The 57310-nt window shown below is 73.2% G+C and carries 50 protein-coding genes and 4 tRNA genes (1 of these 54 only partly in view); 26 read left to right on the top strand and 28 right to left on the bottom strand.

The features are described from left to right. On the top strand, positions 1-443 hold a 443-nt coding region (locus ACFSHS_RS00065), incomplete at its 5' end, for a M23 family metallopeptidase (RefSeq protein WP_376870238.1). A 110-nt stretch (positions 444-553) separates the two neighbouring features. Here ACFSHS_RS00065 and ACFSHS_RS00070 read toward each other — a convergent pair. Beyond that, positions 554-1072 carry a hypothetical protein gene (locus ACFSHS_RS00070; protein WP_376870241.1) on the bottom strand — a complete coding sequence of 173 codons (519 nt, stop codon included), beginning with the start codon at positions 1070-1072 and terminating at the stop codon, positions 554-556. A 59-nt stretch (positions 1073-1131) separates the two neighbouring features. Here ACFSHS_RS00070 and ACFSHS_RS00075 point away from each other — a divergent pair, with 59 nt between their 5' ends. The 3 genes from ACFSHS_RS00075 to mftG are packed head-to-tail and all read left to right on the top strand — an operon-like array spanning position 1132 to position 4900. Continuing rightward, positions 1132-2013 (top strand): MBL fold metallo-hydrolase, encoded by an 882-nt coding sequence (locus tag ACFSHS_RS00075; RefSeq protein WP_376870244.1) that lies wholly within the window; start codon positions 1132-1134, stop codon positions 2011-2013. Continuing rightward, positions 2010-3380 (top strand): class I adenylate-forming enzyme family protein, encoded by a 1371-nt coding sequence (locus tag ACFSHS_RS00080; protein WP_376870247.1) that lies wholly within the window; start codon positions 2010-2012, stop codon positions 3378-3380. Before ACFSHS_RS00075 ends, ACFSHS_RS00080 begins: the two co-directional genes overlap by 4 nt. Further along, entirely contained in the window at positions 3377-4900 is a 1524-nt protein-coding gene (gene mftG, locus ACFSHS_RS00085) for a mycofactocin dehydrogenase MftG (RefSeq protein WP_376870250.1), read from the top strand. The genes ACFSHS_RS00080 and mftG overlap by 4 nt, the downstream gene beginning before the upstream one ends. A 5-nt stretch (positions 4901-4905) precedes the next feature. Here mftG and ACFSHS_RS00090 read toward each other — a convergent pair whose 3' ends face one another. After that, positions 4906-7119, bottom strand: a complete 2214-nt coding sequence (locus ACFSHS_RS00090) for a transglycosylase domain-containing protein (RefSeq protein WP_376870253.1) — start codon at positions 7117-7119, stop codon at positions 4906-4908. 424 nt (positions 7120-7543) lie between these two features. On the opposite strand from ACFSHS_RS00090, the gene ACFSHS_RS00095 reads away from it, so the two are divergent. Next, the gene (locus ACFSHS_RS00095; protein WP_376870256.1) at positions 7544-9052 is read left to right on the top strand and encodes a class I adenylate-forming enzyme family protein; all 1509 of its coding nucleotides are present in this window, start codon (positions 7544-7546) and stop codon (positions 9050-9052) included. A gap of 55 nt (positions 9053-9107) precedes the next feature. Here the strand turns inward: ACFSHS_RS00095 and ACFSHS_RS00100 are convergent, their stop codons facing one another. Further along, positions 9108-9326 carry a hypothetical protein gene (locus ACFSHS_RS00100; protein ID WP_376870259.1) on the bottom strand — a complete coding sequence of 73 codons (219 nt, stop codon included), beginning with the start codon at positions 9324-9326 and terminating at the stop codon, positions 9108-9110. 333 nt (positions 9327-9659) lie between these two features. On the opposite strand from ACFSHS_RS00100, the gene ACFSHS_RS00105 reads away from it, so the two are divergent. Next, the gene (locus ACFSHS_RS00105; protein ID WP_376870262.1) at positions 9660-10367 is read left to right on the top strand and encodes a phosphodiesterase; all 708 of its coding nucleotides are present in this window, start codon (positions 9660-9662) and stop codon (positions 10365-10367) included. A gap of 238 nt (positions 10368-10605) precedes the next feature. Beyond that, positions 10606-11595 (top strand): glycosyltransferase, encoded by a 990-nt coding sequence (locus ACFSHS_RS00110; protein WP_376870265.1) that lies wholly within the window; start codon positions 10606-10608, stop codon positions 11593-11595. Between the two features lie 15 nt (positions 11596-11610). Here the strand turns inward: ACFSHS_RS00110 and ACFSHS_RS00115 are convergent, their stop codons facing one another. From ACFSHS_RS00115 to ACFSHS_RS00140, 6 genes are all read right to left on the bottom strand, one after another. Then, positions 11611-13419, bottom strand: a complete 1809-nt coding sequence (locus ACFSHS_RS00115) for a RiPP maturation radical SAM C-methyltransferase (RefSeq protein WP_376870268.1) — start codon at positions 13417-13419, stop codon at positions 11611-11613. Continuing rightward, positions 13416-16262, bottom strand: coding sequence for an AMMECR1 domain-containing protein (locus tag ACFSHS_RS00120; protein ID WP_376870271.1), 2847 nt, complete (start codon positions 16260-16262; stop codon positions 13416-13418). The genes ACFSHS_RS00115 and ACFSHS_RS00120 overlap by 4 nt, the downstream gene beginning before the upstream one ends. A 36-nt stretch (positions 16263-16298) precedes the next feature. Beyond that, positions 16299-16550, bottom strand: a complete 252-nt coding sequence (locus ACFSHS_RS00125; protein WP_376870274.1) for a hypothetical protein — start codon at positions 16548-16550, stop codon at positions 16299-16301. Between the two features lie 522 nt (positions 16551-17072). Further along, positions 17073-17146 (bottom strand) — tRNA-Phe (locus tag ACFSHS_RS00130). Between the two features lie 23 nt (positions 17147-17169). Then, positions 17170-17243, bottom strand: a tRNA-Asp gene (locus tag ACFSHS_RS00135). 28 nt (positions 17244-17271) lie between these two features. Further along, positions 17272-17344 (bottom strand) — tRNA-Glu (locus ACFSHS_RS00140). Between the two features lie 85 nt (positions 17345-17429). Between ACFSHS_RS00140 and ACFSHS_RS00145 the strand changes: the two genes are divergently transcribed. Continuing rightward, positions 17430-18071, top strand: coding sequence for an AMIN-like domain-containing (lipo)protein (locus ACFSHS_RS00145; RefSeq protein WP_376870277.1), 642 nt, complete (start codon positions 17430-17432; stop codon positions 18069-18071). A 5-nt stretch (positions 18072-18076) separates the two neighbouring features. On the opposite strand, the gene ACFSHS_RS00150 is transcribed toward ACFSHS_RS00145, so the two are convergent. Genes ACFSHS_RS00150 through ACFSHS_RS00160 form a run of 3 tightly spaced genes read right to left on the bottom strand, consistent with a single transcriptional unit; the run spans position 18077 to position 20470 of the window. Then, on the bottom strand, positions 18077-18406 hold the full coding sequence (locus ACFSHS_RS00150) for a hypothetical protein (RefSeq protein WP_376870279.1): 330 nt from the start codon (positions 18404-18406) through the stop codon (positions 18077-18079). Positions 18407-18429: 23 nt separating this feature from the next. After that, positions 18430-19932, bottom strand: a complete 1503-nt coding sequence (locus ACFSHS_RS00155) for a metallophosphoesterase (RefSeq protein ID WP_376870282.1) — start codon at positions 19930-19932, stop codon at positions 18430-18432. 10 nt (positions 19933-19942) lie between these two features. Continuing rightward, the gene (locus ACFSHS_RS00160) at positions 19943-20470 is read right to left on the bottom strand and encodes a GtrA family protein (RefSeq protein ID WP_376870285.1); all 528 of its coding nucleotides are present in this window, start codon (positions 20468-20470) and stop codon (positions 19943-19945) included. Positions 20471-20635: 165 nt separating this feature from the next. Here ACFSHS_RS00160 and ACFSHS_RS00165 point away from each other — a divergent pair, with 165 nt between their 5' ends. The 3 genes from ACFSHS_RS00165 (at position 20636) to ACFSHS_RS00175 (ending at position 23256) form a co-directional block, all read left to right on the top strand. Then, the gene (locus tag ACFSHS_RS00165; RefSeq protein WP_376870288.1) at positions 20636-21517 is read left to right on the top strand and encodes a Rieske (2Fe-2S) protein; all 882 of its coding nucleotides are present in this window, start codon (positions 20636-20638) and stop codon (positions 21515-21517) included. 28 nt (positions 21518-21545) lie between these two features. Further along, entirely contained in the window at positions 21546-22385 is an 840-nt protein-coding gene (locus ACFSHS_RS00170) for a hypothetical protein (RefSeq protein WP_376870290.1), read from the top strand. A 535-nt stretch (positions 22386-22920) separates the two neighbouring features. After that, positions 22921-23256: a YnfA family protein gene (locus ACFSHS_RS00175; RefSeq protein ID WP_376870292.1), complete on the top strand. Its 336-nt coding sequence runs from the start codon at positions 22921-22923 to the stop codon at positions 23254-23256. 12 nt (positions 23257-23268) lie between these two features. On the opposite strand, the gene ACFSHS_RS00180 is transcribed toward ACFSHS_RS00175, so the two are convergent. Beyond that, positions 23269-23658, bottom strand: a complete 390-nt coding sequence (locus ACFSHS_RS00180; RefSeq protein WP_376870295.1) for an ester cyclase — start codon at positions 23656-23658, stop codon at positions 23269-23271. A 459-nt stretch (positions 23659-24117) separates the two neighbouring features. Here ACFSHS_RS00180 and ACFSHS_RS00185 point away from each other — a divergent pair, with 459 nt between their 5' ends. The 7 genes from ACFSHS_RS00185 (at position 24118) to ACFSHS_RS00215 (ending at position 30658) form a co-directional block, all read left to right on the top strand. Continuing rightward, the gene (locus ACFSHS_RS00185; protein WP_376870298.1) at positions 24118-24477 is read left to right on the top strand and encodes a hypothetical protein; all 360 of its coding nucleotides are present in this window, start codon (positions 24118-24120) and stop codon (positions 24475-24477) included. 385 nt (positions 24478-24862) lie between these two features. Next, the gene (locus ACFSHS_RS00190) at positions 24863-25924 is read left to right on the top strand and encodes a restriction system modified-DNA reader domain-containing protein (RefSeq protein WP_376870300.1); all 1062 of its coding nucleotides are present in this window, start codon (positions 24863-24865) and stop codon (positions 25922-25924) included. Between the two features lie 119 nt (positions 25925-26043). Beyond that, positions 26044-26119, top strand: a tRNA-Lys gene (locus ACFSHS_RS00195). Between the two features lie 225 nt (positions 26120-26344). Beyond that, positions 26345-27241, top strand: a complete 897-nt coding sequence (locus tag ACFSHS_RS00200) for an SDR family oxidoreductase (RefSeq protein ID WP_376870302.1) — start codon at positions 26345-26347, stop codon at positions 27239-27241. Between the two features lie 145 nt (positions 27242-27386). After that, positions 27387-28886 carry a mannitol dehydrogenase family protein gene (locus ACFSHS_RS00205; RefSeq protein ID WP_376870304.1) on the top strand — a complete coding sequence of 500 codons (1500 nt, stop codon included), beginning with the start codon at positions 27387-27389 and terminating at the stop codon, positions 28884-28886. After that, the gene (locus ACFSHS_RS00210) at positions 28883-29611 is read left to right on the top strand and encodes an HAD family hydrolase (RefSeq protein WP_376870307.1); all 729 of its coding nucleotides are present in this window, start codon (positions 28883-28885) and stop codon (positions 29609-29611) included. The genes ACFSHS_RS00205 and ACFSHS_RS00210 overlap by 4 nt, the downstream gene beginning before the upstream one ends. Before the next feature lie 420 nt (positions 29612-30031). Continuing rightward, the gene (locus ACFSHS_RS00215) at positions 30032-30658 is read left to right on the top strand and encodes a hypothetical protein (protein ID WP_376870309.1); all 627 of its coding nucleotides are present in this window, start codon (positions 30032-30034) and stop codon (positions 30656-30658) included. Positions 30659-30957: 299 nt separating this feature from the next. Here the strand turns inward: ACFSHS_RS00215 and ACFSHS_RS00220 are convergent, their stop codons facing one another. Together ACFSHS_RS00220 and ACFSHS_RS00225 are read right to left on the bottom strand one after the other, a co-directional pair. Next, positions 30958-31608 (bottom strand): DUF305 domain-containing protein, encoded by a 651-nt coding sequence (locus tag ACFSHS_RS00220; protein WP_376870311.1) that lies wholly within the window; start codon positions 31606-31608, stop codon positions 30958-30960. 83 nt (positions 31609-31691) lie between these two features. After that, entirely contained in the window at positions 31692-32147 is a 456-nt protein-coding gene (locus tag ACFSHS_RS00225) for a hypothetical protein (RefSeq protein ID WP_376870313.1), read from the bottom strand. 169 nt (positions 32148-32316) lie between these two features. On the opposite strand from ACFSHS_RS00225, the gene ACFSHS_RS00230 reads away from it, so the two are divergent. Both ACFSHS_RS00230 and ACFSHS_RS00235 read left to right on the top strand, forming a co-directional pair. Continuing rightward, positions 32317-32832 carry a DUF4396 domain-containing protein gene (locus ACFSHS_RS00230; protein WP_376870315.1) on the top strand — a complete coding sequence of 172 codons (516 nt, stop codon included), beginning with the start codon at positions 32317-32319 and terminating at the stop codon, positions 32830-32832. Between the two features lie 397 nt (positions 32833-33229). Next, positions 33230-35830: an EAL domain-containing protein gene (locus ACFSHS_RS00235; protein WP_376870318.1), complete on the top strand. Its 2601-nt coding sequence runs from the start codon at positions 33230-33232 to the stop codon at positions 35828-35830. Positions 35831-35860: 30 nt separating this feature from the next. Here ACFSHS_RS00235 and ACFSHS_RS00240 read toward each other — a convergent pair whose 3' ends face one another. The 7 genes from ACFSHS_RS00240 to ACFSHS_RS00270 all read right to left on the bottom strand — a co-directional run bounded on the left by ACFSHS_RS00240 (position 35861) and on the right by ACFSHS_RS00270 (position 43322). Then, on the bottom strand, positions 35861-36373 hold the full coding sequence (locus tag ACFSHS_RS00240; protein WP_376870320.1) for a cupin domain-containing protein: 513 nt from the start codon (positions 36371-36373) through the stop codon (positions 35861-35863). Positions 36374-36452: 79 nt separating this feature from the next. Continuing rightward, the gene (phaZ, locus tag ACFSHS_RS00245) at positions 36453-37301 is read right to left on the bottom strand and encodes a poly(3-hydroxyalkanoate) depolymerase (RefSeq protein ID WP_376870322.1); all 849 of its coding nucleotides are present in this window, start codon (positions 37299-37301) and stop codon (positions 36453-36455) included. Further along, on the bottom strand, positions 37285-39099 hold the full coding sequence (locus ACFSHS_RS00250) for a PHA/PHB synthase family protein (RefSeq protein WP_376870324.1): 1815 nt from the start codon (positions 39097-39099) through the stop codon (positions 37285-37287). The genes phaZ and ACFSHS_RS00250 overlap by 17 nt, the downstream gene beginning before the upstream one ends. A gap of 123 nt (positions 39100-39222) precedes the next feature. After that, positions 39223-39882, bottom strand: coding sequence for a phosphatase PAP2 family protein (locus ACFSHS_RS00255; protein WP_376870327.1), 660 nt, complete (start codon positions 39880-39882; stop codon positions 39223-39225). A gap of 25 nt (positions 39883-39907) precedes the next feature. Then, positions 39908-41011 carry a lysylphosphatidylglycerol synthase transmembrane domain-containing protein gene (locus ACFSHS_RS00260; protein WP_376870329.1) on the bottom strand — a complete coding sequence of 368 codons (1104 nt, stop codon included), beginning with the start codon at positions 41009-41011 and terminating at the stop codon, positions 39908-39910. Continuing rightward, the gene (locus ACFSHS_RS00265; RefSeq protein WP_376870331.1) at positions 41008-41610 is read right to left on the bottom strand and encodes a hypothetical protein; all 603 of its coding nucleotides are present in this window, start codon (positions 41608-41610) and stop codon (positions 41008-41010) included. Before ACFSHS_RS00265 ends, ACFSHS_RS00260 begins: the two co-directional genes overlap by 4 nt. Further along, the gene (locus ACFSHS_RS00270) at positions 41607-43322 is read right to left on the bottom strand and encodes a phosphatase PAP2 family protein (RefSeq protein WP_376870334.1); all 1716 of its coding nucleotides are present in this window, start codon (positions 43320-43322) and stop codon (positions 41607-41609) included. The genes ACFSHS_RS00265 and ACFSHS_RS00270 overlap by 4 nt, the downstream gene beginning before the upstream one ends. A gap of 98 nt (positions 43323-43420) precedes the next feature. Here ACFSHS_RS00270 and ACFSHS_RS00275 point away from each other — a divergent pair, with 98 nt between their 5' ends. The 4 genes from ACFSHS_RS00275 (at position 43421) to ACFSHS_RS00290 (ending at position 48878) form a co-directional block, all read left to right on the top strand. Beyond that, a complete protein-coding gene (locus ACFSHS_RS00275) occupies positions 43421-44314 on the top strand; it encodes an ABC transporter substrate-binding protein (protein WP_376870336.1) in 894 nt (297 codons plus the stop codon). Between the two features lie 160 nt (positions 44315-44474). Beyond that, entirely contained in the window at positions 44475-45236 is a 762-nt protein-coding gene (locus ACFSHS_RS00280) for a FadR/GntR family transcriptional regulator (RefSeq protein WP_376870338.1), read from the top strand. Between the two features lie 100 nt (positions 45237-45336). Next, a complete protein-coding gene (locus ACFSHS_RS00285; protein ID WP_376870340.1) occupies positions 45337-47154 on the top strand; it encodes an IlvD/Edd family dehydratase in 1818 nt (605 codons plus the stop codon). Positions 47155-47471: 317 nt separating this feature from the next. After that, positions 47472-48878 carry an Nramp family divalent metal transporter gene (locus ACFSHS_RS00290; RefSeq protein WP_376870342.1) on the top strand — a complete coding sequence of 469 codons (1407 nt, stop codon included), beginning with the start codon at positions 47472-47474 and terminating at the stop codon, positions 48876-48878. Positions 48879-48992: 114 nt separating this feature from the next. Here the strand turns inward: ACFSHS_RS00290 and ACFSHS_RS00295 are convergent, their stop codons facing one another. Beyond that, positions 48993-49721 carry a FadR/GntR family transcriptional regulator gene (locus ACFSHS_RS00295; RefSeq protein ID WP_376870345.1) on the bottom strand — a complete coding sequence of 243 codons (729 nt, stop codon included), beginning with the start codon at positions 49719-49721 and terminating at the stop codon, positions 48993-48995. A 100-nt stretch (positions 49722-49821) separates the two neighbouring features. On the opposite strand from ACFSHS_RS00295, the gene ACFSHS_RS00300 reads away from it, so the two are divergent. Further along, positions 49822-51267: a four-carbon acid sugar kinase family protein gene (locus ACFSHS_RS00300; RefSeq protein ID WP_376870347.1), complete on the top strand. Its 1446-nt coding sequence runs from the start codon at positions 49822-49824 to the stop codon at positions 51265-51267. A 42-nt stretch (positions 51268-51309) separates the two neighbouring features. After that, the gene (locus tag ACFSHS_RS00305) at positions 51310-52182 is read left to right on the top strand and encodes an NAD(P)-dependent oxidoreductase (RefSeq protein WP_376870349.1); all 873 of its coding nucleotides are present in this window, start codon (positions 51310-51312) and stop codon (positions 52180-52182) included. A gap of 87 nt (positions 52183-52269) precedes the next feature. On the opposite strand, the gene ACFSHS_RS00310 is transcribed toward ACFSHS_RS00305, so the two are convergent. From ACFSHS_RS00310 to ACFSHS_RS00330, 5 genes are all read right to left on the bottom strand, one after another. Further along, positions 52270-53805: a UxaA family hydrolase gene (locus tag ACFSHS_RS00310; protein WP_376870351.1), complete on the bottom strand. Its 1536-nt coding sequence runs from the start codon at positions 53803-53805 to the stop codon at positions 52270-52272. Positions 53806-53848: 43 nt separating this feature from the next. Continuing rightward, positions 53849-55165 (bottom strand): nickel pincer cofactor-dependent isomerase, group 22, encoded by a 1317-nt coding sequence (locus ACFSHS_RS00315; protein WP_376870354.1) that lies wholly within the window; start codon positions 55163-55165, stop codon positions 53849-53851. A 32-nt stretch (positions 55166-55197) separates the two neighbouring features. Beyond that, positions 55198-55374, bottom strand: coding sequence for a hypothetical protein (locus tag ACFSHS_RS00320; RefSeq protein ID WP_376870357.1), 177 nt, complete (start codon positions 55372-55374; stop codon positions 55198-55200). A 227-nt stretch (positions 55375-55601) separates the two neighbouring features. Beyond that, complete coding sequence (larA, locus tag ACFSHS_RS00325) at positions 55602-56897, bottom strand: nickel-dependent lactate racemase (protein ID WP_376870359.1); 1296 nt, start codon at positions 56895-56897, stop codon at positions 55602-55604. 47 nt (positions 56898-56944) lie between these two features. Then, positions 56945-57310 carry the 3' portion of an acyl-CoA dehydrogenase family protein gene (locus tag ACFSHS_RS00330; RefSeq protein WP_376870361.1) on the bottom strand. The gene runs 819 nt beyond the window's last position, so the window shows 366 of its 1185 coding nt (coding positions 820-1185); its start codon lies off the right edge, out of view; it ends in the stop codon at positions 56945-56947.

The raw sequence follows: 57310 nt of genomic DNA on the forward strand, positions 1-57310 counted from the left end.
GCGGCGGTGGCGGCGCGGGGAGCGGCGGCTCGGGCGACTACGTCGCACCCACCTCCGGCCGGGTGAGCAGCTGCTACGGCGCCCGCTGGGGGGTCACCCACTTCGGCGTCGACATCGCCAACGGCATCGGGACCCCGATCTACGCGGCGACCTCCGGGGTGGTGAAGCGGGCCGGTGCCGCCACCGGCTTCGGGCAGGCCGTCTACATCCTGGGCGACGACGGCTACGTCACCGTCTACGGCCACGTGAACCGGTACTTCGTGTCCGCCGGTGAGCGTGTCTCCGCGGGGGAGCAGATCGCCGAGATCGGCAACCGCGGTCAGTCGACGGGACCGCACCTGCACTTCGAGGTGCACGCGCACGGGGAGCTCTACAGCGACCAGCTGAACCCGGTGCCGTGGCTGAACGCCCGCGGCGTCTACATCGGGGGCTGCGGGGGCTGAGGAAGGCCCCACCGGAGAAGGACCACGTCCTCCTCATCCCCCGCCCGCCCGGGACGAGCCCCTGGACGGGGCCGGCGGCGGGCTCCTGCCGGGAGGCCGCTCGGCTCCGTTCAGCTGGTGGGCGCGGCCGGCTCGGTCGCGTCGACCTCGAGACCGCATTCCGACACGAGGTAGGTCTGCACCCTGGTCGCCGACGATGCCAGCTCCTGCTGCAGGGGGGCCAGCTGCTGCTGGAAGGTCGTGGCCGCGTTCGGGTCGTTGGGATCGACGGAGGCGAGCGCTGCCGCGATCTGGTCGATGCCGTCGGCGAGGGCTGCCCAGTCGTCGGCGATCTCCTCCGGTGGCTCGACGTCCCGGACCTCGGTGGCCGCCTGCTGCAGGGCCTGCTGCACGGCCGCCGGGTCGGACTGGCCGGTGAGGCCGGCTCCCACGCTCTCCTGGATGGCGGCGGCCTCCGTGCAGAACTCGGAGTCGGCCTGCCCGCTTGTGGTCTCGGCCGCGCTGGAGCTGGTCGCGCTGGACTCCGAGGACGCGGACTCCTCGCCGTCCGAACCGCCGCACGCAGTGAGCAGGACGAGGGCCGCGGCGACGGACAGTCCGTCGCGGCACACGATGAGGGATCGGCGCATGGGCGCGAGGCTAGCCGCCGGATGCACGTCCGCCCACCCGTGCGGCTAGCGTGCCGGACGTGGACGCCCCGGCCGACCCCCGCGCCGGCTGGGCCCTGCCCGCGCCGGGCCGCATGCCGCGCACGGTCGATCTGGAGCCCCTCGTCGTCCGGGTGCTCGCGCCCAACCCCTCGGGGATGACGCTGGACGGCACCAACACCTACGTCGTCGGGGCGCCGGGCAGCGGTCAGGCGGTGCTGGTGGACCCGGGGCCCGACGACGCCGCGCACCTGGCCGCCGTCGAGGCGGCCCTCGCGTCCCGGGACGCCCGCTGCGTCGCCGTCCTCGTCACGCACCACCACGGCGACCACGCCGAGGCAGCCCTGCCGTGGGGGGAGCGATTCGGGGCGCCCGTCGCCGCCGGCACCGCGGCCGTCGCCGGCCCGCGTGGCCGCGTCCTCGACCACGGTGAACGCCTGGCACTGGCCGGCACGACCATCGGCGTCGTCGCCACGCCGGGGCACACCGGCGACCACCTGGCCTTCCGCCTGGAGTCCGGCGCCGTGCTCGTCGGTGACCACGTCCTGGGGCGGGGGACGTCGGTGGTCACCCATCCCGAGGGCGATGTCGTCGCCTACCTCGAGTCGCTGCGACGGGTGCACGACCTCGGCCCCAGCGCGCTGTACTGCGGTCACGGGCCGGAGCTGACCGAGGACCCGGGGGCGGTCCTCGACTACTACCTCGCCCACCGCGCCTACCGGGAGCACCAGCTGCTGACCGCGCTGGCCGCCGGCGCCGCCTCGGTGGAGGACCTGGTGGCCACCGTGTACGCCGAGGTGCCGCGATCGCTCTGGCCGGCGGCCGCGCAGTCGACCCGGGCGACCCTGGCCAAATTGCGCGCCGAGGGCCGCGTCCAGGGCGGTATCGAGCCGGGGGCGGCCGAGCCGGTGCGCCTGGCATGACCGACGTCGGGGAGGTCACCGGCGCCGGGAGCGTCCGGGACCAGCGGCGCGCGGCCGCCGCGCTGGTGGCGGCGGGCCTGCGGGCGGGGGACCGGCTGCTGGTGTCCGCGGCGGCCTCGCCGGCGCTGCTGGCCGTGGTCCTCGGTGCTCTGCGTACCGGCGTCGTGCCGGTGGTGCTCGACCCGGCCCTGCCGGCGGCCGAGCGCGCCGCGCTGGCCGAGGACGCCGACCCGTCCCTCGACGTGGGCGCCCACCCGGAGCGACTGCTGGGCGGCACCGACGAGGCGGAGCTCGCCGACGTGCCGCTGGCCCGGCCGATGCACTACACGTCCGGGACGACGGGACGGCGCAAGGGCGTCTGGTCGGGCGTCCTGGCCGAGCAGGACGCGTCGGCGCTGGCCGCCGAGGAGATCGAGCTCTGGGGATTCGGCCCGGGCGACCGGCACCTGGTGCTCTCGCCCCTGCACCACAGTGCGCCGCTGCGCTTCGCGGTGCACACGCTGCTCGCCGGGGGGACGGTGCTGCTCCCCGGGCCCTTCGCCGTCGGCCGCGCCGCCGAGGCCGTCTCCACCCTCCGCCCGACGACGACCTTCTGCGTCCCCACCCATCTGCGGCGGCTGCTCGGGCACGGGGAGGTGGACTGGTCCTCCTTCCGCCGTCTGGTGCACGCCGGCGCGCCCTGCCCGGCGCCGCTCAAGCGGTCGGTCCTCGACGCACTGCCCGACGGCAGCGTCTGGGAGTTCTACGGCTCGACGGAGGCCCAGTTCACCGTCTGCTCGCCGGAGGACTGGCTGGCCCGCCCCGGCAGCGTCGGGCGCGCCCGGCCGGGCCGCCGGCTGGAGACCGACGACCGCGGGCAGCTGTGGTGCGCGGTGCCGCCGTGGGCGCGGTTCGAGTACTGGCGGTCCCCGGAGAAGACGGCCGCGGCCTGGCGCGGGGACCTGGTCACCGTCGGCGACCTCGGCCGGGTGGACGACGACGGGGTGGTGTGGCTGGACGGTCGCCGGGAGGACCTGGTCATCTCCGGCGGCGTGAACGTCTACCCCGCCGAGGTCGAGGCGGTGCTCGACGCGCATCCCGGTGTGGTGGAGAGCGCGGTGTTCGGCGTGCCCGACGAGGACTGGGGGGAGCGGGTGGTGGCCGCCTACGTCGGCACCGCGCGGCCGGCCGAGCTGTCGGCGTGGGCGCGCGAACGGCTGGCCCCGGCCAAGCGACCCAAGGCGCTGCACCCCCTGGGCGAACTGCCGCGCACCTCCACGGGCAAGGTGCGCCGGCTGGACCTGCCGCAGGTGCTGGAGAGAGGATCCCCCTGCCCCCCACCACTCGCAGGCTCGCGGCGGGATGCTGCAAGGGGGCCGATCGCGTGAACGGGTGGGACGTCGTCGTCGTGGGCGCCGGGACGTCGGGCTGCGCCCTGGCCGCCCGGCTGTCCGACACCGGCCGCCGGGTGCTGCTGCTCGAGGCGGGTGCCGACCATCCGCGACCGGAGGACTTCCCCCCGGAGCTCCGGGACCCCACGACGATGCGGGCGGCGGTGCCGGGGCATCCCGCCAATTGGGACCTGACCGCGGAACTGGCGCCCGGGGTGACCGCGCGCGTGCCGCGGGGACGGGTGGTCGGCGGCTCCAGCGCGCTCAACGCCGGCTCCTTCATCCGCGGCACCCGCGCCGACTTCGACGGCTGGGCGGCCGCGGGCAACGACCTGTGGTCCTACGACGCCGTGCTGCCCGCCTTCTGCCGGCTGGAGGCCGACGCCGACCTCGGCGACCGGCCGGGCCACGGCGCGCACGGCCCCGTCCCGGTGGCACGCCCCCGCACCGCGCATCCGCTGGCCGACGCGTTCGCCGCCGCGGCGGCGGAGCTGGGCCATCCGGCGGAGCCCGACAAGAACGCCGACGGGCCGCCGGGGTACGGGCCGATCCCGTTCAACGTCTCCGGCGGCGTGCGGATCAACACGGCCATGGCGTATCTCTCGCCGCGTCGCGGCCGGCCCGGGCTGGCGGTGCGCGGCGGCGTGCCGGTGCGCCGGGTGGTCGTCGAGGGCGGCCGGGCGGTCGGGGTGGCGACGGCCGACGGCGTCGTCCGTGCCGCCGAGGTGGTGCTCTCGGCCGGAGCCGTCGGCTCGGCGCACCTGCTGCTGCTGTCGGGCGTGGGCCCGGCCGACGACTTGCGCGCCGCAGGCATCCCGGTCGTCGCCGACCTCCCCGGCGTGGGCGCCGGGTTCACCGACCACCCGCTCGTCCACGTGCCCTTCCGGGCGTCCCGCGCACTGCCGGTGCCGCCCGGCCGGCTGCCCCTGCACGGCATCCTGCACGCCACGTCGGAGGGGTCGCCCGTCCCGGGTGACCTGGAGGTGCTGCCGTGGCTGGCGCCCTTCGGCCGGATCACCGGCGGAGCGGGCGGCCCGGACGACGACCAGCTGGAGCTGGGGGTGGGCCTGCAGCGGGAGGACGGCCGCGGCCGCCTCACCCTCGACACCGCTCGTCCCGGGCGGCAGCCGCGGCTGGAGTACCGGTACCTGACGGAGGAGTCCGACCGCCGGCGGCTGCGGGACGGGGTGCGGCTGGCCGCGGCCCTGCTGCGGACCCGGGCGCTCACGTCCCTGGTCGCGGCCGGACTCCCGGCACGCGTCCTGGAGCGGGACCCCGACCTCGACCGGTGGATCCGCGGGCGCCTGACCACCGCGGTGCACCTGGCGGGCACGGCGCGGATGGGGCCGGACGACGACGTGTCGGCGGTCGTCGACCAGCGGCTGCGGGTGCGGGACGTGGCCGGCCTGCGGGTCGTGGACACCTCCGTCATGCCCCGGGTGCCCTCGCGGGGCCCCGCCGCCACCGCGGTGATGCTGGGCGAGCGCGCGGCGGAGCTGTTCGACGCGGAAGGGTGAACCGCTCAGTCGGAATCGTCGAACGGGAATCCCGGGGCCTCGAAGGGCGGGAACTGCTCGGCGGGCACCTGGGCCACGGGCGGGAGCTCCTCGGCCGGCAACGGCGCCGGTGGCTCGGGTTCGACGGGTGCGGCGGCGGGTTCGGGTACCGGGACGGGCTCGGGGCGGGGGTCGGGCCCTGGCTGCGGCTGCGGCTGCGGCTGCGGCTGGGGGGGCGTGAGGGGGATGCCCGGCGGCGGGAAGGGCACCGGTGCCTGGGCCGAGAGGATCGGCTCCATGGCAGCCCGCCAGATGGGTGCCGCCAGCCGGCCGCCGTAGCCGCCGATGTCCTGGTTCTCCTTGGGGTTGAGGATCATGACGCTGGCGGCGTACTGCGGCGTGTACCCGACGAAGGCCACCGAGTAGCGGTCCTGGCTCGTGCCGGTCTTGCCGGCGATCTGGTGGCCGGGGATCGCGGCACGCGTACCGGTGCCGATGGGCAGCGCGGTGTCGCCGACGAGGATCTGGTTGAGGGTCGTCGCGACGTCCGGCCGCACCGCCTCGGGCGTGCAGCTGGGTCCGGTGGGCAGCGGGGCGCCGTCGGGGCCGGCGAGTGGCACGCCGTCGCGGTCGAGGATCTCGGTGACGGGCGTGGGGTCGCACTGCGTGCCCGACGCCGCCAGCGTGGAGTAGGCGCTGGCCAGCGCCAGCGGGCTGGTCGCCTCCGCGCCGAGCGTGAACGAGCCACGGTTCTCGCCGATCACCTGGTCGGCGACGGGGTCGAGGGAGAACAGGCCCATCCGCTGCGCCGTCCGCACCGGGCCCTCGACGCTGCCCAGCTGGTCCTCCAGGGCCACGAAGTAGGTGTTGGAGGACCGGATCAGCGCCTCGGTCATGTCGAGCGTGGCCGGATAACTGCCGGCGTTCTGCACGACGTAGGGCGCGCGGCCGTTCTTGTAGACCCGTGAGACGTAGGGATCGCTGGTGGTGATGGTGTGCCACGGCGGGATCCCGCGTTCGAGGGCCGCGGCGGCCACGAACACCTTGTACGTCGAGCCCGCGCCCTGGCTCGCCACGAGGTTGAGGTTCACCGACTCCTGTGTGGGGTCGTTCGCGTCGTAGCCGAAGCGGCGGTTGACGCTCATCGCCAGCACGCGCCCGGTGCCGGGCTCCACCGCGGTGAACATCCCCGCCAGCGGGTCGCCGAGAGGCAGGTTCGCCACCACGGCCTGGTCGCCGGCCAGCTGGAGGTCCGGCCGCAGCGTCGTGCGGATGGTGAGGCCGCCGGTCTCCAGCTGCTCCTGCGTGACGCCGAGGGTGCCGGTCAGGTGGCGCTGGAGGTAGTCGCAGAAGAACCCGCCGACCACCGCCTCCGCGCAGCCGTTGGGCGGCGGCTCGGTCGGGTTGACCGCGACGGGCTGCCCGACGAGCTCGGCGAGCTGCTGGTCGGTGATGTGCCCCAGCTCGTGCATGCGCTGCAGCACCTGGTCCCGCCGGGCGCGGGCGCGCTCGGGGTTGGTGAGCGGGTCGTCGTTGGCCGGCGTCTGCACCAGGCCGGCCAGCATCGCCGCCTGGCCCAGGTCCAGGGCGGCGGCGTCGACGCCGAAGTACCGCTGGGCCGCGGCCTGGACCCCGTAGGCGCCGCTGCCGAAGTACACGATGTTGAGGTAGCGGGTGAGGATCTCCTCCTTGGACAGCTGCCGCTCCAGGGTCAGCGCGAGACGGGCCTCCCGGAGCTTGCGGCCGATGCTCTCCTCGGTCGCGGCCAGCCGTTCCTGCGGCGTGCCGGCCGACTGCAGCAGGGTCTGCTTGACCAGCTGCTGGGTGATCGTGGAGCCGCCCTCGAGCACGGTGCCGGCCAGGACATTGCGCATCAGCGCGCGGGCGGTGCCCTCGACGTCGAGCCCCCGGTGCTCGTAGAACCGGGAGTCCTCGATGTCGATCAGCGCCTGCTTCATGACGTCGGCGATCGCGTCGGCGTCCACCGGCGTCCGGTTGTGTCGGTAGAAGTGGGTGATCACCGACCCGTCGGCGGCGAGGACGGCGGTGTTGCCGGCGGGCGTGCGGTCACCGAGCTCGACGGGCAGGGGCGCGAGCAGGTCGGCGTTCGAGCGGACGAGGAGCCCGGGGCCGAGGAACAGCGGGAGGAGCAGGGCGGCCAGCAGCGCCCCCGCGACCGGGACGGCCACCAGCAGCAGCAGCTCGGCGGCGCGCCGGCGTGGATGGCCCCGCCGGGACATCGACCACCTCGCTTCCTGCTCCGGGCCGGCGCGGTCGGGCGGTGCGACGCGGGACACGCGTCGTGCCGACGGTCCGGACGGTGCGGACCCCATCCTGACGCACGCAGGCGTTCCGGTACACCCGACCGCGCGTCGTCCCGGGGCGGGGTGGCGCCGTCACCCTCAGGCGGGGACGGGCGCGGTGCCCGCCGCCTGGATCCGGGGCACCCGTGACGGCCGGGATGGCCCACCGACGAGCAGCGTGGGCGCGATGACGCGGGGCAGCCGGTCCAGGGCGGCGGACGTCGGGACCGCAGTGGCAGGACATGCACATCCACGGGAAGGTGCTGCCCTACGAGGGCGAGGACGGCGTGACCGAGGAGCAGATCGAGACGATGCTGGTGACCGACCCGCGGCGCTTCTCCGACGACATCGGGACGTACTGATGGTCCTTCACCCGTTCGACGAGACCGGCGTCGAGCGCGACGCGGCCGGGATCAAGCGGTACGTGGCCCTGCCCGACTCGGTGGTCGCCATGCTGCGGGCGTCGGTGGAACGCGACCCCGACGCCGAGGCGGTCGTCGAGGTGGACGGGCCCCGCCTCACCTACCGGGAGCTGTGGGACGCCGCCGCACGCGTCGCCGGTGGCCTGCGCGCAGCAGGCGTGCGACGCGGTGACCGGGTGGCGATCCGGCTGGGCAACGGCGTGGACTGGGTGCTCGGGTTCTTCGGCACGCTGATGGCCGGCGGCGTCGCGGTGCCGGTGAACACCCGGTTCACCGACGCCGAGGCGCGCTACGTCGTGGAGGACAGCGGCGCTCGCGTCGTCCTCGAGCCGGGGGCGCCGCTGCCGGACGGGGAGCCGTTCACCGCCGACGACCTGCGGCGGCAGGACCTGGCGGCGATCTTCTACACGTCAGGGACGACGGGCTTCCCCAAGGGGGCGATGACCAGCCACGAGAACTTCCTGACCAACACCGAGAACGCCCGCCGCGTCGTCGGGCTGTCCGGCTCCGACCCCGGCCTCCGCAACCTCGTCTCCGTGCCGTTGTTCCACGTGACCGGCTGCAACAGCCAGCTGCTGGTGGCGCTGGAGAGCGGCGCGGCGGCGGTGATCATGCCGACCTTCGAGGTGGGCCGGTTCCTGCGGGTCATCCCGGAGGAGCGCATCGCCGTCGTCACGACGGTGCCGGCGATCTTCTGGCTCGCGATCAGCCAGGAGCAGTTCGCGGACGTGGACGTCAGCGGCGTGCGGTTCGCCACCTACGGCGGGGCGCCGATCGCGCCCGACCTCGTGCAGCAGATCAAGCGGAGCTTCCCCGCGGCCCGCGTCGGCAACGGCTTCGGGTTGTCGGAGACCTCGTCGATCTCGACGTTCCTGCCGCACGAGTACGCCGACACCCACGCCGACTCGGTCGGCTTCCCCGCGCCGGTGGTCGACCTGGACCTGGCCCACGTCGACCCTGCCACCGGAGTCGGCGAGCTGTTGATCCGGGGGGCGCAGGTCGTCCAGGGCTACTGGAACAAGCCCGAGGCCACGGCCGAGACCTTCGCCGGGGGCTGGCTGCGCACCGGCGACCTGGCCCGCATCGACGAGGAGGGGTTCACCTACATCGTCGACCGGGCGAAGGACATGATCAACCGGGGCGGCGAGAACGTCTACTGCGTCGAGGTGGAGAACGCGCTGGCCGCGGCGCCGGGCGTCTTCGAGGTCGCGGTGGTGGGCGTGCCCGACCCGAAGATGGGGGAGAAGGTGGGCGCGGTCGTGGTGCCGACGCCCGGGGCCGAGTTCGACGTCGAGGCGTTCCTCGCCCACGCCCGCGAGCACCTGGCCGACTTCAAGGTGCCGCAGTACCTGGCTGTGCGCCCCGGGGCGCTGCCCCGCAATCCCGGTGGCAAGGTCCTCAAGCCGGTGTTGCGCACGGATACCGACTGGACCCCGGTCCAGCGGTGACCGGGCTGTCCCGGCGGCGCGTTCTCGCAGCCGCCGGGACGCCGGGGTCAGGGGGTCAGCGGACGGCGGGCATCTCGCTGGTGGCGCCGGTCGACAGGGGCGACCAGGCGTCCGGGTGCGGGCGGCCGGCGTCGGCGACCCACGTACGGGCGGGTGCCGGCCCGCCCGCGGGGTGGGCCCCGGTCTGCGGCCGGGCGCTCAGGCTCACGATCAGGGCGAGCAGCACGAGCAGTCCGACCAGGACACCGCCGATGACCAAGAGCGTGGAGAGCATGTACAGAAAGTAAGCGGGGGAACGGTCCGTGTCATCCGATCGGCCGGGCAGATCTCACCGAAGAACACCGGGCCGGTTGCGCAGACTTCGCCGCTTGACGATGCACGAGCGCCGGCCTGCTGGTCACATGCCCACAGTCGCCCGGTCGTGGGCCGTCCGCCCACCGTACCGACGACGGCCCCGGGCCAGGTCGGCCCGTGCACCGAGCCGGCCGGGGCGCGTGGCTGTGCGCTCGGGCACCGCATCCGCCGCCCGCCACGTACATCTCTGCACAGTCGCGTGCGGAGACGGACCGCCGCGTGACGCGGATCCGCCGGTGGGTAGGGAAGCGACGTGCGGACGGGAACCAGGCTGGTCGGGACGCTGGCCCGCGGAGCGGGACAGCTGGTCGCCGTCCCCCTCGGCGGGATCGCCCGGTGGCGCGGTGGCAAACCGATGCATCCACGGGGTGCGGTGTTCGACGCCGTGCTGGAGCGGCGCGGGGGCAGCGAGGACTGGGGGATCCCCTGGCTGGACGCGCACGCGACGGACGCCGCGGTCGTGCGCCTCTCCCGGGGCGCCGGGCTCCCGGCGCCCCTGCCCGACCTGCTGGGCATGGCCATCCGGCTGCCGGGCGACGACGGGCCGATCGACCTGCTGCTGTCGACCACCGGTTCTGGCCCGATCGGCCGGCTGCTGCCGCTCCCGCGGCGGGACACGGCGGCCGTCTACTCCTCGATCATGGCCTATCGCTCCGACGCCGGTTCCGTCCGCCTGGCCGCGCTCCCCGAGGCCGACGACGTGCCGTCGGACCCGCGGCCACTGGCCGGGATCGTCGTCCGGGACGGGCTGCGGTTCACCCTCGCCGCCGCACGGGGAACCGGACCGTGGCAGCCGTTCGCCACGCTGGTGCTGACCGCCCCCGCCGCGCCGCTGGATCCCGACGTGCGCTTCGACGCCGTCCAGAACCCGCCCCCAGGCCTGGTGCCCGACGGCCCGATGGCGCGGTTCCGTGCACCGGCCTACGCCCGCGCGCGGAGCGCACGTACGGCCGACCGGTAGCGCTGTGTGCAGGGAACCGGGCGCCCGGTCACCCGAATGGGGTTCATCACGTATCGGCCCCGGTGGCTCCGGGTAGGACCGGACGGAACCGGCTCGAATCCGTGGCCGGGCGCTGACACCGTCGAGCGGCACGCCGTGCTGTCGCAGTGCTCGACCGCACGAGGAGCCGACCGACCCGGTGATGCCCGCAGATCAGCCCGAGACCACGGGACCCTCCCGTCGGCGCGGGTCCGTGCGGGTGGCCACGGTCCCGTTCTCCGATCCCTACGTGGACGCCGTCCTGCCGGCCGGGACGGTCCGCGTCGGATCGTCCCGGGAGTTCAGCCCGTGGCTGGACGTCGCGTACCTGGAGGCGCACGCCGCCGAGATCGACGTCCTGCACCTGCACAGCGGCTACCCGCAGGTGGCCGCCGCGGCGGTCCAGTGCTGGGCCGAGACCGTCCGGCGCCTGGGCATCCCGCTGGTGGTCACCGTGCACCGGCTGGGCGCCGCGTCGACCGCGAGCAGCTGCCCCGGGGACCTCGCCACCGATGCCCACCTGGAGGCGGTGCTGTCGACGGCGGAGGTGGTGCTCACCCTCACCCCCGGTGCCGCCGACGAGATCGCCGAGCGCTTCGGGCGCACGGCCATCGTCGTCGCCCATCCGTCGGTGACCGCGCCCGATCCCGCGCTCGGGGCCGAGCGGGGTCTCGTCGGGCTGCGGCTGGGCCGCGTCTCGGCCGCCGTGCCGGACCCCGGCGCCCTCGTGCGCGCGGCGGTGTCCGGCGCCGTGTCCGGAGGCGGCCGGCTGCGGGTGCTCGTGGACGCGGCGGAGGAGGCCTGGATCCCCAGCACCGTGCGCACGCTGGCCGGCCGGGGGGAACTCGAGCTCGTCGTCCACCCTTCCTCGGACCGGGCGGCCCAGCTGCAGCAGCTGCACGTGGCGGTGCTGCCGGAGCCCTGCGGCAGCCACTCCCGCGACCTCGAGACCTGCCGCGATGTCGGCACCCGCGTCGTCGCGCCGAGCTGCGGATGGTTCGCCGACCAGTGGTCGGACGTCGTGTCCTACGGCAACCACGAGGGGGGCCACCTGGACCCGGTCTCGCTCACCGCCGCCATCGGGGCGGCGCTGGCCCGCCCCATGCCCCGACCGGCCGACCGGGAGTGGCGGGAGGAACAGCGGGCCGCCGTCCGGAAGGTGCACGCCGACGTCTACGCGCAGGTTGCCGGGGACCGCAGCTGGGTCTGACCGTCCCGCGCGCGCTCAGTGGTACGGGTTGTCCGGCAGTGCGAGCGCCAGGTACCTGTCGTCGAGGCACAGCATCAGATCCCGCTCCATGAATCCGGCGAGGGTGCGGTCGAGCTCCGCGTCGTCGACGTCCACGGCAGCCCGCAGCTCCTCCCTGGTCCGGGCGTCGGCGCACAACTCGTAGACGGCGGCCTCCCGGTCGTCGTAGCGGTGGCCGCGCGGAGCCGTCCCCCGGTCGTCGTGGATGCTCACCGACTGCCAGGACTTCACGTAGCGCAGGGACGGGCGACGCGCCGTCGACCAGCGCTGCTTCCAGCCGTGCACCAGCGCGCGGCACTCCCGCGGTCCGTCGACGGGCAGTTCCCGGTCGAAGCCGTGCTCGAAGAAGTAGGCGATCCGGCGCAGGTCGTAGTCCGCCGGATAGATGTAGCGGTAGCAGGCCGAGGGCCGCAGGAAGGAGATCGAGTGCGCCGACGGCTCCTCGAACATCGGCGACCCGCGGTCCGGTCGCGCCTGGGCCATGGCGTACGGCGGCTGCAGGTGCGGGATGCGGCGGATCACCTCGGCCTGCATCCGGTAGTCCTGCTCGGTCTCCCCGGGGAAGCCGTGGAGGATGTTGTACGAGTTGTTGATCCCGTAGTACGTGGTCCACTTGAGCAGTTCGAGATTGCTCATCCCGGTCACGTTCTTGCGCATGAGCTCCAGGACGTGCGTGCTGAAGCTCTCGATACCTGGCTGCACCGAGACCAGGCCGCCGCGCCGCAGGTCGCGCAGCTGCGACCGGTTGATCTTCGGGCGGATCTCGTAGTGCAGCCGCAGATCGCTGTGCGCATCGGCCAGGCGACCGAACAGCCGGGACATGTAGGCCGGCGCAAGGATGTTGTCGATCGCGTTGAAGTAGCGCGTGCCGTACCGGCGGGACAGCCGCCCGAGCATGTCGAGCACCAGTTCGGGGTCCTTGCGACGGAAGTCCATGCCCGCCCGGTTGAGGCCGCAGAACACGCAGTGGTTCCTCATGCCGTACCAGCACCCGCGGGCGGTCTCGATCGGCAGCATGACCTCGCGCCGGTCGCCCTCGCCGCGGGTCGCGAAGTACTCGTCGAAGTCCGGCACGGGCGAGTGGTCGAGGTCGGCGAAGTTGGGCGCGCGGCCCTCGTAGACGATCCGACCGGCGTCCCGCCACATGACGCCGAGCAGGCCGTCCAGCGAGGATCCCGTGGACAGCCTGGTCACGAGCTCGGGCAGGGACCGATCGGCGTCGCCGCAGTGGACCACGTCGACCTCGGGATTACGGGTCATCACCTCGAGCGCGATGTCGTCCTCGAAGGCCGCGCCGCCGAGGATCACCGGCAGTTCGGGGTACCGGCGCTTGAGCGCCTTGGCCAGCGCCAGGGAGGCGACCATCTGCTGGAAGGTGACGCTCAGGCCGACGACACCGAACGATGACCAGTCGACCTCCTCGACCACCCGGTCCAGGAATTCGACGGTGTCCACGTCCCGCACGCGTCGCAGGTCGGCGAGAGTGCATCCGGCCCGGTCGCAGATCGCCCGCAGGTTGCTCTCGTAGACCCGGAAGTACTCCTCGGATCCACCGCCCGGCCCGAATGCCGCCGTCGACCAGATCCACTCCCCGACCATGCAGGGGTAGACGTCGGCCAGCGCCTCGTTCAGCCTCGGGCCCAGCCGCTGGGCGAACCTCAGGAACAGCGACATCGGCCGCACGTCGAAACCGGCCGCCTCGAGGATCGGCGTGAGCAGTGCCAGCTGGAACGACGGGAAACGGGTGCTCATCGTCGGCATGCTGATGAGCGCGACCGGCTTCATCGCTCGTCCACCCCGACGACGCCGCGCAGACCGAGCACCGCGGACAATGCGTGGTGGACGTAGTCGACCCGCACGTCACTGGCGGTCTCCGAGGTCCGCACGCCGCCGAGGGCCCACTCCGGGTTCGGCAGGACGACGGTGTCGCGGGGTTGGTACACGAGCGAGTCCAGGAAGGCGAGACCGCTCGTGCACGCCGTCCGGTACCGCTGCTCGCGGGTGCGGTCGCCGACCCGGTCAGCGGCGGACCGCGCCGCGATGATCCCCTCCAGGTACAGGGCCGTGGTCGCGCCCGGCGCGTCGCGCTGGTGGTCGTTGAGGAAGCCGCCGTTCTTCCGCGACTGGAACGTCACTGCGCGGTCCGCGATCTCGAAGGCGAATCCGGTCAGCTCGTCGTCGCTGCGCAGCGCGCCCCAGGCGGCGTAGGCCTGGGTCAGCCACGCCACCGCCCCCCAGGCCGTGTTCTGCCGGAACCGCATCCGGTAATGCCGCAGGGCCCGGCTCACGGCTTCGGCCGGGACGTCGATCCCGCGGCCCGCGGCGGCGGCGAGAGCGAGCAGGGCCTGGCCGGGTGCGTAGTCCTGGAACGGCTCGTGGGCGGCCGCCGGCTCGCGGTGCGTCGCGAACCGGCCGTGCCCGTCGATCCGGGCGGCGATCGTGCGGACGGTTCGCTCCGTCTCGCCCGTCGCCGGGCCGAGTTCGAGTTCTGCCAGGAGCACGAACGCCGACTCGGCGATCGAGTCGCCGATCCAGCCGTCGGGATCGCGCCGCAGGTGCCCCCGGGCGAGGTCGTCGGCTGCTTCCCGCCGAAGGCCGGCGCGCGCCTTGATCCACGCGCCGTAGGCGATGCGGGCCGCATGCGCGCCGGTGTGCAGCCGGTCGGCGAAGACGTCGTAGCGGGCGAGGTAGGGCTCGTCCCGCGGGACCGAGTGCCGGCGGGTGTAGCGCAGCAGCAGCCCCTCCAGCCGTTCCCGCTCGGCCGTCGAGCTCCCGGCGGGCGCGCCGACCGGGAGGGCGTGCCGCATCTGGCGGACCCCGGACTCGTCGGCGAGCCAGGTCGCGCAGTCGTACCGGGTCCAGCTGTACGGCGGCCGGGTGATGCCCGCCTTGTCGACGACCTCGAGCACGTACTGCTGCGGGGTCAGGTTGTGGGTGACGGCGACGAACGGCAGCACGAACCCCCAGCGGTCCCGTTGGCGGACCTCCAGGGCCTGGTCGGCGAACCGGGTCGGGCCCACGACCCACTCGGGCGACGCCTGGCCGATCTCGTGCCGGCCGGAGAGCAGGGAGACGCCGACGGCCACCTGGTCCGTGGCCGTGGCGTCGGGGAAACGCCGGTCGTGGACGGCGGCGGGGACGAACTCGGTGAGCCGGGCGCCGCAGTCGTCCCCGAACGCGCCGGCGCAGCCGATCAGCCGGCCGTCGGCGTACACGGTGACGAACAGGCCGACGACGTCGGCCGGCAGCGACAGGCGGATCGGCTTCCCGTGCGCCGGTGCGGCGCCGATCTCGCGCAGGACGAGCGTGCGTGCCGCCTTCGCGACAGGGCCCGCGACGTCGACGTCCCCGTGCCAGGAACGTCGCGGGGGAGCCGGGACGCCGGTGGGCTGCCACGTGACCCCAGGCTCCACGACCTTCTCGACGGTGTGCCGGTACAGCAGGTGCGGCTCCAGCGGCAGGAGCCGCGCGTTGCGGCGGGCGGCGTGGACGTACTGCTGCCACTCGTTCGCGATCCCTGGCATGCGCGGCAGCGCGCCGCCCATGCGGGACGCGCGCTCGCGGCTGCGGACGACGATGCCGTAGCGGTCGTTGTCCAGGTCGCCGACCGTGCACTCCTCGAGTTCTCCGAAGAACGTGACGGCGAGCGCGCATTCGTCGAGGAGCGTCAGCGGGTCGGGGTGATCCCGGAGCTGCCCGGCGGTCTGGACGGCCGCGCGGACGACGTCCTCCGGGACACGGCCCCGCTCCTCGCCGGGGAAGTGCCAGAAGCCGCTCCTCGCCGGGCGTTCGTGCATGCGCGACCGGCGCCGGACGCTGACCCAGCAGCCGCCATCGCCGTCGTAGACCCGGTCCAGGGCCCGCGGGGCGCGCAGCACCTGTCCGGAGCGCAGGTACTCGGCCATGACCTCGCGCGCCAGCGCGGCCGGATGCAGTGCTTCGGTGGCGCCCTGGCCGGGCCCGGCTGAGGGAACGAGCTGTTTCGTCGGGTTCAGCGGGTAGTCCGGCTCCCCGTCCATGAACGGGATGAAGTCGTCGTAGATGTCGAAGACCGTCGCCGCCCGGTAGCCGCTCTCCAGCATCCGTGCGGTGCCGCGGTCGTAGCCGAACCGCACCAGGCAGACTCCGCCCTCGACCTGGAAACCGGCCTCCTCCAGGCGGCGGGCGCACGTCAGCATCGAGTGCCCGGAGCTGATCGAGTCGTCGACCATCACCACCGGCTCGGCGGTGTCCAGCCGCCCCTCGACGAGCTTGAGCGAGCCGTGCGCCTTGCGCTCCTTCCGTACCAGGATCCCGCTGTACCGGCCGTTCCCCTGGAGCACGCAGCCCTGGAGCAGCGGAACGCCGGTCAGGCCGAACGTCGCCAGCTGGCGTCCCTCGAAGGGAGCGAGGGCCCGGAGCAGGGAGCGAGCGGCGAGCGCGGCCCCGCGGGGAGTGAGCGTGACGGCGAGTGAGTCGAGCATCCAGCGCGCCGATGAGCCGTCCCGGGAGAGCACCGGCTGGTTCTCGGAGCGGTAGAGGATCGCCTCGCTCCGGAGCAGGTGGAGCAACTCGGCGCGCTCGTCGTCCGGCGCGGTCCCGGCGGGCGCGGCGAGCGACGGCGGTGCGAGGAGGGGCAGCGTTGTCATGCGAGAGCCTCCGTCCGCCCGGAGCCGCGTGGCACGTCAGCGTTCGGGCGCCACCTGGGGGGCGACCTCGGTGATGACCTCGGACGGGTCCCGCGGCCGCTCGGTCTCGGTCTCGGACGGCTGGATCTCGGGGGCGACCTCGGTGATGACCTCGGACGGGTCCCGCGGCCGCTCGGTCTCGGTCTCGGACGGCTGGATCTCGGGGGCGACCTCGGTGATGACCTCCGACGGGTCCCGCGGCCGCTCGGTCTCGGCCGGCCCCACCTCCGGCGCCACCTCCGGAATCACTTCCGGAGCGACCTCGGTGATGACCTCGGAGGGCTCCGAGGGCTCGGACGGCTCGTACGGTTGCGGTTCCCCCGGTTCCGGCCGCTGTTCTCGGGTAGGTGGTGCCACCTCGACGATGACCTCGGGGAGCACGCGCCGTTCCGTGTCCGGCTCGTCCGGTTCCAGGGCCCGCACCGGTCGGTGCGCCCGATCGCTCGGCACCACACCCGGCCAGTCCTGACGCTCCCGGTCCTCGCTCACGGGCGGCCGGACCGGTTCCGCGGCTCGTGCGACCGGCGAAGTCTGGGCATCCGTGGCCATGACGTCCTCCGTCAGGATCCGAGACGGGCCAGGTTAGTGTTCCGCGTCCCTCGGAGGAAGCGATCGGAGTGCGCTCAGGACGGCCTCGGCGCGCCGCGGACACATCCGTGTGGCGTTCGGGTCGAGCACACCCGCGCCGCGACGGACGACCTGGTCGGAGCCGGCGCCGAGCTGGTCGCGCCACCGAGGTGACTGCCGCGCTGCGGCCTGACGCTCTCTGTGTGGGCAGGGGCGGGGTCGAACCGCCGACCTCTCGCTTTTCAGGCGAGCGCTCGTACCGACTGAGCTACCTGCCCCTCCCGGTGTCCCCACCGGAGAGCGACCCTGACGGGACTCGAACCCGCGACCTCCGCCGTGACAGGGCGGCGCGCTAACCAACTGCGCTACAGGGCCTTGCTGTGGTGCCGTGCTGTGCCGTGCGTGCCCCCAACGGGGTTCGAACCCGTGCTACCGCCTTGAAAGGGCGGCGTCCTGGACCACTAGACGATGGGGGCTCGTAGTTCGCCGGGGGCGGGAGAAACAATACATGGCCCCGTGGCGTACCCCGGCGCGGGGGCCGGGTGCTGCGAAACTTCGCCCGTGAGCACCCGTTCCCGCGCCGCCGCCGCCGTCCTCTCCCTGCTCCTCGCGGGGCCGCTGCTGCTCGCCGGCTGCGGTGAGGGGGACACGTCGGAGGCCGCCTCCTCGTCCTCGGCGTCGGCGGATGCATCGGAGGCCATCGCCACGACGACCCCGGCCGCGCAGGACTCCGCCGAGGACGGGACGGACGACGCGCCCGACTTCCCGGCCGACACCGAGCCCGACGCCGCCGAGGCGTCCGCGGACGCGGCGGTCACGGTGAGCGACATCCGGATCGGCACCCACGACGGCTTCGACCGGGTGGTCCTCGAGGTCGGCGGGACCGGCACGCCCGGCTGGGACGTGCGCTACGTGGATGCCGCGTCGTCCCAGGGCAGCGGGGAGCCGGTGGCGGTCACCGGGGCCGCCGTCCTCCAGGTGACCCTCACCGGCGCCGGCTACCCGTACGCCACCGGCGTCGAGGAGTACGCGGGGCCGCCGCTGACCGGGACGGGCACCTCCGCGGTCACCGAGGTGGTCCACGACGCGACATTCGAGGGCACCTCGGTCACCTTCGTGGGCACCGCGGCGAGGAACCCCTTCCGGGTCTACGCCCTCGAGAACCCGACGCGGGTGGTCGTCGAGGTGGCGCACGCGGGCTGAGCCCCTCAGCCCAGCGAGGCGGTGAGCTCCACCGAGTCGCCGGTGACGCTGGAGCACTCGAGCTGCAGGGGGCCGGCCGTGACCGTCTCGCCCTCGCCGCAGGACACGGTGGCGCCGCCCACGCTCAGCGAGGCACGGCCGTCCTGGACGCCGCCGAAGGTCAGGGTGGTGCCCAGGATCTCGGCCTCCGCCCCCTCGCCGGAGAGGGTGACGGTGCAGCGGCTGGTCGTGCAGCTGACGCCGTTCGCGGAGAAGGAGCAGGCGGACAGCGGCAGCAGCAGCGCGCCAGCGAGGAGCGCGCTGGCGATCCGGGGGGCCGTCGACGTCGAGGACATGTCCCGAGCGTAGGTGCGCACCGTCATCCGGTCGGGGATGCGGGCGCCTCCGCGCCGTCGGTCGCGGTGCCGTCGGTCGGGATGCCCTCGGCCGCCTGGTCCGGGGCGACCGTGCGGCGCTGGATCGTCACCTCTGTCTCGCCCAGTCCGCCGAGGGTGATCTCGTCGTAGGCCTGCAGCTGCCCGGTCTCGGCGTCCAGGTAGAGCACGGTGCAGGTCAGCGGCTCGGGGTACTCACCCTCCAGCCCGCGCAGACCGGCTCCGCCCGTGGACCCCTGCACCATGAGCAGCGTCCCCTCGTCGAAACGGCCCACTCTGCGCTCGTGGGTGTGCCCGGCCAGCACGAGGGGGACCTCGCCGTCGAGCGGGCGGGCCTGCAGGGGGTCGTGGACCATCGTGACGGCCGGCGGGGCGGGCAGCTCCGCGACGACGGCGGCGAGCTCCTCCCCGGACTGGAAGAGCACGTCCTCGCTGGCGTCGTCGTCCCCGGTCGTCTTGTCCGGGGTGAATCGCGGGTCCGGCGTGCCGGCGATCTCGATCCCGGCCACGGTCACGGTGGAGTCGTCCAGGACGGTGGCGTTCGGCTGCGCGGCGACCAGCGCCGCCGTGGTGGCGGAGTCGTGGTTGCCGCGGATGAAGACGTAGGGCACGTCGAGCTCCCCGACCGTCGTGATCAGCCGGTTCTCCGGCTCGCTGCCCCAGTCGGTGAGGTCGCCGGTGTCGAGCACCGCGTCCACGGGGAACTGCTCGACCACCTGGCGCACCAGGTCGAAGCCGGCCGGGTTGAGGTGGATGTCCGAGACGTGCAGGAACGCCACGGTCTCGCCGTCGGTGTCGGGCGCGGGCAACCTGGACAGCGCCGAGTACAGCGTGCCGACGTTGCCGACGAGGTCCTCGAGGGAGGCCCGGTAGGCGTCGAACCGCGCGGCGATGTCCTCCGCGCTGCCGATCAGGCTGGTCGCGTTGACCAGCAGGCCGGTGTACGTGGGCTGGGAGAGGGCCTGGGGGCGCCAGGTGGCCGCTCCCAGGCCGGCCGTGCCCACGAGGACCGCAGCGGTGACACCGACGGCGATCAGTGGCTCGCGCCGGCGGCGGGTGATCACGAGGGAGGTCAGCGCGGCGCCGGCCAGGGCCAGCGCCGCCGTCGTCCAGGTCAGCCGGACGACGGCCGACCGCAGGTCGGCGGTCACCTGTCCGACGACGCCGGCCAGCCGCACGGGGTCGGTGGCCAGGGCCCGCGCGCGTTCCTGGTCGACGCGCTGGAGGTCGATGTCCAGGCGCAGCGGGCCGTCGTAGACGTCGACGCTGAGGGATCCCAGCGGCGGGACGCCGACCGAGGCGCCTCCTCCGGTCGGGCGGAAGGCCAGGGTGGCGTCGAACGGGCCGACGGGTGCCGAGATCCGCCCGAACAGGAGGACCGCCACGAGTGCTCCGGTGAGGGCGATGACCACCCGCAACGCCCACCGGCCGCCGACGCGGGCGCGGGATCGCCAGTGGGAGGGGCCGGGACCGGTCGGCTCGCTCACCGTGCTCAGGTTACTGAGCGGCAGGCGTTCCCGTCGGGCGGAAGATCCAGCGCAGGGCGATGAAGCGGATGAGCCCGATGAACCCGGTGACGGCGGCGACCAGGGTGATCTGGAGCAGCGGGTGCGCCGAGCCGACGGTGGCGTCCAGCCAGCGGAGGGCGACGCTCGTGGCGACCAGCCCGAAGAGGGAGACGCCACCCGCCTCGATCTGGGCGGTGAGCCAGCCGACCCGATCCTCCGCCCGGAAGGTCAGCCTGCGGTGCATCTCGTTGGCCAGGACCGTGGACGCCACCGTGGCGACGACGTGCGCCGGCAGGTAGCCCAGCCACTGCAGGGAGAGGAAGAGGAGGGCGTAGACCGCGGTGGACGAGCCGCCGACCAGCACGAACCGCACGAACTGGGCGAACGTGTCGTCACGGCGGATCCGCTCGGCGACCTCGTGGGCCACCTCACCCACGGGGTGCAGCCGGCCGTGCGCGAGGTCACCGAGGGCGTCGGTGTCCTGCGGCCGGCGGCGCAGCAGGGGCGGGCAGCTCACGGTGATCCTCTCCGGTGCCGGAACCAGTGGGTCAGACTCTCCTCTTCGGGGTGGCCGTTGTCATCCGAGAACATGCCTGCTCACCCTGACATTTCCCTGTCCGTTCGGTCACGGTCGTGTGAACGCGTGGGCGTCGTCACCGGATCGCGGGGGTAGGGGAGCGCCATGAGTCTCATGGCGTTCCTCGACCGGTGGGCCGACGTCCCGACCTACGACAAGGCGATCGAGTCGGCGCGGCGGGCGGTGAACGCGGCGCTGCGCCCCCAGGGAGTCAAGGACCTCCTCCACGGGACGTGGCTGGGCCACTCGCTGCATCCCGTGCTGGTCCAGGTGCCGGTGGGCAGTTGGGTGTCGGCCGGTGTCCTGGACGCCATCCCGCGGCTGCGTCCGGCGGCCACGGTGCTGATCGGCACCGGCGTGGCTGCCGCCGTCCCGGCCGCGCTGAGCGGCGCGGCGGACTGGTCGGAGCAGGACGTCGGTGTGCGCCGCCTCGGGGCGCTGCACGCGCTGGCGAACACGGCGGCGCTGAGCCTGTACGTCGGTTCCCTGCTCGCCCGCGGCAGCGGCCGGGGCACGCTGGGGCGGGTGCTCTCCTACGCCGGGCTCGGGATCGCCGGCGGGTCGGCGGCGGTGGGCGGGCACATGTCCTACGCACAGTCGTCCGGCCCGTCCCACTCGGCGACGGCTGCGCGGGCCCTGACCTCGGACTGGATCGACCTGGGGCCGTTGGACGACCTGCCCGAGGGCAAGCCGGCGCTGCGCACGGGCAAGGGCGGCAGCGTCGCCGTGCCGCTCGCCGCGGTCCGGCGGGGAGCGCGGGTCGACGTCTTCGTCGGGGCCTGCGCGCACCTGTCGGGGCCGCTCTACGAAGGGGCGGTCGAGGAGGTGCGCGGCGAGCAGTGCCTGGTGTGCCCCTGGCACGGCTCGGCGTTCGACCTCGACAGCGGCTCCCCGCGGCGTGGGCCGGCGGCCAATCCGCAGGAGAAGCTCGAGGTGCGCATGGAGGCCGGCCGGGTGATGGCCCGGCTGCCCAACCGCCACAGGTGAGCGCCTCGGCGTCCTAGTCTTCCGCCTCGTGAGGCGGTGCCTGGTCGCCCTGGCGGGGCTGCTCGCCGCTGCCTGCGGAACGACGGCCTCTCCCACCGCCTCCTCCTCGACGCCCGGCCCGGCCGTGCCTGCCGTGCCCGGGATGGAGGCCGAGGCGGTGCGGTTGCGCACCGACGAGGCGGTCGGGGGCCGGTTCCAGGTGCGCCTCGCCGCCACGGGGGGCGACGTCTTCACCGTCACGTCGGTCGCCCTGGACTCACCCGGCTTCGGCGCGCTGCCGGCGACCGCGGTGACCGCGGAGTTCGCCCTGGGCCGGGTGATCGACCTGCCGACCCCCTACGGGCCCCCGCAGTGCGACGCGGACCCGTGGCCGGCTGCGGCACGGCTCACCGTCGTGCGGCCCGGTGGCGCCGCGGAGCCGGTACGGGTCCCGCTGTCCGGCGACGTGCTCGCGACCGTGCACGAGGAGGAGTGCGCGGAGCAGGCGATCGCGGAGGTCGTCGAGGTGACCGTGGCCGACCTGGCCGACGACGGTGACGCGGTGACGGGGTTGCTCACCCTCACCCGCCGGGCGGGGGAGGAGCGGGTGGCCGCAACCGCCCTGGGGCGCAGCGTGCTGCTCGAGGTCGTGGCCGAGGAACTGCCGCTCGAGCTCCCGGCCGGGGAGCGGAGCGTGACGACGGCGGTCTCCTTCACGCCCGCCTCCTGTCACCCGCACGTGCTGGCGGAGACCAAGAAGCCGTACGTGTTCCCGCTGACCGTCGAGGTCGAGGACGTGGATCCGGTATCGGTCGATCTGCCGCTGGACCAGGGGGCCCGCGACCGACTGGCGGCGCTGGTGCAGCGGGTGTGCGGCGCGACGAACTGAGTGCGAGGAAGAGACCGGCCCGGCCGCCCCGGGGGGAACGGGGCGGCCGGGCCGGGGTTCGTGCCGCCGGACGTCGGCGGAAGGATCCGTGGCCGGGTGGCGGGCGAGGACCGGGCGCCCGACCGGAGCGGGATGACCGTACGTAGTGGCCGGCGCGTGGGGGGATCCCCTGAACGGGTGCAATGCGCTGCGCTCCGGTGACGGAGTGCACACCCCGGTCGGTTCGATCGGCGGCGTGCTGGGCAGGGGGAGGCGATGTTCTTCCTCTTCTCCAATCGGCTGGGCTGTCTCGGGTCGCTGCTGGTCTCCGCCCTGCTGACCCTCGTCCTTCTCCTCGTGTTCGACGTCCTCTGACGGGGGCCGGACGCGGCACGCCCCGACCGCCGCCGTGCGGCAGCCGGCCCTGGGCCACATGGCCGACGTCCTCACCGCGCACGAGGCCTACGGCGCGCGAGCCCGTCGCCTGACGGGAACCAGGCCGGTGGTCGTCCGAGGAGGCGGGTCCGTGGTCGGTCCGGGTGGCAGGCTCCACGGCATGACGGTCGCGCGCTCGATCCTGCTGTTCGTCCTGGCCGCGGTCGCCGAGATCGGCGGGGCGTGGCTCGTGTGGCAGGGCGTGCGCGAGCACCGCGGCTGGCTCTGGATGGGCCTGGGCGTCCTGGCCCTCGGGGCGTACGGGTTCGTCGCCACCCTCCAGCCCGACGCCCACTTCGGCCGGATCCTCGCCGCTTACGGCGGGGTCTTCGTCGCGGGAAGCCTGGTCTGGGGCATGGTCGCCGACGGGTTCCGGCCGGACCGGTACGACGTGATCGGCGCGACCATCTGCCTGATCGGCGTGGCGGTGATCATGTACTCCCCCCGGCAGGCGTAGCCGGAGCTCGGGTCAGGCTGAGCCCTCCGGACGGCGAAGCTGACGGCGTCGCTCGTCGTTGTCCTCCAGCCCCCACCAGTCGACGATCCGGCCGTCGCGGACGGTGAACCAGTACACCTCCCGCACGTCGCGGAACGACCGCCCCGTCGGTGGCCGGCCCATCCACGGTCCGGTCTGGGTGCCCGAGCAGCGGAAGTGCCCCACGACGGCGTCGCCCTCGCCGACGAGTTGGACGATCTCCATCCGGACGTCGGGGAACGCCGTCCGGAAAGGCGCCACCCATGCGCGCGCGTCCGCCGCGAGGTCCGGTGCGAACAGGTCGTCCAGTGCGTCGAGGTTTCCCCCGTTCATGACCTCGACGACGACGCGGGCCGCCAGCCGCTTGTTGTCCTCGACGCTCACCGCGGCCGCCTGGCGTGCATGCTCGGACGGTAGACCGCACCCGAGCAGGCAGGCCGGGCCGCAGATGCACAACCGCCGGAGGGGAGCGCCGTCGCGCGGACGCCTGACCAGGCTCGGCCTGCGGAGCCGGCCCCGTTCGCCGGGTGACCTGTTGGGCGGCCACCCGGGAGGCGGATCCGTTGCGGGCCTCTGGCGCTTGCAGAAGACCCCTCCTAGCTGCGCATTCGCATAGTCGCCGAACGGTCCAACGATGTGGTCTTGGGACGCGGACACATGGTGGCTGGAACGCCGCACCGCTTGCATAGGAACGTCCTCTATCGGGGTTGCCGGCGCCTCGCTGTGGTGCAAGGCCTTATCCCGGCGTTCCGTTCGCGACGCGCCCATCTCCTTGCGCGGCGGCAGGAGTTCGCTGGCCGATCATTCCGACGGACTACGCAGCGCAACAAGGGAGAACTGAGAGTGGCGCCAGAGGTCGTCGCCGGGATCATCACCGGTGGTGCAGGGCTGGCGGGGGTCCTGATCACCGCCTGCATCAAGTCGAGGGCCGGTCGAACGGAAGATGCCGGGCGAGATGAGCGCATGCTTCAGGAGGCCATTCGAGAGCTTCTCAACGGCAGGTGGGAGCTCCGTACCCTCCAGACGATCAAGAAGCATGTCGCCCTCGATGACGAGGATGAGCTTCGTCAGGCGCTGAGGCGAGCCGGTGCAGTGCGCTTCTACCGAGAGCGGGGAACATCGCGGGAGACCGAGCTGTGGGGTCTGCGTCAGCGCAACTTGGAGCGCCTTCGCGGACGGGCTCAGGAGGACATCGGCGCCTGATCGTTGCGGGGGTCGAGCGGTCTACATCGAGTGGACCCGGCCTCGCCGTCATGAGACCGCGGCGTGGTCGCTTGTTCACCAAGAAGACCCATCGGCACGGTGCGCATGTGGGTGCGGTCGTGGTTCTGGTCTCCGTGGTGAACCACTGATGCGGCGGCGGGCCCGCAATCGTGGAGTAGTGGGCACACTGCTGGGCGTTGGGAGCGCTTGGCGGACCCTCAAGCATTTCGGCGAAATCGCCGTTGGCCTCGGAGTGGAGCCGCTCGAGGCCGACGCCGTGGCCGAGTAGCTGAAAGGATCACGGGGAGAGGGCATGCGGTAGCTGTACGACGCGCTGAAGCACTGCGCGGAGCGGGTCGACCGCTATCGGCAGCTGCGGCAGCGGGTGGGCGAGTCCAACACGAAGGCTGGCCTGATCGAGCCGATCATCGCGGCGCTCGGCTGGGACGTCCTCGACCCGGACGAGGTCCACCGGGAGTACCGGCGACGTCCCGTGGACAATCCTGTCGACTACGCGTTGTTGCTGCTGCGCACCCCGCGGCTGTTCATCGAGGCGAAGGGCCTCGGGGAGAACCTCGCTGACCCGCGCTGGGCCAACCAGACCATCAGCTACGCGGCCGTCGCCGGGGTGGAGTGGGTGGCGCTGACCGACGGCGCGGAGTGGCGGGTATTCAACGCGCACGCCCCGGTGCCCATCGAGCAGAAGCTGTTCCGCGCTGTCCGGGTCGAGGACGTCGACGCCGCTGCGGAGCTGCTCACCCTGCTGAGCAAGGACAACATGCGGGACAACCGCATCGAGGAGCTCTGGCGGGGGTTCTTCGTCGACCGCCAGGTCAACGCCGCACTGGCGGAGATGTACTCCGACGCCGAGCCGGCGCAGGACGTCGTGAACCTGGTGGCCAAGCGCGTGCCGCAGCTGAGCCGCGCCGACGTGCGGTCGAGCCTGATGCGCGCACGGGCGACCTTCGACTTCCCATCGGCTACGTCGGCGGCGACGCCCGGCACGGCGCCGGTCATCACCGCCCAGGAGGTCGACGACCTGACCGCTGATTCCGCGGCGTCCACGGCGACAGATCGAGCTGAACCCGGCCGTAGGGCTTCTCCGCGGCCAACGAAGCCGCGGGTCAGCGCAGATGAGCGGAAGCTCGGGATCTCGGACCTCCTGGCCGTCGGTCTGCTGACCGTCGGGGCGACGCTGGAAGGGGACTACATGGGACGACGGCACACTGCTGAACTCCTTGCCGACGGCAGCGTCCGCTACGGCGGCGAGGTCCATCGCTCTCTGTCGAGCGCCGGCCGGGCGGTCAAGGTCGCCGTCTCCGGGCCGGGCACTCCGGAGTCGACCTTGTCGACGGACGGTTGGGACTTCTGGCGTGCTCGCGATCCCCGGACCGGCTTGTCGGTGAAGCTGAAGGACCTCCGACGCCGGGCGGCTTCGTCCGCGTAGCGGTCGGTCCGGCCTGGGTGGCCGCCCCGCGGCGCGCTAGCCTCGCGGCGGGCCGCAGACGTCCCCAGTTGTCTCACGCGTTGTGTGGTGCGTCTTCTGGAGGGTTCTCTGCACCCACCGGGCCTCTAGCTCAATCGGCAGAGCAGCGGACTTTTAATCCGCGGGTTGTGGGTTCGATCCCCACGGGGCCCACCACGTCGATGTGCTGCTTCGGCTGATGCTTGACGCCGGAGCTTCGGGTGATGCTTGACGGTGTTCCGGCTGATGCTTGACACCTACTCCGGCCGATCCGGGGACCGTTGGTCGCGGCCGGGCGCATGCGGTGGCCCGGCGGTGCCGGATCCCCCTTCGGGCGGATGAGGAGTCTGACCGCGCCTGCGCCGGGTAGGAGCCGGGTCCAGTCGCCGACGAGGGAACTCCATGAGCCAGGACCAGTACTCCGAGCAGGACCCCACCACCCAGCACGCCGAGCCCGACGCGCTGCCCGAGCAGGAGATCGAGCACCCGGGCCTGGAGTCCGACATGGACCTCCAGCCCGACTACGGCGAGTCGACCTACCGGGGCAGCGGCCGGCTCGAGGGCAAGCGCGCGCTGATCACCGGTGGGGACTCCGGCATCGGACGGGCGGTCGCCCTGGCCTACGCCCGGGAGGGCGCCGACGTCCTCATCTCCTACCTGCCGGAGGAGGAGGACGACGCCCACGTCACCGCCCAGGTGGTCCGCGACGCCGGGCGCAGAGCGGTCACCGCTCCCGGCGACATCCGGGACGAGGCCTTCTGCCGGAACCTGGTCGAGCGCACCGTCTCCGAGCTCGGGGGCCTCGACGTGCTGGTCAGCAACGCGGCCTACCAGATGTCCATCGAGGGCATCGAGGACCTGAGCACCGAGCAGTTGCTGCGGACCTACTACACCAACGTCTTCGCCACGTTCTGGCTGTGCAAGGCCGCCGTCCGCCACATGCAGCCCGGCTCGAGCATCATCATCACGACGTCCATCCAGGCCTACCAGCCCTCGCCCTCGCTGCTGGACTACGCGTCCACGAAGGGCGCGCTGGTCAATCTGACGAAGGGGCTGTCGCAGGACCTGGCACCGAAGGGCATCCGGGTCAACACCGTGGCGCCCGGGCCGATCTGGACCCCGCTCATCCCGGCCACGATGCCGGCGGAGCAGGTGGGCTCCTTCGGCGCGGAGACGCCGATCGGCCGCGCCGGGCAGCCGGCGGAGCTCGCCCCGGCCTACGTCTTCCTGGCCTCCCAGGAGTCCAGCTACATCACCGGTGAGCGCATCGGGGTCACCGGCGGCATGCCGATGCCCTGACCGACGTCGGCGGGGGTGGGCGACGGCGGGGCGGCACGGCGGAGCCGCTGCGGCGGGTTCAGAGACGGTGCGCGCGGGCATGGAGGAGTGAGGCCTGCGGGTGCAACAGCCGCCCTTGCCTTCTTCTCCCCCTCGAGGACCGTCGATGACGCACGCCCCTGCCCGAACGCTGCCCCTGACCGACCGGACCCTCGACCAGCTCCCGGCTGCCGTCTCCCCGCCCGGCTACGACCGGGCCGCGCTGCGCCACGGGATCGTGCACATCGGGGTGGGCGCCTTCCACCGTGCCCACCAGGCGGTCTACCTCGACGACCTGGCCCGCCGCGGGACGACGGACTGGGGTGTGGTGGGCGTCGGCCTGCACAGCAGGGCCATCGGCGAGGTGCTCGCCGCCCAGGACCGGCTCTACCTCGTCGTCGAGCGCCGGGCCGACGGCGACGACGCCCGCGTGGTCGGTGCCATGACCCGGTACCTCTACGCCCCCGACGACCCCGATGCCGTGCTCGCCGCGCTGGTCGACGAGCGCACACGGGTGGTGACCTTGACCATCACCGGCACCAGTTACCGCATCGACCCGCACACCGGCGACTTCGACGCCGACGACGAGGACGTGCAGGCGGACCTGCGCGACCCGGCGCGCCCGAGGACCGTCTTCGGCTACCTGGTCGAGGCCCTCGACCGGCGCCGCGGAGCGGGACTGCCACCGTTCACCGTCCTGTCCTGCGACAACATGCAGCACAACGGGGCTGCCGCCCGCACCGCGGTGGTGTCCTTCGCCCGGCTGCGTGACGGGGAGCTGGCCGATTGGATCGACGAGCAGGTCGCCTTCCCCAGCAGCATGGTCGACCGGATCACGCCGAACACCAGCCCGGAGGACCGGGACGCCGTCGCCGCCGCGACGGGGGTGGACGACCAGTGGCCGGTCATCACCGAGCCGTACAGCCAGTGGGTGGTCGAGGACTCCTTCTGCAACGGTCGTCCACCGCTCGAGGACGTCGGCGTCCAGTTCGTCGACGACGTGGAGCCCTACGAGGTGATGAAGACCCGGCTGCTCAACGCCAGCCACAGCGCGATGGCCTACCTGGGCTACCTCGCCGGCCTCCGGACCACCGACGAGCTCCTGGCAGACCCCGTCTTCCGCTCCTTCCTCGCCCGGATGATGGCCGAGGAGATAACACCGCTCCTGCCCGCGGTCCCGGGCATCGATCTCGGGGCGTACCAGGTGACGCTGCTCGAGCGGTTCAGCAACCCCCGGCTCGGCGACCAACTGGCCCGGCTCGGCAGGCGCGGCTCCAGCAAGATCCCGAATTATCTGCTGCCCTCGGTCGTGGAGGCCATGGAGCAGGACCGTCCGTACCGGCTGCTGTGCCTGGCCGTGGCCGGGTGGTTGCGGTATTTGCGTGGCCACGACTACGTCGGCGACGAGGTGCCGATCCAGGGTCCACGTCCGGATCTGGTGCGCGTGGCTCAGGAGGGGGGAGGCGACTCCGCGCCGCTGCTGTCGGAGCAGGCCGTCTTCGCCGAGCTCGGGCGCGACCCGCGGTTCGCCGAGCCGGTGCAGCGGGCCCTCGAGGCGCTGGACCGGGAAGGGCCCCGGGAAGTCATCGAGCGGTACCTCGCCGGAGACGTGCGGGAGGCGGCATGACCGCGGCGCCGGCCCCGTGGTCGGCGACCGTGCTGCTGTGCGACGCCGACGGAACGCTGTTCCCGTCCGAGGAACCGGCGTACGCGGCGTCGGCCGACGTCACCAACCGGTTCCTCGCCCACCTCGGCGCCCGGCGGCCGTACACGCCGCTGGAGCTGCAGCGGATGACCAACGGCAAGAACTTCCGCGGTGCGGCGCACGAGCTCGCGGCCGGCTACGGCCGGGAGCTGGCGCGAGAGGACCTGGAGCACTGGGTGGCCGAGGAGAAAGAGGTGGTCACCGCGCACCTGCGGACCGCGCTGCGCCCGGATCCGGATGTCCACGAGTGCCTGACCCGGCTGGCCGGCCGGTTCGCCCTCGCGGCGGTGACCTCCAGTGCCTGCTCGCGGCTGGACGCCTGCCTCGAGGTCACCGGCCTCGCTCCGCTGTTCCCGCCCGATCGCCGGTTCAGCGCCGAGGACTCCCTGCCGGAGCCGACGAGCAAGCCGGATCCGGCCGTGTACGCCCACGCCGGACGGCAGCTGGGCATCACGCCCGACGACGCCATCGCGGTCGAGGACTCGGTCAACGGCGCTCTCTCGGCGGTCGCTGCCGGCTACCGGACGATCGGCATGCTCGCCTTCGTGCCGCCGGAGGACCGCAGGGTTCGCACGGACGCCCTCCGCCAGGCGGGCACGGCGACGGTCGTGCCGTCCTGGGCCGAGCTGGTCGACCTGCTGGTCTAGCCGGACGGCCCGGGTCCCGGCTCGTCCGGTCGGCGGCTCGCCCGGGGTGGCAGGGGGCCGTGCGGCAGCCCGCCCGCCGGACGCCGGAGCAGCAGGGCCGCCCGGGCTCCCTCGCGTGCGGCCGACACGCCGCGCGGGTCGCCGCGGTGAGCAGGTCGTCGACCGTGGCGTCAACCTCCGGCACGCGTGCGGGGGACGGTCTTGTCGACAAGACGGCGGAGCCAGGATGGGGTCATCTGCCCGACTGGTGACCTCACGCAACGATTCGGGAACGCGGGGGTCGCAACCCTCGGCGACACCCCCGGGAGGTCGGCGCCGGCACGTACGTTCCTGTCACGCGCGCTTCCGGTTCCGGACGGCGCGGTGGCCGCGCGCTTCCCCCGCGACGGCCCCACACGGATGTGGAACGCGGTGAATGGCATGGGTGGTCTGTTCTACAACGAGGTCGTCCTCGGCGGCGTGGGTCGCACGGGCTGGTGGTTGGTCGACGACGACCGGGAGGCCGGTCCGGCCCGGACGGTGGCGGGGCCCTTCCCGGACCGCGCCGATGCCAACTGGGCTGCCGGCGTGCAGGAGTGCGGTGATCCCGACGGCGTCCGCCCGGTCTTCGGGACCGGCCGCGCGGACGGCGGGCTCGGCTGCCGCCCGTCGCCGCAGGACCGGGCGTGGCTGGCGCACCTGGAGGCGCAGCTCGATCGGCTGCCCCACGGCTGGGACGCCGACCTCTCCGACGACGACGACCTGGTCACCCTCGTCGTCGAGGTGACGGCCGCGCTGGCGGAAGCCGGGCTGCCCCTGAGCGACGGCAACGGGGCCGGGACCGAGACCGGTGGCGCCAGCCTGACGCCCGAACCGGCCCTGGGCGGGATCCTGGTCACCTGGCGGCAGCACGACCGGATGAGCGTCGAGCAGATCCACGGCGCCGCGGCGGACGTTCTCGTCCACGACCTGATGAGCCGGGCACTGGCCGACGTGCTGCGACTGCGGGGCTTCGCCGTCGACACCTTCGGTTCCGGCAACGGCCACCTCGTCCGCCTGCCGGCCTGACGGCCGCCTCGTCCGCCTGCCGGCCTGACGGCCGCCTCGTCCGCCTGCCGGCCTGACGGCCGCCTCGTCCGCCTGCCGGCCTGACGGCCGCCTCGTCCGCCTTCCGGCCTTCCGGCCTGACGGCCGCCGGGCTCGTCCGGTGGCGGCCGCTGGAGGGTCCGGCTGTCCTGTCGATGACCCTTGTGGCGCGTCACCGCCGGTCGGCCGTCGCCCAGGCCGGCGCCCGGCGGCTCGCCCCGGGCGCTGTCGCCGGACCGCGCTCCCCGGCCAGGGCCGGCCGGGGGGCGCGGTGGCGGTGCTCAGTCGTCGAGGTCGGCGAGGAGCCTCTCCATCTCGGCGATCTCGTCGCTCTGGGTCCTCCTGATCGTCTCGGCCAACTGCACCGCGGCGGCGAACCGGCCGTCGTCGATCTCGGCCTCGGCCATCCTGACCGCACCGCTGTGGTGCTCGATCATCTGCTGCAGGAACCTGCGGTCGAACTCGGCGCCGGACGCGCCGGCGAGTGCGTCCATGTCCGCCTCGCTCATGGTGCCCATCGCGTCCCCGCCGGCCATGTCGCCACCTCCGTGGCCACCGTGGTCCGCCGCCGGCTCCTGGTCCCACTCCTCGAGCCAACCCGTGAGGACCTCGATCTCGGGGCCCTGGGCCGCTTCGATGCGGCCGGCGAGGTCGATGACCCGGGGGTCCTGCGCGCGGCTCTCGGCCAGCCGGGACATGTCCATGGCCTGCCGGTGGTGCGGGATCATGCCCTGCGCGAAGCTGACGTCGGCCGCGTTGACCTCCGTCGCGGAGCTCTCCGGCACCGAGGGCGAGGACGTCGACGACATCGAGGTCGACATCGAAGTTGAGTCGCCGTGGTTCGTACCTGACGAGCAGCCGGCGAGGGCCAGGGTGCCTGCGGTGACCACGGCTGCGACGAGGTGGCTCGGACGGCGGGTTGTCGGACTCATTGCAGTTCTCCTCATGGGTGTGCGGTGGGGAATGGCATGGCGACGACCGCCTCGACGACGCGGTCGCGAGGCGGCGGGCCAGCTCAGTTCCGCAGCACGCAGAGGGTGAAGATGTCCGGCGGGCGGAGCCGGTGGGAGGCGACGGGCCAGTGACCACCCGGCGGCGGCGCGGCCGGGCTCGTGCCGTTCCTCCGGGCGTGGAGGGCGGCGATGCCCAGCAGAGCCAGGGCCGCGGACAGGATCGCCAGGCACGCGGCCCACAGGTGATCGAGGGAGCCCGTCGGGTGCGAGGTGGATCCCGTGACGGCGCCGACGTCCGCGAGGCCACGGTGGGAGTCGGCCGGTTCGGCGGCCGGGGACCGGGCCGTCGCCGCGGCGGCATCGTGATCCGGGTGGGCGACCGCGGCCGCGACGGCGAGCAGCGGTGCGGACACCGCATGGCCCGCGGCCGTGCCCGACGGCTCATCGCCCGCGCACTGCAGACCGTGCATCGCGAAGACGGCGCCGAGGACGAGCACCGCCCACCAGTGCCGCCGCATCTGCCCACCCCTGCCGTCGATTACCCGGTACCCCCGGAGGGTATCTTACGGCCACGGCGGGCCCGGGACCGGTCGAGGGGAGGCCGCGACGGGGCGTTGCGGCATATACCCCGCGGGGGTATATAGGCGTCCGTCCACCGTACGAGGAACGGGAGGCATCAGGATGGAGATGCACGAGCACCACGGCGAGCACGGCGGCGCGACACCCGGGCAGCACACCGTGGCCCCCGGCAGTCCGGAGGGGCGACGAGAGCTCACCCGGCTCGCGGTCAGCGCGACGCTGCACTGCCTGACCGGCTGTGCGATCGGTGAAGTGCTGGGCATGGTCATCGGCACGGCGCTGGGCTGGTCCGACGCCGCGACGATCGCCCTGGCCGTGGCCCTGGCGTTCGTCTTCGGCTACTCGCTGACGATCGCGCCGGTCCTGCGCTCGGGCCTGCCCCTGCGCGCGGCGCTGCGCGTGGCCTTCGTCGCCGACACCCTGAGCATCACGGTCATGGAGATCGTCGACAACGCGATCATGCTGCTCATCCCGGGCGCCATGGAGGCGGGTCTGACGTCACTGCTGTTCTGGGGTTCGCTGGCCGTGGCGCTGGCGATCGCCTTCGTCGTCACCGTGCCGGTCAACCGGCTCCTCATCAGCCGCGGCAAGGGACACGCCGTCGTCCACCAGTACCACCACTGAGGAGTGCGGGCCGGGCGGTCACACGGCCGGCCCCGCTCCGCACGGCGTGCGGCTCCGGTGGCCCACGGAAGGGGGCATCGTGAGCGGCCGGCGGGCGCGCAGCCGGGCTGGGAGGCGGCGGACCGCCCCGCCGGCGCCGCGTGCGGAGGCGTTCCAGCGGTCGGGGGAGCCGGCGGTGACGTCGGAGGTCATGCCCGCGATCGTGGCCGCACGGTGTGACAGTTCCCCGTGACGCCCCTGTGGAGCCGCTGGGAGGAACGCGATCTCACCCTCCGGTGGCAGATGGCCCTCAAGCGAGGGGCCGACGTGCCGATGGGAGGGCGTGCGACTTCCTGGCCGGCCGAGGGCCCGCGGACACCGACGCGGGGCACCGCTGTGGCGTTACCTGACCGCCCTGGTGCTCGTCCCGCTGATCGGGGTCGCCGCCCTGACCGCCGCCGTGACGCGCACCCGGATGAGCGAGGCGGCGAGCGCGGCTCGCGCGGAGGCGGCCGTGCGCGCGGTCGCGCAGCTGAGCGCGGCACGCAGCGGCGTGGAGCACGAGGTCATCCCGGCACTGTCCCTCGCCGTCCTCGCCGACCCCGCCGCCTCCGAACTGCTCGGGCTGGGCCCGTTCGTCGGTCAGCTGCAGAGGACGCTCGCGACCGGCGCCACCGAGGAGACCCGCGCCGCGACCGACGAGGCCCTGGCCAGGGTGCCGGCCGGCAGCCAGTGGTCGACCGCGGCGGCCAGGGCTTCCGAGCGCCTGGCCGGGCTGCGCCGCCAGGCCGACGCGGGCACGGTGCCGCTCGACGACCTGTACGACTCCTACCTGGACATCTCCGACGAACTGACCCGTGCCCAGGCCGCCGCGGCGGAGGCGGCGACCGCGGAGAAGGTGTCCGTTCCGACCTACCGGGCCACCCGGGACGTCGAGCTCGTCGCCCAGCTGGCGCAGGACGCCAGCCGGCAGATGCCGCTGTTCCTCGGCACGCAGCTGTCCCGCCTCGTCGCCGGGGAGACGGCGGAGTCCTTCCGCGCCGAGTGGGAGATCGCGTGGGTCGACTACACCGACGCCCGCCGCCGGATGGAGGACCTGTCGCAGCCCGCGCTGCGCGCGGCATGGGAGCGGGTCCAGACCACGCCCGTCTTCGCCCGGGTGGACGGCCTGCTGGCAGCGCGGGCCGAGGGCGCCGACGCCAGCACCATCCCGATGATCGAGCTCATCGGACTGGTCAACCAGGCCCTCGACCGGGACGCCGTCCTCACGGAGTTCCTCGAGGACGCGACGGACACCGCCCAGGACCTGGCGACCGTCGACCACGCGCGCGCCCACGACCTGCAGTCCAGGACGCTGCTGCTGGGCGGCGCCCTCCTGCTGGCCTCGGTCCTCGGCGCGCTCCTCCTGGGCCGGATGATCTCCCGGACACTGCGCGTGCTGGCCGCGCGCGCCACCCAGGTGAGCGAGGGATCGCTGGTCGAGGTCGAGATCGCCGGGCCCCGCGAGGTGCGGACGGTCTCGACCGCGCTGGACGCCACCGTGGCCAGCCTGCGGCGCATCCAGGACCAGGCGGAGGCGGTGGCCCGCGGCGACCTGGCCGACCCGGTGCTCGACCAGCCCCTGTCCGGTCGCCTGGGTGAGGTCGTCCACGCGTCGGTCCGGCAGATCGTCCACGCCGTCCGGCAGCGCGAGGAGCTGCAGTCCGCCCTCGCCCACCAGGCCACCCACGATCCTCTGACCGCCCTGCCGAACCGAGCCCAGGCGCTGCGGCTGGTCACGTCGGCGCTGCACCGGGCGCAGCGCTCCGGGCAGATGACCGGCCTGCTCTTCGTCGACCTCGACGGGTTCAAGGGCGTCAACGACAGCCACGGGCACGCCTCCGGCGACGAGGTGCTCCGCGAGGTGGCCCGCCGCATGACCGCCGTCGTACGTCCCGGCGACGTGGTCGGCCGCCTCGGCGGTGACGAGTTCGTCGTCCTCGTGGAGCAGGTGGCTCTGGAGCGCGACCTCCTCGACCTCGCCGAGCGGCTCATCGGTGCGGTGTCCGCGCCGATCGACGCCGCCGGTCAGCAGGTGCGCATCGGGGCGAGCGTCGGCGTCGCGGTGAGCCGTGACGCCGGCACCGACGCCGACGCGCTGGTCGCCGAGGCGGACACGGCGGCCTACCGCGCCAAGCGCCGCGGCCGGGGCCGGGCGGAGATGTTCGACGAGGCCCTCCGGCTGCAGCTGACCGCGCACGCCGAGCTCGAGGCGGCGATCGCGTACGCCCTGGCCAACGACGAGATGCAGCTGCATTACCAGCCGGTCGTCGACGTGGCCCGCGACCGGCTCATCGGCTACGAGGCCCTGGTGCGGTGGGAACGGCCGGGGCACGGCATGGTGCGCCCGGACGCGTTCATCCCGGTCGCCGAGAGCTCCGGGCTGATCTGCGACCTGGACCGCTGGGTCCTCGGCGCGGCCACCCGTCAGCTCGCCGAGTGGCGTGCGGACACCCCGGCCGACCAGCCCGAGCCCACCGTGGCCGTCAACATCTCCGGCCGGCACCTGACCGACCCGCGCATCGTCGAGGACGTCGCCGACGCGCTCGAGGCCTCGGGGCTGCCGGCGCGGCTGCTGACCCTGGAGGTCACCGAGACCGTGCTGGTCAGCGATCCGGCGGCCATCGACAACCTGGCCGCCCTGCGGGACCTGGGGGTCGCCATCGCGATCGACGACTTCGGCACCGGCTACACCTCCATCGGTCAGCTCGGGCACATGCCGGTGGACACGCTGAAGATCGATCGCAGCTTCATCGCCTCCACCGACCCGGGTCACCGGGAGCTGGTGGCCCTGATGATCCGGGCGGCCCACACCTTCGGTCTCACGGTGGTCGCCGAAGGCGTGGAGGAGGAGGACCAGCTGGCCCGGCTGAAGGCCGATGCCTGCGACCAGGCCCAGGGCTACCTGCTGTACCGGCCCATGACCGCCGCGGACGCCGGCGCCCTGCTCCGTCCGGTCGAGCTGCTCGCGACCGACTGAGGAGGGTGCCGGCTCACCAGGCCGGCGGCGTCAGCCCGTAGCGTGCGATGACGCCGGGCATCCAGTCGGGCTCGCCGAACCGCAGGCCGTAGGACTCGGCGAGCGCCACGAAGTCGGGCACGGTCGGCGGTGCCGGCCGCGGCGAGCTCGGCGATGTCTCGGAACGACGTCTCGGAAGAAGAGCTCGAACCCGGCCGGACTGATGATCTCGATCATCCGGGCCGGCACCGGTCCCGCGTTCCACATGGCGTGCAGCTCCCCGCGCGGCTTGGTGATGTAGCCGCCCGGGCCCAGCACCACCTCGCGGTCCCCCGACCGGAAGCCGATCTCGCCCTCGGTGACGATCGAGTACTCGTCCTCGCGGGTGTGCAGGTGCGCCGAGACGAGCGCGCCCACCGCGAAGGGGTGCTCGACGACGGAGACGGATCCACCGGTGTCCGCGCCCCACAGCTTGAACGCCACGCCGACGCCGTCGCCGAGGTCCTCGACGCGGCCCTCGCCGGGCCGCACGACGGTCAGCGGGGGTGGGGCGACGTCGTCCATGGCGAACCTCCGGGCCGGTGAGGCCGCATGCTGCCCGGTGCCGGGGCCGGCCTCGAGGGCTTCCGGGACGGTCGCGAGCTCAGTCGTCCAGGAACCTCTCGATGACGGGCGCCAGCTCCCTCGCCTCGGTGAGCAGGGCGATGTGCCCGCCCTCGTACACGTGCAGCTGGGCGTCTGGCAGCAGCCGGGCCATGATCCGCGCGTTGACGACCGGCACGATGGGGTCGTCGTCGCCGGCCACGATCAGCGTCGGCTGCCGGATCAGCCGGAGGAACGGCAGGCTGGTCCAGCCCGTGCTCGCCGCCAGCTGGTAGTAGTACCCCCGCCTGGGCCCGAGACGGGAGGCCGAGTGCAGCACCTCGGCGGCCCGGTCGGGGTTGCTGCGCATCGTGCCGCCGTAGAGCTCGCCGGCGATGCTCCGCGCGTACTCCGGATCCCGGTGCCTGCGCGGGGTCAGCATCCGGGCGAGCACCCGTGGGTTGGCCGGCACCATGAGCGAGCCCGTCCCCGTGGCCGCGAGCACCAGCCGACGGCACCGCCGCCGGTGCTGGACGGCGAAGTGCTGCGCCAGCGCGCCGCCCCACGACAGGCCGAGGACGTCGACCCGGTCGTCGAAGCCCAGCCGGTCGAGCATGCCGGCCACGACGGGGCTGAACGTGGTCAGGACGTAGGGGACGACGGGCCGTGGGGACCCGCCGATCCCCGGCACGTCGAAGCGGATCACGGTGCGCCGGCGGTCGAGCGCGTCGACGAGGGGCTGCAGCACCTCCAGGCTCGCCCCGATGCCGTTCATGAGGAGCAGCGGCGGGACGGCGTCGTCCGTCCCCGGCCGGACCGACACGCGCAGCGTCCGCCCCGCCGCCACCACCGTGCGGAGGTGCTCCCGCCGGCCCGGGGACGGCGGGAGCGCGTTACTTGTCGAAGACATAGGTGCCGGGCGCCTCGGCCAGCTCCTCGAGATCCCCCGGCCCGGTCGGCGCCGGGATCTGTCCCCCGGAGCGCTCGCCCACCCAGGTCATGAAGTCGGGCCACCAGGAGCCCCTGACCGTCTCGGCCTTCCTCAGCCACTCCTGCGGGTCGGGCGGGGTGTCCTCGGCGACCTGGAAGGTGGACTTGGGATTGCCCGGCGGATTGACCAGCGAGGCGATGTGCCCGTTGGTGGACAGGATGAACCGGGTGTCCCCGCCCAGCAGCTGCGTGGAGCGGTAGCAGGCCTGCCACGGGCAGATGTGGTCGGCGATGCCGGCGGTGATGTAGGAGTCGACGGTCACCGCGGAGAGGTCGACGGGGGTGCCGAGCATCGTCGCCTTGCCGGGCTGGGTGAGGGTGTTGCCGACGGCGATCTCGATGAAATCGCGGTGCAGGGCGGCACTCAGCCGCACGGTGTCGGAGTTCCAGTACAGGATGTCGAAGTTCGGCGGCGGCTTGCCCTGCAGGTAGTTGTTGACCCAGTAGTTCCAGATCAGGTCGTTGGGCCGCAGCCAGGCGAAGACCTCGGCGAGCTGCGCGCCGTCCAGGTAGCCCTTCTTGCGGGACTTCTCCGTGGCAGCCTCGACGTCATCGTCCATCAGGGCGGTGATGGTGCCGGCTCGGGACCAGTCCAGGACGGTGACGGCGAAGCTGGCCGCCGTGACGCGGTCCTGCCGCCCGGTGGCGGCCAGGTGCGCCAGCACCATCGCCAGGATGATGCCGCCGGAGCAGAACGACTGGAAGGCCACCCGCGGGGTGCCCGTCGCCCGCTCGACGGCGTCCATCGCATCGAGGATGGCCTGCCCGTAGGTGTCCAGGCCCCACTCGGCGTGCCGCTCGTCGGGGTTGCGCCACGACATCATGAAGACCTGCTGGCCACTGTTGACGTAGTGCTCGGCGATGCTGCGGCCGGGTGCGAGGTCGGCGATGTAGTACTTGTTGATCGTCGGCGGCACCATGAGCAGCGGCACCTCGCGGACGGTCTCCGTCGTGGGCGTGTACCGGATCAGCTCGAACACCGGCGTCCGGAACACCACCGCACCCGGGGTGGCGGCGAGGTCCTCGCCGACGGTGAACGCGTCCGGCTCCACCATCGAGGGCACCCGCGGCGGGGTCGAGAGGTCGCGGACCAGCCGCTTCACGCCCTCCACGGCGCTGCGGCCACCCGTGTCGATCGCCGCCTTGAGCGACAGCGGGTTGACGACCGGGATGTTGCTGGGCGCCAGCGCGTCGACGAGGTTCGTCGCGGTGAACCGGATCCGCTCGTCGTCCTGCCAGTCGAGGTGGGCGTCCTCGATGAGCTCCCAGGCCGTGCGCGCGGTGGCCAGGTGGAGCTGCATCGCCCGGCGCAGGAGCGGGTTGCCGCTCCAGGCGGGGTCGGCGAACCGCTTGTCCTTCTTGCCCGGCGCCAGTTCGGAGCGGCCGGCCGCGATCCGGCCGAGCTCCCGCGCCAGCTCACCGGTCCTCCGGGCGACGGTGCCGGGTTGCCGGGCGAGCGAGCGCCCGAAGCGGAGCGCGGTCCCCGCGGGCGGGACGAGCCGGCGCAGCGGCCCGCGGGCGGCGTCCACCAGCACCATGTCGAGGCCCAGGGCGGCGTCGGCGGCGTCCTCCGGCCCGTCCGCCGGACGGCCCGAGGCGGGCGCCGAGTCGGAACCGGGCGCCGAGCCGGACGCGGACTCCGGGCGGGAGGCGGACTCCGGGCCGGTGCCGGACGTGCCGGCTTTGCGGCCGGGCGGGTCGGTCGCGGGCTGGGCCATTGACGGGTCTCCTTACGCGGTGCGCTGCGCCGGGACGCACGGGGACCGAGGCGGGCGCCGGCCCCCTGGCGCCGTGTGACGGCCTTCACTGAACCACAGCTTCCCAGCCCCGGCAGGGCGGTCCTACGACGTGGGCGCCGTCGGGTCGCGCTGGTGCCGCAGCGCCATGAGGAGCGCCGGCCAGCCGAGGGCGAGACCCGCGCCGAGCAGCGCACCGGCCACGGTGTCGGAGAGCCAGTGCGCCCGCAGGTAGACCCGGGACAGGGCCATCACCGCGGTGAACACCACCGCGCGCACCTCCCACCGCCAGCGGCTGGGCCCTGGCCGGGCGAGCACCAGCACCAGGCCCACCGCCGTCACCGCCGTGGCGATGGCATGGCCCGACGGGAAGGAGGCGGCCGTCGTCCCGATCAGCGACCCCGGCGGACGTGGGCGGTCGGTGAGGGCCTTCACCGGCCCGATGAACAGCTCGCTGCTGACCACGGCAAGGGTGAAGGCGGCGGCCCGCAGCCAGTGCCGGCGCCAGGCCAGCAGCAGGAGCGCCGCTCCTCGCAGCGGCCAGTTGACCGCGGCGCCGCCGAGCCAGGAGAGCGCGACGGCGACCCCCGTCGCCGGTTCGTTGCGCGCCGCCCCGGCCATCCGCCACACGGCCTCGTCGACGGCCTGCACCACCGGCGCGGTGACCGGGAGGACGACGAGCAGGCCGACCAGCGCCGCGCCGGCCAGCAGGGAACCACTGACCAGCAGCCCGCGGCGGGAGTCGACGAGCATCAGCGCCTGCACCCCGACGACGGCAGGACGGCCTCCGTCACGCGTTCTCCGGGACCAGGTCGGTGCGGGGCGCGGAGTTGGGTTCCCGCCGCCACGACCGGTTCCGCCGCCAGAACACGTACGTGGCCAGGCCGATCGGGATCGGGAGGACGAACGTCAGCGCGCGGAAGATCAGGACCGCCGCGGCCACCAGCGGGCGGGATCCTCCGGCGGCGGCCAGGCCGGTGATCAGGGCCAGCTCGATCACGCCGAGCCCGCCGGGGGTGAAGGGGACCGCGGTCAGCAGCCGGGCGAACGCGAAGACGGCCAGCGCCTCCGCGAAGCTGACCTGGTCGGCGCCGACGCCGACGAACCGGAGCGAGAGCAGCAGCACGAGGAACAGGGACAGGTGGCTGACCAGGGTGGTCAGCGTGATCCAGTGCCACCGCGCGCGCAGCAGCAGGACGGTGCGCCGGCGGAACTTCGTCGTCGCCAGGTCCCAGCCGGTCACCGGTCCTCGGCCGACGAGCCGGCGCAGCGCGGAGGCCACGCGAGCCGCGCCGTTCCCGATGCGGACGGCGGCGGCCTCGCTGCGCAGGAGCATCCCGAGCAGCACGACGGCGGTGGCGAGCGTGCCGACGCCCAGCAGCCCGGCGATCAGCCGCCCGGTGGTCGGCGGCGCGGAGAAGGCCAGGAGGACCAGGGCCAGCACCGGCAGCCCCAGCTTGGCGAAGTTGTTCCACAACCCGGAGACCAGCAGCGACACCGAGGTGCGCGACCGGGAGAACCCCCACGACGAGTTCATGGCGTAGGTCAGGCCCAGTGCGATCGCCGCGCCGCCGACGACGGTGTTCGAGACCGCCGTCGACGTCTCCGTGGACACCGTCGCCTGCCGGAGGGTGAGCCCGGGCGTGGTGGCAACCATCAGGAACTGGTAGGTCGCGAGGTTCCACAGCGCCGCCAGCACCAGGACGGCGACCTCGGTCCACGTCATGGCCCGGACCGACGTCCAGACGGCGGAGATGCTGGTGAACTGCGGCAGGAACCAGAAGAACACCGCCACCACGAGGACGACCGAGAGCAGCGGGCCGACCAGCCGTCGCCAGCCGCCCCTCCGTGGGCGGGACGTCTCGGTCCCCGGCCGCGACTCCACCGCGGTCACGAGCCACCATCCCGGGCCGTCGGTGGGTCGAGCTCCAGCCGGCCGTCGCTCTGCTCGCGGACGAGCGCGCGCAGGTCCTCGCGCGGGACGGCGCCCAGCCCCTGGGTGGCCACGGCCAGCGGCTCCGCCCGGTTCTCGCCGGACAACCGGAACAGGACCGTGATGCAGCCGCCCTCGAACAGGTAGTACCGCCGGCCCACGTACTGGGGGCTGACCTGGGTGACCCGCTCGAGCCGCCGCATCTTGTCGCGGTCGCTCGGGATCTCGGTCGCGCCCTCGGTGTCGCACGTCTCGGTCAGCCGGAACTCGATGGCCCGCCTCCCGTCGCGGTCGGAGTCGAGCCAGAAGCGGGCGGAGCCGTTGTCGACGTCCATGTCGGAGAAGTGCCAGCCCAGCGGCATGGTCTCCAGGCACGGCACCCAGGTGGCCGTGGGCACCGCCTGGGCCATGAGGATGACGCCGTTCGACGGGGCGCCGTCGTCGCCCTCCTCGCAGGCGACGAGATCGCTGCTGAGGGTGTTCACCCGCACGCAGCCGGGCAGCAGGGCCACGCCCATCGCCGCGAGGAGGGCCGGCCACCACCGGCGGCCGGGAGTCACAGCGGCGACCCGAGCAGCGTGACGGCGATGCCGGCCATGGCCGCGGCGCTGGCCAGCGTGACCAGGGTGAGCCCCGCCCGGCGCCAGGTCCATCGCTGGATGCGGACCGGCGGCAGCCGGTAGGGCAGCAGGCGCAGGAAGTCCCCGTGCAGGTCACGGCCCTGCTGGCGCAGCATCCGGCGCAGCTGGGACGGCATCGTCAGCCCACGGGTCGCGGCGAAGGCCTCGGCGATCTCCTCGTCGGAGAACTGGAGCCGCGCCCGCCGGTAGACGCGCTCGGCATCGGTCCGCAGGGCCAGGACGAGCATCATGTTGGCCAGGTCGACCGCCTGGCGCCAGGGGCTGGGGCGCACCTCGGCGAACGCCGAGTCGATGAGGAACAGCGTGCCGTCGCGCACCAGCAGGTTGGCCGGCTTGATGTCGCGGTGCGCCATCCCGATGTCCCACATCCGGCGCACGATCATCAGGCCCTGGTCGATGATCGAGTCGTCGATCTCGGCCTCCCCGGCCTCCTTCGCGCCCGCGATGAACTCGGTGACCAGCAGGTACTCCCGCTCCGGGGTGATCTCGACGATGCCGAGCGGGTGCGGGACCGGCAGCCCGGCCTCGGAGAACAGCCGCAGGATGTAGTCCTCGTACTGCACCAGCCGGCGCACGCTGTGGAACGGTTTCTCGTCCTCGAGCCGGCCGTAGAGGAGCGCCCGGCCGAGCTTGTACCAGCGGTCGGAGCGCACGTGGGTGGCCGCGTAGAGCTTGCCGAAGATGCAGCCCTCGTCCTCCGTGGCGGAGGGGTCGGTCTTGACCGTGATCTTCAGGGGGGTGGATCCGCCCGATCCGGCCAGTCCGAACGGGGTGACGCCGGTGGCGAGCACGCCCAGCTGGTCGTGCAGGGCCCGGACGATCGCCTCCCCCCGGTCGCCGGAGACGTCGAGGTGCGCCGGCCGCGCCCGGCTGTAGCGCACCGGGTAGACCGCGTTGGGCGTGAGCAGCCGGAACGCCGCCAGGGGTGCGGCCACCCCGAGCACCACCCCGGCCAGGATCCCGGTGGGATGGTCCTGGGCCTGGTAGAGCCGTGAGGCCGCCGTGATCACCAGGAGCCCGCAGACCAGCCACTTGCCGCGCGTCCGCCACCGGCCGGGCGGGACCAGGGCGTAGACGGTGCTGACGAGGAACGCCGCGAGGACGGTCATCGGGAGCGAGGGCATGGAGAAGCCGGACCAGTCGCCGATCACCTCGACCTCGTACGGGCGCGGCCGCTGGAGCGTCATGGCCAGCGTGGCGCCGAGGTTGGCCACCAGCAGCCCCACGCCCAGCCACACGAACAGGTGCCGCCAGCGCCGGAACACCGCCAGCAGGAGGAGGTTGGCCAGCCACAGGACGTGGATCGCCTTCGCGCTGGCCAGCACCCCGGCGACCTCGGCCACCCGCGTCAGCCCGGGGGAGCGCACCTCGCTGATCGCCTGCAGGATCCGCGTGTCGGCGACATCGAAGACGGTGACCGTGCCGGTGACCACGACGACCACCCACAGGACGAGGACGGCCGCGCTCATGCCCAGCCACCACTTGCCCGACGCGTTGAGGTGGCGGGGCAGCGGCGGCGGCTCGCCCGAGGGACGACGACGGCTGCGGACGCGCGCGATCGCCGGCGGAGCGGGCCGGGGGACCGGCACCGCACGGGCCGGGACGGGTGGGGCCTGCGGCAGCGAGGCCATGCCCGGGAATGCTGCACCCCGAAGCGGATCGGGACCATCCCCTTTGGTCCCGTCCGGCGTTACTGTGGCCCCCGCCCGCACCCCGGGGAGGAATCGTCGTGCGACGCCGGCCTGCCCGCGCTGTCTGGCCGTTCCTCCTGGCGCTGGTGACCGCCTGCGGCGCCGATCCTCCCGCGCCCGCCGAGCCGACCGCCACCGTCCGTCTCGCCTCGTACGACTTCCAGGAGAACCAGATCCTGGTGGAGGTCTACGCCGAGGCGGTGCGCCGCAGCGGCGTCCCCGTCTCGGTGCAGCACGGCATCGGCACCCGTGAGGTCGTCGCGCCCGCGCTGCAGCAGGGCGTGGTCGACGTCGTCGTCGACTACCTCGGCACGGCGCTGGTGTTCGCGCGCCCGTCGTTCCGCGACCGCCCGGAGACGCCGGAGGAGATGCGGGCGGTGCTCCGGCGGGTCCTCGGCGGCCGCGGGGTGACGGTGCTGGAGCCCTCACGGGCGGAGGACAAGAACGGGTTCGCGGTCACGACGGCCTTCGCGGCCGAGCACGGCGTCGGACGGCTGTCGGACCTGGCGCCGCTGGCCCCGCGACTGACCTTCGGCGGTCCGCCCGAGTGCCCCGACCGCCCGCTGTGCCTGCCGGGGCTCGAGGAGGTCTACGGACTGCGGTTCGGCGAGGTGCGCAGCCTGGCCACCCGGGCGGAGACGGTGGAGGCGCTGCTGTCGGGCCAGATCGACGTCGGGCTGCTGGAGACGACCGACGCCCGGCTGGGGGTGGCACCGGTGATGCTGCTGGTCGACGACCTCGGTCTGCAGCCGCGGGAGAACGTCGTCCCACTGGTGCGGGTGGAGGTCGTCGAGCGCTGGGGGAACCGGCTGACCGACGCGCTGGACGAGACCAGCGCCCGGCTGACGACCGGCGACCTCGTCCGGCTCAACAGGGCGGTGGAGCTGGAAGGGCTCACCCCCGAGGAGGCCGCCGAGCAGTGGTGGGGCTGACCGCCCTGGTGGACGGGGACGGTGCGTGCGAGCGGGCCGGCGACCACCCGGCGAGGCCCGGTCCCGGTGCAGCAGCTCGGCGGGGGACCGTTGACTCGGTGAGAACGACACGGATACGGTCGCACTATCTGACCTCTGACAAGTGTTCCGGACGGTACCCGTGACCTCAAGGCCCGGCTTGGCCGACCAGGTCGCGGCCGAGCTCCTGGCGAGCATCGTGGACGGCCGTCATGCCCCGGGGACCCGGCTCCCGCCCGAGGCGGTCCTGGCCGACAGGGCGCAGGTGAGCCGACTGACCCTGCGGGAGGCCGTGCGGGTCCTGCGCGACAAGGGTGTCCTGACCGTGGAGCAGGGGCGCGGCACCTTCGTCAATCCGCCCGCGCGCTGGGCCGCCCTGGACCCCATGCTGGTGTCGAGCCGGGCGGCGCTGGAAGGGGACCGCGCGCAGACGGCCGAGCAGATCACGGAGACGCGGTGCATCGTCGAGGTCGGCGTCGCCGAGCTTGCGGCCCGGCGCCGTTCCCAGGAGCACCTCGCCGCCCTCCGGAGTTGCACGGAGCGGATGCTCCGGGCACACGAGTCCGGCGACATCGCCGGGTTCTCCGCCGCCGACGTCGACTTCCACGACACCCTGCTGGCGGCGGCGGGCAACCCGTTCCTGGCAGCGCTCCTCGAGCCGATCAAGGTGCTGGTGCGGGAGGTGCGACTGCGCACCTCGCTGGAGCCGGAGATGCGCCTGGCCGCCGTCGCGGCGCACGCGGCGATCCTGGATGCGGTCGACACGGGCGACGAGGCCGCCGCCCGCCACCAGATGTCCGAGCACCTCGCCGAGGCCCGGCTGGCCGTCGAGCGGCTGCGCGCCCTCGGTGGTCCCCCGGGCGCCGTCACCGGTGCGCCCGACGCCGACCGCGACGTCTCCTGAGCGCCCGTTCCGCACGCCACCGCGCTGGTGGGCCAGCCCCCGGGGTGCCCCCGCCCACGCGACCGACTACCCCGTACCCCACACCAGGACAGGAGCGACCGTGACCGCGACCGTGAAGGCAGCCCACGACGGTGAGGAGCGACCCCTTCGGAGCCAGCAGTGGTTCGACAACCCGCACAACCCCGGGATGACGGCGCTGTACATCGAGCGCTACATGAACTGGGGACTGACCCGGGAGGAACTGCAGTCGGGGAAGCCGATCATCGGCATCGCCCAGACCGGATCCGACCTGGCTCCCTGCAACCGGCATCACCTGCTCCTGGCCGAGCGCGTGCGGGAGGGCATCCGGGAGGCCGGCGGGATCGCGTTCGAGTTCCCCGTGCACCCGATCCAGGAGACGGGGAAGCGGCCGACCGCCTCCCTGGACCGGAACCTCGCCTATCTGGGGCTGGTGGAGGTGCTGTACGGGTATCCGATCGACGGGGTCGTGCTGACGACCGGCTGCGACAAGACGACGCCGGCCCTCCTGATGGCCGCCGCGACGGTGAACATCCCCTCGATCGTGCTGTCGGGCGGGCCGATGCTCAACGGGTGGTACCGGGGCGCGAGGACCGGGTCGGGCACCATCGTGTGGCAGGCCCGGGAGATGCTCGCCGCCGGGGAGATCGACGAGGCGGGGTTCGTCGAGCTCGTGGCGTCGTCGGCTCCGTCGCCGGGGCACTGCAACACGATGGGCACCGCCTCCACCATGAACTCGCTGGCCGAGGCGCTCGGCATGAGCCTGCCGGGGTCGGCGGCCATCCCCGCCGTGCACCGGGACCGCGCGCGGGTGGCCTTCCTGACCGGCCGGCGGATCGTCGAGATGGTGCACGAGGACCTCAAGCCCTCCGACATCATGACCCGCGAGGCGTTCGAGAACGCCATCGTGGTGAACTCCGCGATCGGCGGCTCGACCAATGCGCCGATCCACCTCAACGCCGTGGCCAAGCACATGGGCGTTCCGCTGGAGGTGCAGGACTGGGAGACCCTGGGCCTGACCGTTCCCCTGCTGGTCAACCTGCAGCCGGCGGGGGTGTACCTCGGTGAGGAGTACCACCGGGCCGGAGGTGTCCCGGCGGTGGTCCACGAGCTCATGCGGCACTCCCTGATCAAGGAGGACGCGCTCACGGTCAACGGCCGGACGATCGGGGAGAACTGCGCGTACTCCGCTTCCGAGGACGCCGACGTCATCAGGAGCTTCGACGACGCGCTGCTGCCCGACGCCGGCTTCGTCGTCCTCGGCGGCAACCTGTTCGACAGCGCCATCATGAAGACCAGCGTCATCTCCGCGGAGTTCCGCGAGCGCTATCTCTCCGACCCGCAGCACCCGAACTGCTTCGAGGGCCGGGCCATCGTCTTCGAGGGGCCCGAGGACTACCACGCCCGGATCGACGACCCGGACCTCGCCATCGACGAGGGCTGCATCCTGTTCATCCGAGGTGCCGGTCCGCTGGGCTATCCGGGGGCGGCGGAAGTGGTCAACATGCAGCCGCCCGCGGCGCTGATCAAGCGGGGCGTCCACAACCTCCCCTGCGTGGGGGACGGCCGGCAGTCCGGTACCTCGGGGTCGCCGTCCATCCTGAACGCCTCGCCGGAGGCCGCCCTCGGCGGGGGGCTCGCCGTCCTGCGGACGGGGGACAGGGTGCGGATCGACCTCAACCAGCGCCGGGCCGACGTCCTGCTCAGCGACGAGGAACTCGGGGCGCGGATCCGGGATCTCGCCGCGAAGGGGGGCTTCCCGGTCCCTGCGTCGCAGACGCCCTGGCAGGAGATCCAGCGCTCCATGGTCGACCAGCTCTCCGAGGGCATGGTCCTCAAGCCGGCGGTCGCCTACCAGCGCATCGCCCAGTCCATGGGCGTGCCCAGGGACAACCACTGATCGCGGGGGTGTTCCCTCCCGGGAGCGGGTGGCGCTGCGCGCGTGTCGCGCGGGACCGTCGCCCACCGACGCCCGCGGCCCAGCCGCGGGCGTCGGCGGTCCCGCCAGGTGACCCGACGTCCCCACGGGCGGGACGTCGGGGTGCCGGCGCGCCCCCTGCCGCTCACGGTCGGTGACCGCAACGGGCACGCGCGCGCGGGAGCCGGCCGGCGAAGGCAACGGTTTGAGGAAACTTGCCGGTAACCGTTGACGACCGGCCTGACCGTTCCGCATGATCCCCATCACATCTGATGACTGATGAGTTGCAAGGAGCCGGCATGGCCAACGTAGTGACCGACGTCGACCGGGTGGACCCGTACACCCTGACGCCGGAAGGCATCAAGGAGCCGCCCGTCGGCTGGAAGGCCAGCTTCAAGTACCTCGGCCCCGGGCTGATCCTGAGCGCCTCGATCGTGGGCTCCGGTGAGCTCATCGCCACGACGGCCCTGGGCGCCGAGGCGGGGTTCGCCCTGCTGTGGCTCGTCATCTTCAGCACGCTGGTGAAGGTGGCCGTCCAGGTGGAGCTGGCGCGGTGGACCATCGCCACGGGGCAGCCGGCCATCACCGGCTACAACAAGGTGCCGCCGAAGGTCGGCCGCATGGGCTGGGTGAACGTCCTCTGGATGCTGCTCGCGCTGAGCAAGCTCCTCCAGCTGGGCGGCATCATCGGCGGCGTCGCCGTCGCCTTCAGCATCCTGTTCCCCTTCGGGGGCGACCCGCTCTCGTTCTCCCATCTGCTCGTGTGGACGATCGTGGTCGCCGCCTTCAGCATCGCGATGCTCTACAAGAACAAGTACTCGCTCATCGAGCGCGGCGCGGTCTTCCTGGTCGTCGTCTTCTCCATCGTCACGGTGCTGATCGCGCTGGGGCTGCCCTTCACGCCGTTCGCCTACGGTGGCGACGACCTCGCCAGTGGCCTCACCTTCCTGATCCCGGCCGGGGCCCTGGGTGCGGCGATCGCCATGTTCGGTATCACGGGCGTGGGCGCCGACGAGATCACCTTCTACACCTACTGGTGCGTCGAGAAGGGCTACGCCCGCTGGACCGGCCCGAACGACGGCAGCGAGGAGTGGGCGCGTCGGGCCAACGGGTGGATCAAGGTCATGTACAAGGACGCCGCCGTGTCCTGGGTCGTCTACACCTTCGGCACGCTGGCCTTCTACCTGATGGGCGCCGCGGTGCTCAACCCCCAGGGCCTGGTCCCCGAGGGCAACGGCATGATCACCACGCTGTCCCGCATCTACACCGACACCCTCGGCCAGTGGTCGAGCATCCTGTTCCTCATCGGCGCCATCGCGGTCCTGGGCTCCACGATGTGGGCCGCCATCCCGAGCTGGTCGCGGATGTACGTGAACCTGCTCGCCACCATGGGCGTGCTCGACTGGCAGGACTCGGTCGCGCGGCTGCGCTGGATCCGGATCTTCACGGTCGCCCTGCCCATCATCTGGGCCGTCGCGTACCTCACGATCCAGTCGCCGGTGATCATGGTGCAGATCGGCGGCGTCATGACGGGCATCTTCCTGGTCGCCGCCGTGATCGCCGTCTGGTACCTGCGGAAGACCGAGACCGACCGGCGGGTGTACGGCAGCACGCTGTTCAACGCGGCGCTCGTCGTGAGCAGCATCGCGATCGCGCTGCTGGGCCTCTACACCCTGGCGAGCGTCTTCGGGTTCTCGCTCGCCTGAGTTCCGCCGACCGCATCAGCGGGGGAGGTCGCCGTCGGCGGCCTCCCCCGTTGCGCATCGCGGCCCCCGGGCGGCGGGTCGGCCGCGGCCACCGGGTCCGGGACGGTGCCGCGATCAGCCGAGCGACGCGGCCGTGGCGGCCTGGCCGCCCAGGTGGCGCTCGATGTCCTCCTCGGTCTGCAGCAGGTGCGCCCGCATGGCGTTCCCCGCCGCCCCGGCGTCCCCGTCCGTGACCGCCGCGAGGATGGCGGCGTGGTGGTCCAGGGCGTGCCCGACGATCTCGGGCACCGAGGAGGTCTCCCGGCGCAGGCTCCGCAGCGCCGAGGCCAGCGGCTCGAAGAGCGCCTTCAGGAACACGTTGTCCGCCGCCTCGAACAGCAATCCGTGGAACGCGAGGTCGGCCTCGGCCACGGCGCCGACGTCGCCCTCCCCGTGGGCCCGCGCCATGTCGTCGTGCGACGCCGCCAGCCGCTCCACGTGCACGTCCTGACGACGCTGCGCGGCGAGCTCCGCGATGGCCACCTCGACGGCGCGCCGCGCCTCGAGGAGCCGCATCGGCAGCAACAGGGCGTCCGGGTGCAGCCGGCTGCGAGCGACCAGGAGCCGGCCGTCCAGGGGGGACCATTCCTCCGCGGGGTTCACGGTGCTGGAGCGACCCTGGCGCACGTGAATGACACGGGTCGAGGCCAGGGAGCGGATCGCCTCTCGCACGGTCAGCCGGCTGACGCCGAAGCGGTCGGCCAGCTCGGCCTCGCTGGGCAGGGTGCCGCCGATCGGGAACGTTCCGTCCAGGACCAGCTGGAGCAACTGGTCGGCCACGAGATCGGCTCGACCGGGACGCATGGCGCCACGGTACAAGGGCGGCGGGCAGCCCTTGACGCACCTGTGTCGCACCGCCGAACATGTCAGATGTCAGATCCGTTCACCACCCCGGAGGCACCGGTTGATCGACGCAGGTCCGGACGCGCTCCCTGATCCCCTCCGGATCCCCGATGCCCGGGCTCGGATCCGCAGCAGCCGGGAGGCCGAGGGCCGCCGGACCGTCGTCCTGGACGACGACCCCACCGGTTCGCAGTGCGTGTACGGGATGGACGTCGTCACCGCCCTGGACGCCGCCGAGTACGCCCGGGCGCTGGCCGAGCCCGGGGCCACCTGTTTCGTGCTGACCAACACCCGGAGCCTGCCCGAGCGCGAGGCGGTGCGGCTCACCGCGGAGGTGGCCACCGACGTCCTGACGACCATGGGGCCCTTGGCGGCACCGGTCGACCTCGTCAGCCGCAGCGACTCCACGCTGCGCGGCCACGTCGTCGCTGAGATGCAGGCTCTGGTCGACGTGCACCTGCGCGAGACGGGCCGGCCGGTCGACGGCGTACTGCTGGTCCCGGCCTTCTTCGAGGCCGGTCGCTTCACGGCCGGTGACGTGCACTACGCCACCGTCGACGGGGTTCCCGTCCCGGTGGCCGACACGGAGTTCGCCCGCGACGCCAGCTTCGGCTACACCCGGTCGAACCTGCGGGAATTCGTGGCCGAGAAGAGTGGCGGGCGGCTGCGCCCCGACGAGGTGGTCAGCCTCACGCTCCACGACATCAGGGTCGGCGGCCCCGACCGGGTGGCCGAGATCCTCGGGAAGGTCAGCGGCGGCGCGTACGTCGTCGTCAACGCCACCGACTACGCCGATCTGGAGGTCGTCGTCCTCGGCCTGATCGAGGCCCGCCGGGCCGGCAGGTCGTTCGTGTACCGCGTCGGCCCGTCGTTCATGCGCGCCATCGCCGGCATCGAGCCCCGTGCTCCTCTCCGGACCGGTGACATCTGGCCGCAGGGCCACCCCGGTGGCCACGGTCTCCTCGTCGTCGGCTCCCATGTCGGGCTGACCAGCCTGCAGGTGGCGGCCGCCGAGGAACGGGGACATCTCGAGCGGATCGAGCTCTCCGTGCCGGCCCTGCTGGACCCTCGGCGGCGGGACGACCACATCGCCGAGACGGCCGCTCGGGTGCGGGCCGCCCTCGTCGACAGCGACGTGCTGCTGCTCACCAGCCGGGACCTCGTCCGCGGAACCGGCGCGGACGACAGCCTGGCCATCGCCCGCGCCGTGTCCGCGGGCGTCACCTCCGTCGTGCGGGCGGCGCTCCCCGGCGCGCCGGCCTGGGTCGTCGCCAAGGGCGGGATCACCTCCCACGACGTGGCCGTGGAGGGCCTGGGCATCCGGCGCGCCGAGGTCCTCGGGCAGCTCCTGCCGGGCATGGTCTCCGTGCTGCGCCCCGTGGAGGCGGCGGAGGGCGCGGTCGGTGTTCCCTACGTCGTCTTCGCCGGCAACGTGGGCGACGCCCGGGCGCTGGCCCACGTCGTCGACGTGGTGACCGGCCGGGGATCCTCCGCGGCAGCGGACTGAACCACACGAACGTACGACGGTGACGACGAGGGAGCGGGTGGCATGACGCAGGTGGGCTGGATCGGGCTGGGCGCGATGGGTCGGCCGATGGCCGCCCGGCTCCTGGACGGCGGGCACCGGGTGGTCGGCTACGACGTCGATCCGGCCGCCGTGGCGGCGCTGGGCGACGGTGCCGAGGCGGCGGCGTCGCCCGCGGAGGCCGCGGCCGGCTGCGACGTGCTGGCCGTGATGGTCGCGACCGGCGCGCAGGCCGACGACGTCCTGTTCGGCAATCGGGGCGCCGCGCCGGAACTGCGACCGGGCGCGGTCGTCCTGATCATGGCCACCGTCGGGCCGGCCGTCGTGCAGGCGATCGCCGCCCGCCTCGCCGAGCAGGGCGTGCACCTGGTCGACGCGCCGGTGTCTGGTGGGGTGGCCCGCGCGACCACCGGCGAGCTGCTGATGATGGTCAGCGGTCCCGAGGAGGCGGTCGCCGCGGTCGCGCCTCTCCTGGATGCCATGTCGAGCCGGGCCCCGGTGGTGGGCGCCGCTCCCGGTGACGGGCAGAAGGTCAAGCTGGTCAACCAGCTCCTGTGCGGCGTCCACATCGCGGCCGCGGCCGAGGGCCTGGCCTACGCCGAGGCCCTCGGCCTGGACGCGGAGGCCTGCTGGGAGGTCATCCGGCACGGCGCAGCGGCCTCGTTCATGCTCGACGACCGCGGGAGCCGCATGGTGCACGGCGCGGGGGAGCAGGTGAAGAGCGCCCTCGACATCTTCGTCAAGGACATGGGCCTGGTGCTGGCCGCCGCCCGCGAGAACGTCTACCCGGCGCCGCTGGCCTCCGTCGCCGAGCAGCTCTACCTGACCGGGCGCCGGGCCGGTCTGGGGCCGGCCGACGACTCCAACCTCATCGAGGTGCTGCGCGGCAAGCGCTGAGCCACGACGTGCCCGAGGTGCTGCGCGGCAAGCGGCACGTACTGAGCCGCTCGCCGCGCAGCACCTCGGCATGGCCTCACCGGCCTGTCACATCACCGCGCCGAGCTGCCACGGGACGAACTCCTCCTGGCCGAACCCGAGTTCCTCGCTGAGCGTCTTGCGACCCGAGGCGGTGTCCAGGATGAGCTGGAACAACCGCGCGCCGACCTCCTGGACGCTCGCCTCGCCGTCCATGATCACGCCGCAGTTGAGGTCCATGTCGCCGGACATGCGCTCGTACATCTCGGTGTTGGTCGCCAGCTTCAGGCTGGGCGTCGGCTTGCAGCCCAGCACCGAACCACGGCCGGTCGTGAAGCACATGACCGTCGCCCCGCCCGCCACGATCCCGGTGACGGAGACCGGGTCGTACCCGGGGGTGTCCATGAACGTGAAGCCCTTGGCGGTCACCTTCTCGGCGTACTTGTAGACGTCGGTGAGGTTGGTCGTCCCGCCCTTGGCGACGGCGCCCAGCGACTTCTCCAGGATGGTGGTGAGACCACCGGCCTTGTTGCCGGGGGAGGGGTTGTTGTCCATGGAGCCGCCGTTGTCGGCCGTGTACTTCTCCCACCACTTGATCAGGTCGACGAGCTTGTCGCCGACCTCCTGGCTCACCGCGCGGCGGGTCAGCAGGTGCTCGGCCCCGTAGATCTCCGGGGTCTCACCGAGGACGGCGGTCCCGCCGTGGCGCACCAGCAGGTCCACCGCGGCACCGAGGGCCGGGTTGGCGGTGATGCCGGAGTAGGCGTCCGAGCCGCCGCAGTTCAGGCCGAGGATCAGCTCGCTCGCCGGAACGGTGGTGCGGCTGACCTGGTTGGCCAGCGGCAGCATCTCCCGGATGGCGGCCACGCCGGCGCGGACGGTGGCTGCGGTGCCGCCCTGCTCCTGGATGGTCATCGTCTGGACCAGCTTGGTGCTGTCGAGCTGCCACTTCTCCGCCAGGCTCGCGACCTGGTTCACCTCGCAGCCGAGGCCCAACATCAGGAAGCCGGCGAAGTTCGGGTGCTCGGCATAGCCGGTGAGCGTGCGCTGGAGGACGTCGAAGCCCTCGCCCGAACTGGCCATCCCGCAGCCGGCGCCGTGGGCGAGGGCCACGACGCCGTCGACGTTCGGGAACTCGTCCAGCAGCCCGGGGGAGCGGAACTGGTCGGCGATCAGCTTGGCGGTGGTGGCCGAGCAGTTCACCGAGGTGAGGATGCCGATGTAGTTGCGGGTGGCGACCTTGCCGTCGGCCCGCACGATGCCCTGGAAGGTGGCCCGCTCGCTCTCGGGGACCATCTCCGTCGGCACCACGTCGGCGCCGAATGCGTAGTCGCGCTCGAAGGCCCGGAACTCGACGTTGTGGGTGTGCACGTGGTCGCCGGGCTGGATGGCCGTCGTCGCGAAACCGATGATCTGGTTGTACTTGCGGACGGGCTCTCCGGCGGCGATCGGCGCGACCGCGACCTTGTGGCCACGGGGAACGGCCGCCCGCACGGTGACGCCGCCGGCGGCCGCGCCCTCCTCCAGGTCGCGCGAGGCGACGACCACGTTGTCGGACGGGTGCAGGTGCACGCCGATCTGCTCGAAGGTCGCTGCCAGGGTCATCGTCTCTTCTCCGGTTCTGAGGGGGTGTGTCGGTCGGTCGGTGTCACCAGGGCTCCAGCTGCCCGTCGCCGTCGAATCGCATGGGCCGCGGATCGCCGGTGACCTCCAGCCTCGGGTGGTCGCGCACCTGGTCGCGGAGGTTCTCCGACACCAGGAGGTGCTCGAGGTCGAGGGTGTTGCGCATGCGGACGAGCGAGATCCCGTGGAGCTCCGCCCGCCCGCAGGTCAGCATCGCGGCGGCCACGGCGCTCCTGTCCGTGGCCATCGCCATGGGCACCTGGGCGCGCTGCGGGCCGCCCAGGCCCGCGGTCATCGCGTTGATGTAGGTGATCCGCAGATCAACCTTCTCGAGGATGCGGAACGGGATGAAGTCGGCCAGGCCCAGGCCGACCACGTTGCCGTGGGAGATGTCGGTGACGTCCAGCACGGCGATGTTGGTGATCCGCGGGCGCGGGAGGTCGGGGGTGCCGCGGATCATCATGCGGCCGATGACGTTGGGATCCATCCCGGAGCCGGACACGTTCTTGCCCATGGCGTCGATGACCGCGACGTCGATCTCGTCGAAGGGCAGGGTCGCCATCGACTTCTTCGCCTCGTCGAGCAGCCGGGCCTCGCCGTCGCCGGCGATGTCCTCCGGCTCCAGCAGCGAGATCTGCGCCGCGCGGTCGTAGGCGTTCTCGATGATGCCCAGACCGCCGAGGACCTTCCCGGTATCCACGATGCGCCGCGCCACGCGCGGGATCCATACGCCCAGGTTCGCCGGGCCGTAGGCGTGGATGCCCTCCGCGCCCCGCCGCTTGCCCAGGCCGATCGCGATGATCTTGGCGATCCCGCTCTCGATCTCGCCCTTGAAGTCGGTGTGCGCCTTGATCCGGTTGACGGCGAGGATCGCGTCCGCCTTGGCGGCGTGGGCGTCCAGGTGCACGGCGGGGCCGCCGGGCAGCCGGTCCAGCTCGACGGTCTCCATCGTGGCGTGGATCGGCATGCCGAGGTACTCCTCGGTCATGCCGAGGTCGGCCAGCATCTGCAGCTGGCCCTCGGCGGTGGCGCCCCCGTGCGAGCCCATGGCCGGGACGACGAACGGCTCGGCCCCGACCGAGCGCAGCCACGCCCCGGCGGCCCGCACGACTGCCGGCTTGTCGTGGATCCCCCGGCTGCCCGCGGTGATGGCGACGCTCATCCCCGGGCGCACCCGCGACCGCAGGGGCTCGAGCGCCTCCGTGGTGGCCGCCGCCACGTCGTCCAGCCGCGTGGCGTCGAAGTCCTGCCGGACCGGGATGAGGTTCGGGAAGGGAGCGTCGAACTCGAGGCCGCGCAGTGCTTCGAACGGCCCGAGGTTCCTGCCGCCGTCGTCGGTCATCGCATCTCCCGCCGTTGTTGGTTGCTGACCGGTCACGAGCGGGCGACCGCGCGAGCCTGCGCCCGCGCCGTCCCCACGCCGACGGCCTCGGCGAGGCCGTCGTGGCCGTTCCGCCCGCTGCCGGAGGCCGTCCCGCGGTCCGAGCCCGTCCGTACGCCGGGCAGCCCGTTCCTGGCGTCGGCGCCGGTCCGCGACCCCAGATTCTTCACCGTGGCGTCATCCACCGCGGCGTGGTCGTGGTCGGAAGGCGTCGTGAATGCCGTCTCGGGGTCCCCTGCGAGCGGCGCGGCAGCGTCAGCGGCACCGCCCCGGTCGTCGGTGAGGACGGCCGGGCGGCGAGGGCCGGCATCGACGGAAGTCACGGATCCGACGACCTCCATCGGCAGACTGCGTGTGCCACCGAGGGTAGGGAGCGGCAGGTGCCGCCGTCAAGAACTCATCTGATGTCAGCGAAGCTGTCGGCGCTGACATAGGGGATCGTCTGCGGTCCCTCCGGTAGCACGCACACCCGGGCGTCCGGTCCGGCGGCCGCGAGCAGCTCCTGCACCGTGGCGCCGATGTCGTGCGTCTGCTCCAGGTGGGCCGCCTCCAGGGCGTGGTCGGAGAGGTAGGACGTGTGCATGATGACCCGCGCGCGGCTCTGCACCTTGGCCTGCACCTGCACCTGCCACTGGTCGGGAACCGTCCGCGCCCGGTTCTCGATCAGGTCGAGGAGCGCCTGCGGCGAATCGGCGGACTCGAGCACCTCGCGGTAGGAGCCGTGGTTGGGGAACCCGTCCCGGCACTCGGCCGCGCAGATGATCGCGCCGCCGTCCTTCACCACCGTGGCCGCCGCGGAGATGCCCTTCACCGCCTGGTAGAGGTTCTGGTCCAGGGGGAACCCGGAGTTGGTCGTGACGACGACGTCGAACCGTCCGGGCACCGGCGCCATCGCCTGCTCCCGGGCCGCCTCCCGCGCCGCGGCGTGCATGGCGAAGAGCTCGCCGCCGAAGGCGCCCACGATCTGCTGTTCCCTGTTCAGCGTGACGTCGAAGCCGAAGTCGACGCGGCCGACCGCGGCCACGACCGCCCGGATGTCGTCGTGCACGGGGTTGCCCTCGCAGACGCCCCACACGGCATCGGGCGACCCGATGCGCCGTGCATCGTGCAGGGTGAGGACGGTCTCGAGGCCGGCGAGTCCCGGCACGGTCAGCTTCGGGCCCCCGCTGAACCCGGCGAAGAAGTGCGGCTCGACGAAGCCCGTGGTGATCCGGACGTCGGCCTCCACCCAGTGGCGGTTGAGCCAGACCGGCACGCCGTTGCCGTGCCGGCCCATCCACACCAGGGACGCGTCGTCGCGCGCGTCGTGGTTGAGGACGTGCACGCGGTCGACGACGTCGGCCCCGAGCATGGCCCGGAGCTCCGCCTCGGTGTTGCCGCGGTGGGTGCCGGTGGCCACGAGCACGACCACGTCGTCGAGGTCGACGATGCCGGCGAGCTCCTCCAGCACGGCCGGGACCATGAGGTCCCGCGGCTGCGCCCGGGTGCCGTCGCAGATGGAGATGGCCACGGTCTGGCCCGGCCGCACGAGCTCACGCAGCGGCGGGCCGGCCACCGGCTCGCGCAGCGCCGACCGCAGGACCGCGGCGGGATCCGGCGCGCCGGGCAGGTAGCGCGGCTCGATGACCGTCGTCCGGTCGTCGGGCAGGTCGACGGCGAGGCCGCTCTCTCCGTAGGCCAGTTCGATCCGCATCCGCCCTCCTTACCGTGTCCGTGCGGTTCCCGCAGCCTCGGGAGCCCTCAGACGATGGCGCCGACGCCGGTGACCGCCCGGCCCACGATCAGTGTGTTCACCTCGCGGGTGCCCTCATAGGAGTAGATGGCCTCGGCGTCGGCGACGTACCGGCCCACGTGGTTCTCCAGCAGGATCCCGTTCCCGCCCATGAGCTCCCGGGCCCAGCCGACGGTCTCGCGCATCCGGACGGTGCAGAACGCCTTGGCCATCGAGGCCTGCTCGTCGGTCATGCGGTGCTCGGCCTGCAGCTGGGACAGCCGGGCGCACATGGCAGCGGACGCGGTGATGTTGCCCAGCATCCGCACCAGGAGATCCTGCACGAGCTGGAACCGGACGATCGGCTCACCGAACTGGGTGCGCCCCATGGCGTA

This window comes from Blastococcus deserti (assembly GCF_042682525.1).
GTDB classification, from domain to species: domain Bacteria; phylum Actinomycetota; class Actinomycetes; order Mycobacteriales; family Geodermatophilaceae; genus Blastococcus_B; species Blastococcus_B deserti.

Coding starts and splice junctions, on each gene's coding strand:
- ACFSHS_RS00070 (WP_376870241.1), bottom strand. CDS start 1,072: ATGCGCCGATCCCTCATCGTGTGCCGCGACGGACTGTCCGTCGCCGCG.
- ACFSHS_RS00080 (WP_376870247.1), top strand. CDS start 2,010: ATGACCGACGTCGGGGAGGTCACCGGCGCCGGGAGCGTCCGGGACCAG.
- ACFSHS_RS00090 (WP_376870253.1), bottom strand. CDS start 7,119: ATGTCCCGGCGGGGCCATCCACGCCGGCGCGCCGCCGAGCTGCTGCTG.
- ACFSHS_RS00095 (WP_376870256.1), top strand. CDS start 7,544: ATGGTCCTTCACCCGTTCGACGAGACCGGCGTCGAGCGCGACGCGGCC.
- ACFSHS_RS00100 (WP_376870259.1), bottom strand. CDS start 9,326: ATGCTCTCCACGCTCTTGGTCATCGGCGGTGTCCTGGTCGGACTGCTC.
- ACFSHS_RS00115 (WP_376870268.1), bottom strand. CDS start 13,419: ATGAAGCCGGTCGCGCTCATCAGCATGCCGACGATGAGCACCCGTTTC.
- ACFSHS_RS00120 (WP_376870271.1), bottom strand. CDS start 16,262: ATGACAACGCTGCCCCTCCTCGCACCGCCGTCGCTCGCCGCGCCCGCC.
- ACFSHS_RS00150 (WP_376870279.1), bottom strand. CDS start 18,406: ATGTCCTCGACGTCGACGGCCCCCCGGATCGCCAGCGCGCTCCTCGCT.
- ACFSHS_RS00165 (WP_376870288.1), top strand. CDS start 20,636: ATGAGTCTCATGGCGTTCCTCGACCGGTGGGCCGACGTCCCGACCTAC.
- ACFSHS_RS00175 (WP_376870292.1), top strand. CDS start 22,921: ATGACGGTCGCGCGCTCGATCCTGCTGTTCGTCCTGGCCGCGGTCGCC.
- ACFSHS_RS00200 (WP_376870302.1), top strand. CDS start 26,345: ATGAGCCAGGACCAGTACTCCGAGCAGGACCCCACCACCCAGCACGCC.
- ACFSHS_RS00205 (WP_376870304.1), top strand. CDS start 27,387: ATGACGCACGCCCCTGCCCGAACGCTGCCCCTGACCGACCGGACCCTC.
- ACFSHS_RS00210 (WP_376870307.1), top strand. CDS start 28,883: ATGACCGCGGCGCCGGCCCCGTGGTCGGCGACCGTGCTGCTGTGCGAC.
- ACFSHS_RS00215 (WP_376870309.1), top strand. CDS start 30,032: ATGGGTGGTCTGTTCTACAACGAGGTCGTCCTCGGCGGCGTGGGTCGC.
- ACFSHS_RS00220 (WP_376870311.1), bottom strand. CDS start 31,608: ATGAGTCCGACAACCCGCCGTCCGAGCCACCTCGTCGCAGCCGTGGTC.
- ACFSHS_RS00225 (WP_376870313.1), bottom strand. CDS start 32,147: ATGCGGCGGCACTGGTGGGCGGTGCTCGTCCTCGGCGCCGTCTTCGCG.
- ACFSHS_RS00230 (WP_376870315.1), top strand. CDS start 32,317: ATGCACGAGCACCACGGCGAGCACGGCGGCGCGACACCCGGGCAGCAC.
- ACFSHS_RS00240 (WP_376870320.1), bottom strand. CDS start 36,373: ATGGACGACGTCGCCCCACCCCCGCTGACCGTCGTGCGGCCCGGCGAG.
- phaZ (WP_376870322.1), bottom strand. CDS start 37,301: ATGTCTTCGACAAGTAACGCGCTCCCGCCGTCCCCGGGCCGGCGGGAG.
- ACFSHS_RS00250 (WP_376870324.1), bottom strand. CDS start 39,099: ATGGCCCAGCCCGCGACCGACCCGCCCGGCCGCAAAGCCGGCACGTCC.
- ACFSHS_RS00270 (WP_376870334.1), bottom strand. CDS start 43,322: ATGGCCTCGCTGCCGCAGGCCCCACCCGTCCCGGCCCGTGCGGTGCCG.
- ACFSHS_RS00290 (WP_376870342.1), top strand. CDS start 47,472: ATGGCCAACGTAGTGACCGACGTCGACCGGGTGGACCCGTACACCCTG.
- ACFSHS_RS00295 (WP_376870345.1), bottom strand. CDS start 49,721: ATGCGTCCCGGTCGAGCCGATCTCGTGGCCGACCAGTTGCTCCAGCTG.
- ACFSHS_RS00305 (WP_376870349.1), top strand. CDS start 51,310: ATGACGCAGGTGGGCTGGATCGGGCTGGGCGCGATGGGTCGGCCGATG.
- ACFSHS_RS00310 (WP_376870351.1), bottom strand. CDS start 53,805: ATGACCCTGGCAGCGACCTTCGAGCAGATCGGCGTGCACCTGCACCCG.
- ACFSHS_RS00315 (WP_376870354.1), bottom strand. CDS start 55,165: ATGACCGACGACGGCGGCAGGAACCTCGGGCCGTTCGAAGCACTGCGC.
- larA (WP_376870359.1), bottom strand. CDS start 56,897: ATGCGGATCGAACTGGCCTACGGAGAGAGCGGCCTCGCCGTCGACCTG.